The organism is Myroides odoratimimus (assembly GCF_038039805.1).
Lineage (GTDB): Bacteria > Bacteroidota > Bacteroidia > Flavobacteriales > Flavobacteriaceae > Flavobacterium > Flavobacterium odoratimimum_B.
In genome coordinates this window covers 1-57,671 of the sequence record NZ_JBBPHK010000016.1, presented here as the reverse complement: position 1 = coordinate 57,671, position 57,671 = coordinate 1, and the positions used below count along the sequence as shown (strand labels likewise).

The window sequence follows — 57,671 nt, the reverse complement described above, 5'->3', positions numbered from 1 at the left end:
ATCATCTCCGATCGCTTTTAATACCTCAGGGAAGATTAGCTTACCTAAATCTTTTCGCTCTTGGTATATATCTGCATCATTTCCTCTAGAGAAATACACTCTCTCAAAAGAACACGCTTTAAGAGGAAGTGGCTCTAAGATTTGTTCAAATTTTACTGAAGCATCTTTGCGGATAATGATAGCCTTACCAGGATCTAATTCTTTAATCTCTTCGAATGGTACATTGAATGCAGTCTGTATCACAGGTCTTTCACTAGCTACTACCACGATCTCATCATTCTCGAAGTAGAATGCAGGGCGTATACCAGCAGGGTCACGTAATACGAATGTATCACCATGTCCGATCATACCAGCCATCGCAAAACCTCCATCCCAGTTCTTAGAAGCACGGCGTAAGATACGCGCTACATCTAGACGTTCTCCGATTAGTGGAGAAGCTTTCTTTTTAGTATATCCTTCTTGTTTTATTTTATAGTATAAGTCATTTACTTCATCATCTAAGAAGTGTCCTATCTTCTCCATTACTGTAATGGTATCAGACATTTCTTTAGGATGTTGACCTAGTTCTACTAAGTCTTGGAATAAATCACGTACGTTAGTCAGGTTGAAGTTACCCGCTACGATTAGGTTTCTGTGCATCCAGTTATTCTGGCGCAAGAATGGGTGAACACTCTCGATATTGTTCTTTCCGAATGTTCCATATCTTACGTGACCTAAGAAAACTTCACCTATATAAGGAATATGTTTTTTCTGAAGGTCTACGTTGTTTTGGTATTCAGGGTGTGCTTCCATTTCTTCATTGATACGCTCATTGATCTGCATGAAGATATCCTGAATAGGTTGTGCTTTGTTTGAACGAACACGACTAATGTATCGCTCACCAGGTTCCATATCAAGTTTAATACTTGCTAGTCCAGCTCCATCTTGTCCTCGGTTGTGCTGTTTTTCTAGTAATAGATACATCTTTTGTATCGGGTAGAAAGCACTTCCATACTTCTCTTTGTAGTAGGATAACGGTTTTTTTAGTCTTAGAACCGCTATACCGCATTCGTGTTTTAAAGCGTCGCTCATGTTAGTTGTGTGTTGTTGTTGAATAAAAAAAGCCCCATAACGAGGCTTATAATTTTACATTATTGTTTTAATTCGATATCGAATTGAGTTAACATTTTAAATTGTTGTAGTCTTCCCACCACTTCTTTGTCGTTTAATTTTTCCATCCTTGATGTTCCAAATTCTTCTACACAGAATGATGCAAGATTCGAGCCATATATGATAGCATTCTTCATATTTCTGAACGAAACATTGCTGCTCTGTGTCAAATAACCTGTAAAACCACCTGCAAAAGTATCTCCAGCTCCTGTCGGATCGAACACTTCTTTTAACGGTAATGCAGGTGCGAAAAATACGTCTTTATCTTCAAATAATAAAGCTCCATGTTCACCTTTTTTAATCACAACGTATTTTGGTCCCATGGTATGAATAACTTCAGCAGCTTTCACTAGAGAATATTCTCCAGATAGCTGACGTGCCTCTTCATCATTGATAGTGATAACATCGATTCTCTTTAGCACTTCCTTTAATTCATCTAGCGCACAATTCATCCAAAAATTCATGGTGTCTAGAACGATAAGTTTAGGTTTAGCGGTTAATTGATCTAATACTTTGATCTGAATGTTTGGATGAAGATTACCTAACATTACTACATCAGATTCTTTAAAATCTTCTGGTACGATAGGATTAAAGTCAGCCAATACATTAAGCTGTGTATCTAAAGTATCTCTAGAGTTTAGATCGTTATGGTATCTACCACTCCAGAAGAAGGTTTTACCATCTTTTACTACTTCTATTCCAGTAGTGTCAATGTTTCTACTATTTAAAAGATCCAAGTGTTCTTGTGGAAAATCATTTCCAACTACAGACACTATAGCTGATTTAATATTAAAGTGTGAGGCAGACAATCCGATGTATGTCGCTGCACCACCTAATATCTTGTCTGTTTTTCCGAATGGAGTTTCTATTTCATCAAAGGCCACCGTCCCCACTATCAGTAATTTATTCATATTTTTTGCAAAGAAATAAGCTACAAATATATGGCAATACTCTTTTTACTACCAAATTTAAAAGCTATAATTAACTATTTTGCTAACACTGAGTGTTTTAGTATAGATTGTTGTTTTTAACGCAATTATCTAGTACTTAGTCAGTATTATTCTATAAAAGGATGATTATATCACCTTTATCAGATATGGTTATTTAACACGGAATTAAATAATTATAAAGTCTTTTCTCTGAAGCTTATTTCACTTCTTTTTTAGAAACTACCCGATGCATAATACAGTATGCAAAGGAGTCTATACACTAGCTTAAAGATAGTGAAATAATCATAATGGACACATTATAAAAACACTTAAATACTTCTTGCTTCAAGAGTGCTACAACACCTATTCAAGATTCCTTCAACAAAGACCTTGTTAGCTAGAGCAATATTGGAGAAATGTTGAAGAAGTGTTGAAGGAATTGCTTCTATTGCCTGCAAACTCTTAGGTTAGAGCGTATTTAGGTTTGTTGTATGATTTATATAGTTTTACTTCAATCTATTGGTAATTAGTGTTTTGTGTTTGTTTTTTTGAATAATTAGGAAGAAAAAAGACAGTTGTTTTTTCTCAAAAAAGGGTATAAATGGCCTTTAATACCCCTTAAAACAAAAATAAGTAGCTGTTGCTAGCCTTTTATAGGTCTAAAAAGTGTTTTTTAAGGGGATAGAATAGAAAAAAGAGAAATGTTTTTTAGATTTACGATAACGAACTAACTAATAACCTTATTAATTATGAAAAAGAGCTTAGTGCTTTTAATAATGTGTGCTATGGGAACTCTCGCTAGTGCTCAGGTGCATATTCCTTTTAGACTGACTAAGTATAATAATGTAATACTAAAGACAGTCGTGAATCAGAAGGATAGCCTAGATCTGATGTTTCAGGTAGCGATGGATGATGGCGCTATCTCACCTGTGCGTGTGAATAAGGTAGAGCATATCCTATTCGATAAAGATGATTATAGCGCATCTAATACAGTAGAGATTAGTGGGCATGTGTGGAATGGTATTTCTTTTGTAGATAATCAGTATAGCGGATTAGAGTCAGATGGTAAGATCGGTATGGCGTTGTTTAAAGATAGTGTATTAGAGATAAATTATGATAAGGAGGAGTTGGTGTCTTATGCAAGTATGCCTAGTGTAGAGGGATATCAGTCTGTTTCTGTTCATTATCGCAATGGTGCTATGTTTATCGATATGCTGAGTGAAATAGCTGGGCAGGAGTATGTACATCCTTTTTATCTTCAGTCTGGTTATTCAGGAGGGATACTGTATGATGATAATTTTGCGGAGGAGAATAGGTTAAAGGATAAATTGGTTACTATAGATCATAAAGAATTAAAGAACTCAGCTGGCAAAAGTGTAATCACGAATACTGCTGAGGTGACTAAAGTGAGTTTGGGTAGTGCTGAACTACAGCAGGTGAAGGTGGCGTACTTCTCAGGAGAATTAAAGAATCAACCTTTTAGTCTATTTGGAGCAGATATGATGAAACGTTTTAATTGGATTATTAATGCAGAGAGAACTAGGGCTTGGATAAAGCCGAGTAAGCATTATAAGGATGAATTTATAAAACTATAGAAGAGTTTGGGGGGAGTTTTGAGAACTTTGAGTTTGATCGTTATTTCTATCACGAACGAAACATAAATACACTTATGTGTTTAGTTTTATTTTCTGGATTATTCATTTATGCTTTTAAAAGATTATTCGGTATAAAAGAACATTATAAGCCTGATCCAAATAAGAAACTGTGTACATCTGTGACTCTTTATGTGGATATGTTTGAAAACAAAAAGATTGAATAGGGTATTTTATAATCATTAATATGTTTATTTTTGTTAAAAAAATACAATTAATGAAAAAAGAATACTTTATCTCTATTAATGGTGAAAGTCAAGGACCATATCAGTTCTCTGAGTTAGGACAGTTTATAATCTCTCCGACTACGCTAATCTGGCATAGTGAATTGCACGATTGGACAGAGGCAAGATTTCTACGAGAGTTTGAGGTGTATCTTCAGAGACCGATGTATAGCACACCAAATTATGGGTATAATCAAAATGTTAGTTTGGCTTATACTAGGGATAATCGATATGTGATTGTAACTACGCCTACAGAACGAATTCACTATCGATACGCTGACTTTGGAGAGCGTTTTGTAGCAGGGTTATTAGATGGTTTGATTCTTTTAATACCAAGCCTCTTTTTTCCATTTATAGCGGGGTGGCTCTATTTTTCATTAATGCAGAGTAACGATGGACAAGCGACTATAGGGCAAAAAACGATGAAGATTATGTTGCTAGACTGTAAGGGACAGCGAGTAACTTTTGGTCAGGCTACAGGGCGATTTTTTGCTAGATTATTATCTGGTTTTATATTCTGTATTGGTTATTTTATGTTTTTCTGGTCAGATCAGAAGCAGACTTTACACGATAATCTAGCGGAGACTTTAGTAGTAACAGAGATTCGCAGGGAGAGGCTGTAAGCACAGTGTATGTGCTATAGTAGAGAGATGGTGTTACAAGGGAAGTATAATCAGTGATTATAATACGATGTAAGAAGAAAATGAGGTGAATGACATTAAACAATGCCAATATCAGATAATGAATTAGCATACTTCACAGAATATGGAGCTAGTGAGTTATGCGATAGGTTATTTAGTAGTGACTTAGATTTTTCGGATATAGAGAGACCTTCTCTTATGTAGTATAAGAACAAAGAGCATCCCTTAAAAAGATGCTCTTTGTTGTTCTATTAATTTTCTTCAGACTCGTAATACTCGTCTATTAATAATTTAGTTCCTGTTGCTGCTTTTACTGCAAGGACGTCACATCGTTCGTTCATAGGATGGTTGTTATGTCCTTTTACCCATTTAAACTGGACGTTGTGTTTGCGGTATACTATTAAGAAGCGTTGCCATAAGTCGTGGTTCTTTTTGTCTTTAAAGGCTTTTTTCTCCCATCCGAATACCCATCGCTTTTCTACAGCGTCTACCACATACTTAGAGTCAGATACCACTAGGACATTAGTGCCTTCGTTCTTTAGCATTTCTAAGCCTACGATCACCGCTAGTAGTTCCATGCGGTTATTGGTAGTTTTGCGGTATCCTTGGGATGCTTCTTTATAGACATTATGACCTGCCCACTCTAGTATTAGTCCATATCCACCAGGACCAGGGTTACCTCTAGAGGAGCCATCGGTATATAGTATTACTTGTGGCAAATTCATTTATAATATTAAAATAGTAGTTTCTCGATTACTTGTGGGAAGTGTAGGTGTTCTAGTTTAAGTACAGCTGCGCCTACTTCTTCTGGTGTATAGGAAGGTTCTATCGGAGTAGAAGCTTGGAATATAACAGCTCCTTCATCGTAGTTTTCGTTTACATAGTGAATAGTGATTCCAGACTCCTTCTCTTTATTTTCTACGACTGCTGTGTGTACGTGATGACCATACATTCCTTTACCGCCATATTTAGGCAATAACGCTGGATGTATATTAATTACTTTATTCGGATATTTTTTAACAAGGTCATCAGGAAATTTCCATAAGAAGCCTGCTAATACAATTAAATCAGGTTGAAATTGTTCTAATTTTTGAGATACAACACCATCATTTAGCATATTTCTGTCAAAAATCAGAACTGGAAGATTTCTTTTTTCAGCTTTTTCTATTACCTTAGCATTTTGGTTGTTAACCAATATAAGGTATTGATTAGAAATAGACTTGCTTTCAAAGTAGTTGATAATGTTTTCTACATTAGTCCCTGAACCAGAGGCGAATAGAGCTATGTTTTTCATGTAGTTAGTTGTGTTATGAAGTTGAAAGTACAATAAATAAGTACAAAAAAAAGAATAATAACTGACAATAAATAGAAAAATAGCGATAAGTATTAATAATTTTTATAATTTCGCACCGACAATTAACATGGAAAATCAGGTTTTAAAATAAAGTTTTTTATTTTTGCCTACGAAATTAAATTTAAAATTAAAGATTATGTCAGACATTGCATCAAGAGTAAAAGCGATTATCGTTGACAAATTAGGTGTTGACGAGAACGAAGTTGTAGCAGAAGCAAGCTTCACTAATGATTTAGGAGCTGATTCACTAGACACTGTTGAGCTTATCATGGAGTTCGAAAAAGAATTCGATATTCAAATTCCAGATGACCAAGCTGAAAACATTGCTACAGTTGGACAAGCTATCTCTTACATAGAAGAAGCTAAAAAATAATAACTATATCCCGCGTGTTTATTCCATAAACATGCGGGTGTTATTATTTTTTTGAAAATGACTGATTTTTAGAAGAAACAAAAAAGGACAGATTGGCAACAATCTAACAAATACAATCAAACAAACACCCCAATGTTTCCTTTTTTTACAAAAGTGAAGATTGGGATTTTTTTTTATAGTACAAACCATATAAGTTATTTTATGAAATTAAAGCGAGTTGTTGTTACCGGTTTAGGTGCCCTTACGCCAATTGGAAATAATATTCAAGAGTATTGGAACAACCTAATTAATGGAGTAAGCGGAGCTGCACCCATTACATATTTTGACGCTACCAATTTCAAAACTCAGTTTGCGTGCGAAGTAAAGAATTTTAACGTAGAGGATTTTATTGAGAGAAAAGAAGCACGTAAAATGGACCGTTATGCACAGTATGCCATGGTTAGTGCAGATGAAGCGATCAAAGATTCAGGTTTAAATTTAGAAACTATTGATTTAGATAGAGCAGGAGTTATTTGGGGTTCAGGTATAGGAGGATTAGAAACATTCCAAAACGAGGTGACTAACTTCGTAGAAGGAAATGGAGTACCAAAGTTCAATCCTTTCTTTATCCCTAAGATGATTGCAGATTTAGCAGGAGGACATATCTCTATGAAATACGGTCTGAGAGGACCTAACTTCACTACAGTGTCTGCATGTGCATCATCTACTAATGCTATTATAGATGCATTTAACTATATTCGTTTAGGTATGGCTGATATCTTCGTAACTGGAGGTTCTGAGGCTGCTGTAACGATAGCGGGTATCGGTGGATTTAATGCAATGCATGCACTATCTACTAGAAATGATGACCCTAAGACTGCGTCTAGACCAATGGATAAAGACAGAGAAGGATTCGTATTAGGAGAAGGAGCTGGAGCTATTATCTTAGAAGAATATGAACATGCTGTAGCACGTGGTGCTAGAATCTACTGTGAGATCGGTGGAGGAGGTATGTCGGCTGATGCTCACCACTTAACAGCACCACATCCAGAAGGATTAGGGGCTACTAATGTGATGATCAACTGTCTTAAAGATGCTGGATTAGAAGCGAAAGATGTAGATGTGTTAAATATGCATGGTACTTCTACACCACTAGGAGACATCGCAGAGTCTAAGGCTATTCTTAATGTATTCGGAGAGCATGCTTATGAGATGAACTTGAATTCGACTAAGTCGATGACAGGTCACTTATTAGGAGCTGCAGGTGTTATCGAGGCTATCTCTGTGATTTTATCATTAGAGCATGGTATCGTTCCACCTACAATTAACCATTTTACAGATGATGAAGCGATAGACTCTAAGTTAAACTTCACATTTAATAAAGCACAGAAGAGAGATGTAAAAGTAGGAATGAGTAATACATTCGGCTTTGGTGGACATAATGCTTGTGTGTTGGTTAAGAAATTAGAGAAGTAAAATCATCCTATAAAGATGAAAAAGTTACTAAATAGAATATTCAATAATTCCCGTTCCTTCAATAATGAAGACGGGAATTTTTGTCGAAAGGTGACTGAGATAGTAGGTGTAAAGCCTGTAGAGATATCTTATTATAAAATAGCATTCACTCATCGATCGATGAATAGATGTGATGAAGCTGGCCACCCCATTAACTATGAGCGTTTAGAGTTCTTAGGAGATGCAATGTTGGGTTCTGTTATTGCTTCTTATTTGTTTATAGAAGTTCCGAGTGGAGATGAGGGCTATCTGACGAAAATGCGTTCTAAAATTGTGAGTCGAGAAAATCTAAACCAGCTAGGTAAAGATTTGAAACTAATCTCACATGTAGAGAGTAAAATGGGCAATCAACAGTTTGGAGAGAATATACATGGCAATTTATTAGAAGCTATTATAGGAGCTATTTATCTAGATAGAGGTTATCCTGCTTGTGAGAAGTTTATCCATGAACAACTATTGAGTAAGGTATCAGATATCCAAGAGTTGGAAACAAAGATAACTAGCTATAAGAGCTTGCTAATCGAATGGTGTCAGAAGAGAAAGCATACATTTAAATATGATACTTTCGAAGAAGACACAGCAGAAGAATTAAAGTACTTCGGTGTACGTCTGTTTATAGACGATAAACTAGTGGCTAAAGCAAGAGCTACTTCAAAAAAGAAAGCAGAAGAGAAGGCATCACAACGTGCATACTTCGCATTTCAAGAGCAGATAAAGCAATAATTTTTGTTAATTCCTTAACTTTTTTATAATCTATTATAGCGAGGTTATACAAATATAGCTCGATAAAAGTTGTATATTTGTGTAACTAATTTCTTATATGGGTATAATAAAATATAAGCTTGAAGACTTTGATAGTGAGGATTATCGCTTGATCGCTATACATACTTCCAGAAAAGAAGATTACAAAGTAGTGTATTTTATAAATTCAATACTTGAAATTAATCTAGAAAGAAGTAAGAGTGATGTAGACATCTTTACAGATGTAGGACATGCTTTTTTTTCATTCTATGAATATGATGATTTTGATCATCACGTGTATTGGAAGGTGGTAGCGAATAAGGCTTTTTTAATACCTGAGTCAGGATTAGATTCTCCTTTATTTGTCTCAGCTAATCATCCAGTAACCAAGCAAGGGTATTTATTGCCCGAATTAAAGTCAGTCGATTATTTGATTAAGATAGAAGAAACTGATAGTCAGTTCGAAATTGGTACAATCATTGATCGGTTGAATTCAGTAAAAATTATCTCCGCAGCTTATGAAATAAAGCAAGAGATATTAAAAAATAAAACGAACTTAATTTTTTAAAAATATGTTAGCACAAAAAAAGACGAAAATCGTAGCAACGTTAGGACCAGCATCTAGTACGAGAGAGGTATTACATGATATGATTAAAGCTGGTGTAAATGTTTTTAGAATCAACTTTTCACATGCTGATTATAAAGATGTTCAAGAGAAAGTAAATATAATCCGCGATCTAAATAAAGAGTTTGGATATACTACTTCTATTTTAGGTGACTTACAAGGGCCTAAATTAAGAGTAGGGGTGATGTCTGAAGACGTTATCGTGAATCCTGGTGATGTGATTACATTTTCTACTAAAGAAGAGTTTAAAGGTGACGCAGAACGCGTTTACATGAATTATAAAAAATTCCCAACTGACGTTAACGCAGGAGAGAGAATTTTATTAGACGATGGTAAACTTATCTTCGATGTATTAGAAACTAATGGAGAGGATGAAGTAAAAACTGTAGTTGTACAAGGTGGGCCACTTAAATCAAAAAAAGGGGTTAACTTACCAATGACTAAAGTATCATTGCCAGCGTTAACGGAAAAAGATATTAGAGATGCTATTTTTGCTTGTGAGTTACAAGTAGATTGGATTGCATTATCTTTCGTTCGTACACCTGAAGATTTGATGGACTTACAGAACTTGATTAAAGAACATTCTGATCACAAGATTCCAATCATTGCTAAAATCGAAAAACCTGAAGCAGTAAAGAATATTAAGAAGTTAGTGGCTTACTGTGATGGTCTAATGGTAGCTCGTGGAGATCTAGGTGTTGAGATTCCTGCTCAAGAGGTTCCATTGATTCAAAAAGAATTAGTTCACGTAGCTAAGAATGCTAGAATTCCTGTAATCATCGCTACACAGATGATGGAGACGATGATTTCTAGTCTTACACCGACTAGAGCTGAGGTAAATGACGTAGCAAACTCTGTAATGGATGGTGCTGATGCTGTAATGCTATCAGGAGAGACTTCTGTAGGAGCATACCCAGTACAAGTAATCGAGAAGATGACACAGATTATTCAAAGTGTTGAGACTTCTCCATTAATTAAAGTACCACAAAGTCCACCTACAATCAAAACAAACCGTTATATCACTAAAAATATTTGTTATCACGCTGCTTTAATGGCGAATGATATCGAAGCTAAAGCTATCTGTACATTGACAAATAGTGGTTATACAGCCTTCCAAATTTCGGCTTGGAGACCAAATAGTAATATATTAGTATTCTCTTCTAATCGCCGTATTATTACTCAATTAAACTTGTTATGGGGAGTTCAGGCTTTCTACTATGATAAGTATGTGAGTACTGATGAGACTATTGAGGATATCAATGCTATGGTAAAAGAGAAAGGGCTAGCTGAGACAGGGGATATGGTTATCAACTTAGCTGCTATGCCTATTATCGAAAAAGGTATGGTGAATACACTAAGAATATCTGAGGTACAATAATTATCGTACTTCCACAATATAGAAAGCTCAGGACATGGTTCTGAGCTTTTTTTGTTTGTCCAAGAGCGCAATAGTGTATAGGGAATGAAGAATTTGGATTTATGGCATAAAAAAAGCTCCATTGCTGGAGCTTTTAATAGTTTGTAATGAGGTGCAAAAATTAATTATTTTGCCTCTGCGTATCTTCTTGCTACTTCCGCCCAGTTGATAACATTAAAGAAAGCATTAATGTAGTCAGGACGACGGTTTTGGTAGTTTAAGTAATAAGCATGTTCCCAAACGTCCATTCCTAAGATTGGAGTTCCTCCACAAGCAACACCAGGCATTAATGGGTTGTCTTGGTTAGGAGTACCACATACTTCTAATTTACCATCTTTAACACATAACCAAGCCCATCCAGACCCGAATTGTGTAGCACCAGCTTTAGCAAAAGCATCTTTAAAGTTTTCGAAAGATCCGAAAGCAGTATTGATTGCATCAGCTAACTCACCTGTAGGTACACCACCTCCATTAGGAGTCATTACTGTCCAGAATAAGTTGTGGTTATAGAAACCACCCCCGTTGTTACGTACAGCTCCATTAGACATGTCTAAGTTAGCAAGGATATCTTCGATAGTTTTTCCTTCTAAAGCTGTTCCAGCGATAGCTGCGTTTAAGTTAGTAGTATAAGCATTATGATGTTTTGTATGGTGGATTTCCATCGTACGTGCATCAATATGTGGTTCCAATGCATCGTATGCATATGGTAATTTTGGTAATTCGAAAGCCATAATTCGTATTATTTAAAGATTAATATTAATTTTATTTCAAATTTAAACAAATAAAGCCTAATATGGAAGGTTTGTAATGTTTAATATAAGTTAATAAATAGAACCTACTTCATGCTTGATAAGCCTTCATTTTCAATATATAACGCGTCTGCTGGGTCTGGAAAAACCCATACTTTAGTTAAGGAATATCTTAAGATTTTACTCCTTGATAAGCAAGACGACGCCTATAAAAAGATACTTGCTATTACTTTTACGAACAAAGCTGTAGCAGAAATGAAGACTCGTGTTGTATCTTGTCTAAATGCTTTTTCTAAAGAAGAGTTAGATCCTAAGTATGGAAGTATCTTTCATCAAGTACAAGAAGAAACAGAATTAGAGGAAGGATTTATAAGAGCTAAATCAGGGCGAATTATCAGAAGTATTATTCACAACTATGCTTCTTTTGATATCTCTACGATAGACAAGTTTACCCATAAGGTAATTCGTTCTTTTGCCTTTGATTTAGAATTGCCAATGACCTTTGAGGTTTCGTTAGATTCAGATGAGTTACTACAAGAGGCAGTGGATGCAGTAATCGCAAAAGCAGGTGTGGATAGTGAATTGACAGATTTGTTGATTGATTTTTCTATCGATAAAGCAGATAATGATAAGAGCTGGGATATCACGAGAGAGCTTAAAGAAGTGGGAGCTTTACTATTAAATGAGAATAATAGAGAAGAAATAGCTTTGTTCGCTGAGCATACTTTACAAGACTTTGTAAAGGTGAGAGATTTTCTTCGCGAAGAGATTAAAAAGATTACGGCAGAGAGTATTGTTCTAGGACAGAGTATAATGGACTTAATGGAGTCTAAAGGAATGGATAAAACTTCGTTCTCAGGACAGTATTTCGTCAAGCATATAGAGAATGTGATTCAAGATACTGTAGGTACAACGAAGCGTTATCACGAATTTGATGATATTAAAATAAAGAAGACTGCTAAAGATGTTGAGTTAATCGAAGCTTTTATACCAGATTTTCTAAAGGTGTTAGCGCAGGTATATGATCTGTATTCTCGTAGAGCTTTTTATACTGCTTTCTTGAAAAACCTTACTCCTCTATCTCTATTAAGTACTATAGGACAAGAGATGGATAAGATTCAAGAAGAGCAGAATATATTATCAATTACTCAGTTTAATGCGATTATTCACAATGAAATACAGAATCAACCAGCCCCATTTATTTATGAGCGTTTAGGAGAGCGGTATCATCACTTTTTTATAGACGAGTTTCAGGATACGTCAGAAATGCAGTGGCAGAATCTAGTACCATTGATCGATAATGCATTAGCAGGAGAAGATCACACAGGAACTAAGGGAAGCTTAATGATAGTAGGAGATCCTAAGCAGTCTATCTATAGATGGCGCGGAGGAAAGGCAGAACAATTTATCGCCTTGAGCAAGGATGAGAATCCCTTTGCTAATCCTGATAAACAGACTGTGAACCTTGGTCGTAATTATCGAAGTTATGCAGAGGTCATTCAATTTAATAATAGATTTTTTAAGGATGTCTCTCGTAACTTTATTAACGAGGACTATAAAGATCTATATGAGAATAATAGTTATCAAGAGGTTAATAGTAAAGCTGGCGGGTATGTAAATATTGAATTCTTACAAAAGGATGAAGGAGAAGATGCTGAAGAGAAGAATATGCAATATGCACAAGCTACGCTGAATACTATACAAGGTGTTTTAGAACAAGGGTTTGATTTAAAAGATATTGTTATTCTAACACGTAAGAGAGATCACGGTGTGCTATTAGCAAATTACTTAACAGAGAATGGTCTAGAGATACTTTCTTCTGATTCGTTATTGATTAACAATGCTAGTGAGGTGAGGTTGATCATTAATGTACTGAAGTTCTTAAAGACAGAGCGCGATTTAGAAGCAAAGATGATGCTGCTGTACTATGTAAGTGGTAAGCAAAATGATTTGACAAAGAAACACGACTTTATAAAAGCTGGACTTTCTTTTGAGACTGAGTTAGAATTAGAAGCTTGGTTAGTAGATCACAATGTGCCTATCTCATTTGAGGCTTGTCGTTCGAAGTCATTGTACGATGCTGTAGAGGCTATTGTTTTAGCTTTTTTACCAGATAAGAGTGCTAGTTCTTATGTTTTGTATTTCTTAGACTTGGTGTTAGAAAAGTCTTTAAAGAATCAGTTTGGAATTAGTGACTTCTTAGAGTATTGGAATACAAATTATCACAAGTTTAGCATACCGACACCTGAAGGTAGAAATGCTGTGCAGATTATGACGATACACAAATCTAAAGGATTAGAATTTCCAATCGTTATATTTCCTTTTGCAGAAGAGGACTTCACACGCCCTAGTCGTGATAAGCTATGGGTAAATATAGAGACGGATAAAGATCAGATTATGTTCCCAAAGGCCTTAGTTGACTCTAAGAAGGAAGTGGTGGAGTATGGTGAGTATGCTCAACTTCTGTACGAGAAAAAAGAACAAGAGATGTTGCTAGATAATGTAAATGTCCTTTATGTAGCATTGACAAGGGCAGAAGAACAGTTGTATATTATTAGTTATAAAAACGTAACGAGCAAGGGAGAGTTTAGAAATAATTTATCTAAACTTTTCTTAGATTTTTTAGTAACAGAAGGTGTTTACAATGATGTGGATTTAGTCTATGGATTTGGAGAGAAGGTGAAGGTTTCTAATAGTAAAGAGGTCATTACGGATGAAGTAAATAAAATGATTCTTCCTGTAAAGAGTGTATTGGATTTTGAAGCGATCAAAATTGCACAGAGGGAAGCCTTGATGTGGGACTCTCATAACCAAAAAGCGATAGAGTATGGTAATCTAGTCCATAAATTGATGTCGTTTATAACAGATTATCACGATGTAGATGCTGTGGTGAGAGAAGGGCTAGAAAAGGGATTGATACAAGAAGATGCAAAGGAGCGTTTTAAAGAAATTATTCAGCGTATCGTAAGTAACTCTGATTTAGAGATTTTCTTTAGAGAAGATAATATTGTATTTAACGAGCGAGTAATCATAGGGCCTTATCAGCGCAATACTATACCTGATAGAGTAGTGATAAGAGGAAGACAGGCTTATATATTAGATTATAAAACAGGTAAAGAAGAAGAAAAATATAAAGACCAAGTGAGGGCTTATGGACAGTCATTAGTAGAAATGGGTTATGAAGTCGTTAAAATGGTGTTGCTATATACAGGGGAGAACTTAAATATAATACATTTGTAGAAGAGTATAAATTGTTTAAAACTTAAAATATTATGTACGGAAAGATTAAAGATCATCTTCAGAATGAATTAAAGTCAATAGAGGATAACGGATTATTTAAAAAGGAGAGAATTATTACTTCGCCACAAGGTGCAGAGATTACTGTTTCTACAGGGGATAAAGTTTTAAACTTTTGTGCAAACAATTATTTAGGATTGTCATCACATCCAGAAGTAATTCAAGCAGCAAAAGATACATTAGATACCCATGGATTCGGAATGTCTTCAGTGCGTTTTATTTGTGGAACACAAGATATACACAAAAAATTAGAAGCTACTATTGCTGATTTCTATGGAACAGAAGATACTATTCTTTATGCAGCAGCTTTTGATGCTAATGGAGGAGTATTCGAACCATTATTAGCTGCAGAAGATGCAATTATCTCTGATAGCTTAAACCACGCTTCAATTATTGATGGAGTGCGTTTATGTAAAGCAGCTCGTTATCGTTATGAAAATAACAATATGGCTGAATTAGAAGAACAATTAATCAAAGCGAATGAGGCTGGTCACCGTTTTAAAATCATTGTAACGGATGGTGTATTCTCAATGGATGGTCTAGTAGCACCATTAGATAAAATATGTGATTTAGCTGATAAGTATGATGCTTTAGTAATGGTAGACGAATGTCATGCTGCTGGATTTATCGGAGCTACAGGTAAAGGAACATTAGAAGCTAAGAACGTAATGGGACGTGTGGATATCATCACAGGAACCTTAGGTAAAGCTCTAGGTGGTGCAATGGGAGGATATACTACAGGTAAAAAAGAAATTATTGAATTATTAAGACAACGTTCTAGACCATATTTATTCTCTAACTCTTTAGCACCAATGATTGTTGGAGCTTCTATTAAAGTATTTGAAATTTTAAAACACGATACTTCATTACGCGATAAGTTAGAGTGGAATACAAACTACTTCAAAGATGGAATGAAAAAGGCAGGTTTTGATATTATTGATGGAGATTCTGCTATTGTACCAGTGATGTTATACGATGCTAAATTATCGCAAGTAATGGCAGATAGGCTTTTAGAAAAAGGAGTTTATGTAACAGGATTCTTCTTCCCTGTGGTGCCAAAAGATAAGGCGAGAATCCGTGTACAATTATCAGCTGCACATACTCAAGAACATTTAGATAAAGCTATCGCTGCGTTTACAGAAGTAGGTAAAGAGCTAAAAGTTATTCAATAAAAAAGGTTAATACAATAAAAAGTACTATTCTTAACGAAATTTTTTGTAAATATTGATTGATAATTGTACTTTTGCTAGATTATTACGGTAAAGTAAAAAATAAAAGTTATGAAACATTTCAACAAATTATTTGCAGCAGCAATTCTTTGTGCAGGGCTTTCAGCTCACGCGCAAGACGCTGACCATCCGTGGGCTGTAACTGTTGGAGCAAACGCAGTTGACACAAAAGTAAGTTCAGCTAAAGGTTTTGCACACAGAACAGGAGGATATTTTAAAACGGATAACTGGAATATCTTACCATCAGTATCTTACTTAAATGTAGCTAGATACTTAGGTGATGGATTCTCTTTAGGTTTAGTTGGGTCTGTTAATAAAATTGACAAATTCATCAAATCAGAAGCAGAAGGATATGAAAAGTACAATCCTGGAGATTTAACTTACTACGGAATTGACGCAGAAGTTAAATATAGCTTCAAAGAGATTTTGAAATCAAAAGTAGTTGATCCATTCATCTTAGTAGGTGGAGGTTATACTTTTATGGGAGATGCAAGTCAAGGAACTGTTAATGGAGGAGCTGGATTAAACTTCTGGTTTACTAAAAACGTTGCTTTAACTGTGCAATCTACTTATAAACATTCATTTTCTGATTCTAGAACACCAGACGTAGGAGTTGCTTCACATATGCAACACTTTGCAGGTATTCGTTTCCAATTTGGTGGAAAAGATACAGATGGAGATGGAGTTTTAGACAAATATGACGAATGTCCAGATATTCCAGGTTTAGCTGAGTTCAACGGATGTCCTGATACAGACGGAGATGGAATTCCAGATCATTTAGATGAGTGTCCAGATTTACCAGGTTTACCAGAATTCAACGGATGTCCTGATACAGACGGAGATGGTATTCCAGATAATAAAGACGAATGTCCAGAGATCCCAGGTTTAGCTGAGTTCAACGGATGTCCTGATACAGACGGAGACGGAGTGCCAGATAATAAAGATGAGTGCCCTGAAGTACCTGGTCCAAAAGAAAACAATGGTTGTCCTTGGCCAGATAGAGATGGAGACGGAGTGCCTGATCATTTAGATAAATGTCCAGACGTACCTGGTCCAGCTTCTAACAACGGATGTCCTGAAGTTAAAGAAATCGAGCCTGAGAAAGTAAAACAGCTTAACGATTACGGAAAAACATTATTATTCCACACAGGAAAATATACTTTCCAAGATGGTTCTTACGCAGTGTTAGATAATATGGTTAAAATCATGAAAGAATACCCAACTGCTAATTTCCACATCGCTGGATATACTGACAGTACAGGATCTGACAGAATTAACATACCATTATCTGATAATAGAGCTAACGCTGTAAAAGTTTACTTAATTGAAAAAGGAATCGATTCTGCTAGATTAACTTCTAAAGGATACGGATCTAAAGATCCAATCGCTTCTAACAAAACAGTTAAAGGACGTGAGTTAAACAGACGTGTTGAAATCCAATTAGCTAAATAATTGATTTAAAACACATAATCTATAGAAAACGCTTCGAGTAATCGGAGCGTTTTTTTTGTACCTTTATTTTATGAGATCAAATACTTTTTTAGATAAGCTGAGTGCGCAGATTTATGCCGATTTTCCTAATTCTATGGATAATTTGGTTATCGTTCTTCCTAATAAAAGAGCAAAAGTCTTTTTGTTAGAAAACTTAAAGAAGTATTACAGAAATAGTGTCTTCGCTCCAGAGATTATTAATATTGAGGACTTCATTCAACAGGTGTCGAAGATTAGAGGGATAGATTCGATAGAATTACTTTTTAAGTTTTATGTAGCTTACCAAGAAATAGAGGGCGGTAATGCACAGGATTTTGATCGCTTCTCTAGCTGGGCTAATATGTTGTTAAGTGATTTTAATGAAGTGGACCGTTACTTGTTGAACCCTGATTATGTGTTTTCATATTTAAAAAATATCGAAGATATTAAACACTGGTCTTTAGATCCTGAACAAAAGACAGACTTAATTGTAAATTACTTAGCTTTTTGGGAGCAGATACCAGTATACTATAAAAAGTTCTATGAAGTTCTATTAGAAGAGCGTATCGGCTATCAAGGATTGATATATCGAGAGGCTGTTAAGTCTCATAAAGAGTACTTGAATAGTAATAATAAGGTGTTTTATTTCGCTGGGTTTAATGCATTAAATGCAGCAGAGGAGAAAATTATTCAACATTTCTTGTTAGAGAAGAGAGCTAAGGTGTTCTGGGATATTGATAAACATTTTATGGAAGATCCTTATCACGATGCAGCGCTCTTTCTGAGACGTATAAAGCGCAATTGGATACACTATCAATATAACCCTTTTGAGTGGATAGTAGATGAGTTTGGAAAAGAAAAGAATATACAAGTAATACAAACTCCTAAAAGTGTAGGGCAAGCAAAGATCGCTGGACAAATCGTGGAAGGACTTGGTGATGAAGCTTCAAGGTTAGAGAAGGTTGCCATTGTATTAGGAGAGGAGAATTTGCTATTACCTGTACTGCATAGTCTGCCTTCTTCAGTATCAAGTTTGAATATCACAATGGGGTATAGTGGTAAGAGTAATCCTATTCAGATTTTGTTGAATAAGATTTTTAAGATGCATTTGGCTGCTATACGACGCTCGAGTAAGCAATATGTTGTTTACTACAAGGAGATTTTAGATGTACTGACTAATCCTGTATTAACACAAATAATTGTGTCTGAAAAGGTTATTAAAGAAATTAATGATCGAAATCTTAGCTTTTTTAGTTTAAATCGTTTTACAGAGTGGATAGAGGATGATGAGTTTCCTGTTCGTAAGCTTGTGTTTGGTAGATGGAATGAACGGTCATCTGTTGAAGTTTTACAAAACCTTATTGAGATTGTGCTGGCTATTAAGGATAGCTTAGATGATGAGGTACACAGTGATCGAATTAGTAAAACATTCTTGTATTCTTCCTATCAGATGTTGAATAGGCTAGTTTCTTATTGTCAGAAATATGATTTTATACAAAATTATGATACTTTGTATTCGTTGTATAAACAGGTGATGGATATGTCTGAAGTATCTTTTGAAGGAGAGCCTTTAGAGGGGCTTCAGATAATGGGAGTATTAGAGAGTCGTGTTTTGGATTTTGATACTGTTATTGTCACTTCTGTTAATGAGGGTAAATTTCCTGCAGGTAAGTCAGTTAATTCCTTTATACCTTATGATGTAAAGAGAGAAATAGGCTTGCCAACTTATAAAGAAAAGGATGCTATTTATAGTTTTCACTTTTATCATCTCTTGTTAAGAGCAAAGAATATCTATCTTTTGTATAACTCTCAATCAGAGGGAATGGATGCAGGAGAAAAGAGTAGGTTCTTAACACAGTTAGAAGTAGAACAATTGGAAGCCCATGATGTAAAATATGTTACCTATTCAGCAGATCTGCCCGAAAAAGCGAATGAGTTGATTCAGATTCCGAAGTCAGACCTTTTAAAAGAAGAGCTAAAGAATATTGCTACAACTAAGGGGTTTTCTCCATCAGCTTTATCTAATTATCTTCGCAATCCTATACAGTTTTATTTACAACGTGTCTTAAGGATTAGAGAAGTGGAGGAAGTAGAGGAGAGTGTGGCTTTAAATACACTAGGGACTATTATACACAACTCTTTAGAGAATTTGTATAAACCCTTTAAAGGAGCTAGACTTACAGTGGAGATCATTAACATCATAAAAACAAAGGCAGATGCAGAGGTACAATTGCAGTTTGAAGAAGTGTATAACAGTGATAAGGAGAAAATTGGAAAGAACTTACTAGCTTTTGAAGTAGCCAAACGAAATGTGTATCACTTTCTAGAAGGAGAGATAGAAAAGATAAAAGAGGGAGATGATATTTTATTATTGGAGTTAGAGACAGAGCTTACTTTTACACTTGAAGATTCTAGATTACCTTATCCTATTAATCTATTTGGATTTGTAGATAGAATAGAAGAACGAAATGGTGTAATCCGAGTTATTGATTATAAAAGTGGTAAAGTAGAAGTAAATGATGTTAAGTTAAGTACATGGGAAGGACTTACACTTGATTTGAAAAATGATAAAATAATTCAATTATTGTGTTATGCTTTAATGTATACGAAACACAATACAAATCAATCTGTAGAAGCTGGTATTTATTCATTCAAGAATAGAAAAGGCGGGTTTTTATTTTTCGGAGTGAAAGAAGGAAGAGAGGTTAATCATGCTATTACAATTGATACATTAGCTCTATTCAAGGATGAATTAGTTTCCTTGTTGTTAGAGATACTAAATCCTGATGAGGACTTTATAGAAAAAGAACTATAGAAAATAGGGAAGCAAAAGCTTCCCTATTTTTACTTTATCGTATTTTTTAGTGCCTCTAGTAGATCTTCTTTAGCTTCAATCTGAAGTAGGTGCCCTCCAGTGATAATAGTTAAATCACATTCAGTATTTTCAACTTCTTTAGTGATTTCTTCAATAGAAAGAACAGGATCAGCATTACCTACAATCATACTTATAGGATAGGGAGCAAAATGAAGTAGAACTTCTCTGTCATTTCTTGATTTCATTCCTTCTACAGCTGCTAGTATACCTTGCTTAGGTGTTCTAAGAGCAATATCTAAGTGTTCTTGTACTTCTTTAGCGTGAGTGATTTTAGTATCTTCTAAAAAGGTGTTGTTAATCGCCATAGTAACAAAGAGATCGCTATTCTTTTTAATTACTTCAGCTGCTCTGTCTCTGTTAATTTGCCTTTCTGTGCTGTCAGCTCTGGTAGTAGATGAAACTAATATTATTTTCTTTACATTATCAGGATATAGTTCTCCGAATGCTAGTGATACATAACCTCCCATAGAATGACCTATTAGTGTTACTTTTTTTAGATTTAAAGAATTTGTAATTGTAAAAACAGCATCAGCCATATCTTCCATACTGTGTATGTAGCCAATACAACCTGATTCACCATGTCCTAAAAGATCAATAGCAATAACTCTATATTTCTTAGAAAAATAGTCAAGGTAGTAATTCCACATCTTACTATCCTCTAAAAATCCATGTAGGAAAATTAAGGTACTTCCTTTTCCTTTGTCAGTATATGATAAATTAGTGTTTTTATATAGAATTTTTGTAGTTGCCATTCTTTAATTTTGTTGCAAATGTATGATATAGTATGACTTTGTCAAATCTTTTAACATTCAACAGCGCTCCAGGTATTACACCTATATTAAATCAGTCTAAATAATAGAAAAGAGTATCTTTGCATTTCTAATTTCAAAATATTTATTAAAATGAAAAAAATAGTTAGTGCATTTTTGTTGTTATGCGGAATAACTTATGGACAATCAGGATTGCCTTATCAAATCTATACTAATAAGGGAAAAAAAGTGTCTTATGAAAAGATGATAAAATCGCTTAGTAAAAGTGAGGTGGTTTTGTTTGGGGAGTTTCACAATAATTCATTAGGACATTGGTTACAATTACAGGTAACAGAATCGTTAGGAGATAGAAGGCAGCTAACTCTTGGAGCAGAAATGTTTGAAGCGGATAACCAAGAGGGGTTGACTAAATATGTAAAAGGAAATAGTACAGAAGAGCAGTTTCAAGAAGAAGTGAGACTTTGGAATAATTATAAAACTGATTATAAACCATTAGTAGAATATGCAAAGGAGAATAAATTAGAATTTATTGCGACTAATGTACCTAGACGGTATGCGAGTCTATTGTTTAAAAAAGGTACTGCTGCATTAGATACTCTAAGTGTACAAGAGAAGAGTTGGATTGCACCATTGCCATTTCCTTATGATGGTAATTTACCAGGATATAAGAATATGATGGCGATGTTTGAAGATCATAAAGATGAGAATTTGCCGAAGGCACAAGCAATCAAAGATGCTACTATGGGGCACTTCATTGTTCAAAATTTAAAACCAAGCCATTTATTCTTGCACTATAATGGTTCTTATCACAGTAATAATTATGAAGGGATAGTATGGTATCTTAATCAATATAGACCTTCATTGAAGATTGCTACTATTACAATGGTAGAGAGTGATAATGTAGGTCATTTCGAATTTGATAATTTAGACTTGGCTAACTTTATTATTGTTATAGATGCGAATATTTTAAAATCATTTTAACGCTTTACTATAAAAAACCTTTTTTTTTCTTAAAAAAAATCTCGATTGGTCTATTTTAGTGAGTTAGCATTGTTTTATTCTTTGTTTATATCGAGTATAAATAGAAGGGCAGGCTTTGTTGATAACGTTAAGAAGGTGTATTTTTGAGAGATTTTTTCAAGAAAAACAATTAAAATTACATTATGGCAAAATCTGCACTTTTAAAGTCATCCTTAGCTAAGAAATATTGGATGGCTCTTACAGGGTTATTTTTATGCTTGTTTTTAGTAGGTCACTTGGCGGGAAACCTTCAATTGATATTTGGTGACGCTTCTGCATTTAACGAGTATGCGTTATTTATGACTACTAATCCAGCAGTAAAAGTATTATCTTATGTTACGTATATTTCAATCCTTTTCCACGCGATTGATGGTATCGTTTTAACGATTCAAAACAAAAAAGCACGTCCAATCGGATATGCAAAAAACAACGCTGCTTCTAATAGCTCATTTTCTTCAAGAAATATGGCGGTATTAGGAACTTTACTTTTAGTATTCATCGTGACTCACATGGCTAACTTCTGGGCTAAAATGCACTTTAGTGAAATGCCTTTACAAACTGTAGAAGTAAAAGTAGAGGGTCAAGATCCTGTAGTAGTATATAAAACAGTACAAGAGCAAGCTATCCCAGTAAACGCTGTTGAAATGGGACAGATAGAAGTAAAAGGTACTAAGTTTTATCAAGCAGGTACAGATTTAAAAATTGCTGATGGATATAAAGATTTACATAAAATTACAATTGAGTTCTTCCAAAATGAAAGTACTGGATTAATCGCTACAATTGCTTATGTACTTGCTATGGTGGTTTTAGGATTCCACTTATCTCATGGATTTGGTAGTGCATTCCAATCTTTAGGAGCTAATAATCCTAAATATAAGGGAGTACTTAAAGGGCTTAGCTTTTTGATTGCGTATGTTGTACCTGCGCTATTTGCTATCATCCCATTATATATTCATTTTATTAAATAGTCCTAAAGAAATTGATCATGAAATTAGATTCTAAAATACCTAATGGACCACTTGATAAAAAATGGTCTGACTATAAAAATCATATTAAATTAGTTAACCCAGCGAATAAACGTAACATTGATGTTATTGTCGTAGGAACTGGATTAGCAGGTGGTTCTGCTGCTGCTACATTAGCTGAGTTAGGATATAACGTAAAAGCTTTTTGTTATCAAGATTCACCTCGTCGTGCGCACTCTATTGCTGCTCAAGGGGGGATTAACGCATCTAAGAACTACCAAGGTGATGGTGACTCAGTTTACAGATTATTTTATGATACTGTAAAAGGAGGTGACTACCGTGCACGTGAAGCAAACGTTTACCGTTTAGCTGAAGTTTCTGAAAATATTATTGACCAATGTGTAGCTCAAGGTGTACCTTTTGCACGTGAGTACGGAGGTTTATTAGATAACCGTTCTTTTGGTGGGGTACAAGTATCTCGTACTTTCTACGCTAAAGGACAAACTGGACAACAGTTATTGTTAGGAGCATACTCTGCTATGAACCGTCAAATCGGTCGTGGTAAAATCCAAATGTATAACCGTCATGAGATGCTAGACATCGTTAAAGTTGATGGTAAAGCTAGAGGTATTATCGCTCGTAACTTAATCAATGGAGAGATAGAACGTCACTCTGCTCACGCTGTAGTTATCTGTACAGGTGGATATGGTAACGTATTCTTCTTATCTACAAATGCAATGGGTTCTAACGTTACTGCTGCTTGGAAAGCACACAAACGTGGAGCATTCTTCGCTAACCCTTGTTATACACAAATTCACCCAACTTGTATTCCTGTAACTGGTGACCACCAATCAAAGCTTACTTTGATGTCTGAGTCATTGCGTAACGATGGACGTATTTGGGTTCCTGCAAAAATGGAAGACGCTATAGCAATTAGAGAAGGTAGATTAAAACCAACTCAAATTGCAGAAGAAGATAGAGATTACTACTTAGAAAGAAGATACCCATCATTCGGTAACTTAGTACCTCGTGACGTTGCGTCTCGTGCTGCTAAAGAAAGATGTGATGCTGGATATGGAGTTAATGCTACAGGTGAAGCAGTATACTTAGACTTCGCTTCTGCTATTGAGCGTTATGGTAAAGAGCAAGCTCGTATTCAACATTTAGATGAAAATGACGCTAAGTTAGTTTACAAATTAGGTAAAGATGTAGTTGAAAATAAATATGGTAACTTATTCCAAATGTACGAGAAGATCGTAGATGAGGATCCATATACAACTCCGATGATGATTTATCCTGCAGTTCACTATACAATGGGTGGGTTATGGGTAGATTATAACTTGATGTCTACTATCGAAGGATGTTATATCTTAGGTGAGGCTAACTTCTCTGATCACGGTGCTAACCGTCTTGGAGCTTCTGCATTAATGCAAGGTTTAGCTGATGGATACTTCGTATTACCATATACTATCGGAGATTATTTAGCTAATGATATTCGTACTGGAACTATCCCAACAGATTTACCTGAGTTCGAAGCTGCTGAGAAAAATGTTCGAGATATCATTGACCACTTAATGAACAATAAAGGAACACATTCTGTTGACCACTTCCACAAGAAGCTTGGGAAAATTATGTGGGATAAAGTAGGAATGGCTCGTAACGCAAAAGGTTTAACTGAAGCTATGGCTGAAATTGCTGAGTTAAGAGCAGAGTTCTATAAAGATGTGAAAGTATCAGGTACTGCAGAGAGCTTTAACCAAGAGTTAGAGAAAGCTTTAAGAGTAGCTGATTTCTTAGAATTAGGTGAATTATTCGCTAAAGATGCTTTACACCGTGAAGAATCTTGTGGAGGTCACTTCCGTGAAGAGCACCAAACTGAGGATGGAGAAGCAAAACGTGATGATGAGAACTTCGCATACGTTGCTGCTTGGGAATACAAAGGAAACCCAAGTGATGCAGTGCTTCACAAAGAAGACTTAGTTTATGAAAACATTAAATTGGTAACTCGTAGTTATAAATAATATTGAGACTTAGGTCTTCGGACCTTGTCTTTTTGTAAAAATTCGATACAAATGAATCTTACACTTAAAATATGGCGTCAATCAAACGCTAAAGTACAAGGAAAAATGGTTGATTATAAAATCAACAATGTTTCTCCTGATATGTCTTTCTTAGAAATGCTTGATGTATTAAACAATGAGTTAATCGAGAAAGGTGATGATCCAGTAGCTTTCGACCATGACTGTCGTGAGGGTATCTGCGGTATGTGTTCTTTATTTATTAATGGTGAAGCGCACGGACCAGATAGAGGTATTACTACATGTCAGTTACACATGAGAAAGTTCAAAGATGGTGATACTATTTATATCGAGCCATTTAGAGCTAAAGCTTTCCCTGTAATTAAAGACTTAGTAGTTGACCGTACTGCTTTTGATAAAATTCAGCATGCAGGTGGTTTCGTATCTGTGAATACTTCTGGTAATACACAAGATGCTAACGCTATTCCAATTCCTAAGCATGATGCTGACCGTGCATTTGACGCAGCTACTTGTATCGGATGTGGAGCATGTGTAGCTACTTGTAAAAACTCTTCTGCTATGTTATTCGTATCTGCAAAAGTTTCTCAATTTGCTTTGTTACCACAAGGTAAAGTAGAAGCAGCTGATCGTGTACTTAATATGGTAGCTGAGATGGATGCTTTAGGATTCGGTAACTGTACTAATACAGGAGCATGTGAGGTAGAATGTCCTAAAGGAATTTCTTTAGAGAACATCGCTCGCATGAACAGAGAATACTTAAAAGCAAGCTTGAAATAATAGTTTTTCTTGAAATAAATGTAAAAGCAGATATAGAGATATATCTGCTTTTTTTATTTTTGCTATTCTAATTTTAGGCAAGAGAATTTGAGTGATGAAGAGAAATATTTCGATAAAACACAGGATATATAATTTACTGAATAATGATTCTAATTCAATTGAAAGTAAGATTGTTCAAGGAGCTATCATTATCTTGATATTACTGAATGCTATCTCATTGATCTTTGAATCAATTCCTGAATTTAGAGAAGAGTACAGTTCTTTTTTCTATTCATTTAATTTATTTTCTGTTGCTTTCTTCTCGATAGAGTATATATTGAGAATGTGGTCTATTACCTGTGATAAACGTTTTAACCAACCTTTTTTAGGAAGATTAAAATATGCTTTTACCTCTATGCAGTTAATAGATTTATGTGCTGTGTTACCATTTTATTTAGCTTTTGTACATGTGGATCTCCGTATTATAAGATTAATGCGTGTGTTTAGATTATTACGTGTGTTTAAGATTACACGTTATGTATCTGCATTAGCTCTTGTGGTCAGTGTATTTAAGAGAAAAGCTAGTGAGTTAGTGATTGCGGCATTTATGTTGATATTTTTATTATTGATAGCTTCTACAGCTATTTATTATGCTGAAAATTCTTCTCAGCCTGAAGCATTCTCTAGTATACCAGACTCCATGTGGTGGTCTGTTATTACGATTTGTACTGTAGGTTATGGAGATATCTATCCTGTAACTGTGATAGGAAAGTTAATAGGAGGAGTACTTGCTGTTATTGGGATAGGCTTCTTTGCTTTGCCTACAGGTATTATCTCATCAGGCTTTTCAGAAATCTTGGCTGAAAGAAAAGAGAAGAAGTTATTAGCTTTACAAAAAACGAATGTTTCTAGTTGTAATTGCCCATGTTGTGGTAGACCTCAAGAAGAGAAGTAAGAATTATTGCTTATTTTTGGAGTATAATCTAAATATCGTAGTGTAATGAAAGTTGCCATGTTACAATCGCCATTGGTATGGGAGGATATAGAAGCGAATAAAGAACATTTTTTAGACAAGCTTAATGCCATAGAAAAAGATACAGATTTGGTAGTTTTACCTGAGATGTTTGTGTCTGGCTTTACAATGAAGCCTGAGCGCGTTTTCTTGACTATGGAAGACGAATATATCAATAAGCTACAATCGTTGTGCAAAAAGCATCTATATGCGCTTACAGGGAGTGTTGTTATTAAAGAAGGAGAAGACTACTATAATAGAATGTTCTTTATCTCTGATGAAGGTGAGATCAGTACTTATGATAAACGACACTTATTCTCATTAGCAGGAGAAGAGAAGATATATAAAGCTGGGGTAGATAGATTAATAGTTAACTATAGGGGGTGGAATATATGTCCTTTAGTTTGTTATGATCTTAGATTCCCTGTTTTTAGTAGAAATAATGACGGAGTATATGATTTACTAATCTATGTGGCTAGTTGGCCAGATCAGCGTATTTATGCATGGGACTCTCTGCTAAAGGCACGTGCTATCGAGAATATGAGTTATTTGGTAGCCGTAAATAGATGTGGAAGCGATGAGAATGACAATATCTATTCAGGTCATTCGCAAGCCTTAGATATGTTAGGAGGATACTTAGTAGAACCATTGACAGGAGAACAAGTAGCGTATGTAACATTAGACAAAGCAAAACAAGATAAAATAAGAAAGAGTTTCGGTGTACTTAGAGATGCTGATTCATTTACTATCCTATAAACAAATAAGGCTCTTAGTTTTTATGCTAAGAGCCTTATTATTTATAAATTGATTTGTTCTTTAATATCCCAGTTAGCACGGACATCTATCTGTTCTGGGAAGTAGACAGATTCTTCAGGCTGTCTTCTGTCCCAATAGTATCCTTTATCCCATACACCATTTTTATTATCGTCATAGATAACTCTTATGTAGTACATTCTAGGTGGTAATGCTAAGAATTCAAATACATTAGAGCTTTCACTGTATTGACTAACGATTACTTTTTCTTTGTCATCTAGTAATTCAACGATGACAGGATAACGTTTTAATCCATTTAGTGTAATGGTCAAGTTTCCGTAATCTGTATAAGCTGTCGTTTTATTGTTCAGCACGATTGTATCATTTGCTTTACCAAAGAAGTCTGTAATAGCGCCAGGCCATAAGGTTACTTTATAATTATCTAGCTCTTCTTTTTTAAACTTTAGATAGAACTTTTGTTCTCTTGCTTTGTTCTCTATTGTAAAAGGAACAGCTACAGAATCTTTGTTAAAGATGGTAATTAGTTCTTTATTAATAGACTTAACAGGTGTAGTTGTTTCTACTAATACATCAGATAAGAAATCAAGTGTACCTGATTTTCCTGATACCGATAGCGAATCTATTTCTTTCATCTTAGGTCTTGGTTTAACCATGAATGTCTTTGTAAACTCACCTTTAGTAGCTGTGAAGTGCAGAGAGTCTGCTTCTATCTTTGGGAACCAAACTTGTAAACTATCTTTATCAGCTAGTTGTGTATAAGCACTAGGGATTACTACCCCATCTTTTTTAACTTCTACAGTAGCTCCTTCAGCATTCCCTATATAGGGTAAGTACCATTTGTTTTGAGTAATCTGAGCAGGTCTAGAAGCCTCGAATTTCTCATCAGACTTGAACAGTGTCAAGTCATAAGATTGATCTGTTGGTATCTCAATAGGTTCTTTTATAAATGCTATTTTATCCTCAGTAGGATTAAACATGAAGTTGCTGTTCTTATCCTTTAATGCTACTAAGTAATACTTTCCTGCTTTTATGTTCTCTATAGAGAAAGTCGTAAGACTGTCTAGTGTATTCGTTACATAAAGAGGTTTTTCTCTATAGATAGTAGAGTCTTTAAATGTCTCAGCATCGTATAACATGACATTGACGAAGTTATCCGATTTTAACTGATGTGCAGTTCTGATTGTTCCGCTTAGTTTCAGAGAGTCTATATAATCTCCTGTAGAGAAGATATACTTAAACTGCTTTAGGACATTGCCTTCATTGTTATCCGCTATAGCGTCCCCGAAGTTAAAACTATAAGTCGTATTCGGCTTTAAAGTGTCTATAAGATTGATCGTAACTGTCTTTCTAGCATTTCCCATTGGCAATACTTCAGGCATTCTATCCATAGGAGGAGAGATAATCAAGTTTTGATTTACATTTTTAATCTTAACGAATTCGTCGAAATCAATAGTAATCTGCTTTTTGTCAAAATGGACAGAGTGGTTCTTAGGATTACTCCCTAATACCACTGGAGGAATAGTATCTTTAGGACCTCCTGAAATAAACCCTCTCTTAGCACAGTTCGAAAACGTTATAAAACAAAATACCGTAAAACAAACAATAAAGTATATACGAAACTTAGACATAGTTTTAATTTAAAAGACAAATTAACGACTATATTTTTTAGTTAGAAAATATGTATTATTAAAACTTTTAAATGCTACGCGCCAAACAGAGGATCGTGATTTTGGTATTCGGTATTTGCAATAATTTTTTACAGCATGCTTCTAATGTGTTCCCCGTAGTGAGGATATCATCTAGGAGTAAGAAATGATTGTATTCCTCGTCTTTAAAGTTTAGGTCTAGGTCAAAGACTTCTTTTGTCTGACTTTTTCTCTGAAAACGTGATTTAGTTGTCTGAGAAGAGGTTTGGAGCGTTTTGATTAGGAGTTGATTATTTATTTTGATGTGAAAGTGTTCACTTATTGCTTTCGCGAATCCGTCTACTTGATTATACCCTCTTTTCTTTTGTTTCTTTTTATGCATGGGGACAGGTATGATAGAAGTGATCTCTTTTAGAAGAGTTGTTTTTGCCAGTTGATAAGCATATATATTACCTAAGAAATAACTTAGCTCTGGGTGATTTTTATATTTAAGGTTATGAATGATTTGCTGTACTTTACCACCTTTATAGAAGAAAAGCAAACTAGAAGCAAACTCTATGGGTATTTTACCATAGAACTTAGCCATAGAATCATTTTGCGTTACTAGATGTTCTTGAGTATAAGGGATCTCGTCTCTACAACTCAGACACAGACATTGTTCGTTCTTCAGTAATATACAGTTACAAGCCATGCAGCTCTTCGGAAAGAGTAGATTCAAGATATCACTTATAATCATCAGTCCAGGGGTATTATTTATGTTATTTAGATACTATGCTAAAATTAATCAGAACTTTCTCTACGTAATTATTAATAACAAATATCTTTGTGTTGAAATGAAGATATAGAAATGAAAATAGAAGAAGTACAACAGCAGATCATGCAATTAATGGTATTAATTGCTCAAAATAAAAAAGAAGAAGCCTCTGTAGCAATAGAGAAGATAGAAGAAAGTATCAATGATGGACTTGACTATGCACAGACAGATGACGAAGTGGTTCGTTGGGGTAAATTTCTGAAGATTATCGAAGAGTTAAAACAGAAGATAGGATAATGGAGCAGCACCAACCTTGTTATTGTTGTAGCGGTAAGGCGTATAGCGAGTGTTGTGAGCCGTATGTGACGAATACTACTGCTCCTTCTACTGCAGAGCAGTTAATGCGCTCTAGATACACAGCCTATGCCTTAGCGAATGCGATATATATTATTAATACTACACATCCTAAGACTAGACACTTCCATAGTAAGAAGGCTATTCTACAATGGGCAAAAGAAAATACATGGCAACGCTTAGAAATAGTGATAAGTGAAGAGAGCCGTGTCGTCTTTAAGGCTTATTATAAAGATGTAGAGGGCAATGTGTGTGAACACTATGAAGATTCTTTGTTTGAAATGTTAGGAGGGAAATGGTATTATGTATCAGGAACATTTAAGGAATAATCCTTGTATTTTAGAGAGGGTAAATAAAAATTACTTCGTAACTTAGTGAAAATATAAAACTGTATAAGTATGAAACCAACCAGAATTGAAAGCGACTTAATAGGTGAATTAGAAATTCCTCAACAGGCTTATTATGGTGTACAGACACAAAGAGCAATCAATAATTTTAAGATATCGACAAGTAAGTTGTCTGATTATCCTGAGTTTGTAAAAGGATTAGCTATTGTAAAATGGGCGGCAGCCAAAACCAATTTTGAGTTAAACGTCTTAGACGAAAAAATATATAAGGTTATCGCTGATGTATGTCAGGAGATAATAGACGGTAAGCTACACGCTGAGTTCCCTGTAGATATGATACAAGGGGGAGCAGGTACTTCTGTTAATATGAATGCGAATGAAGTAATCGCAAATAGAGCTTTAGAGATCTTAGGTTTCGAGAAAGGTGATTATCAACACTGTTCTCCAAACGACCATGTAAACTTATCTCAATCTACTAATGATGCATACCCTACTTCTCTGAAGGTAGCTGTGTTCGAAATGAATAAGAAGGTAGTAGAGAAGCTAGAGAAATTAGTAAAAGGATTTGAGGCTAAGGCTGTAGAGTTTGAGAATATTATTAAGATGGGAAGAACTCAACTTCAAGATGCAGTGCCAATGACTCTAGGACAGGAGTTCGGTGGTTTTGCCTTTACTTTGAAGAGAGAAATAGCAGTTCTTAACCAAGTTAGTCAAGCGTTCTTAGAGATTAATATGGGAGCTACTGCTATCGGTACAGGGCTAAATGCTGTACCAGGTTATGCAGATCTATGTGCTAAGAACTTAGGATTGTTGATGAAACAACCTGTTACTTCTGCTGAGAACTTAGTAGAGGCTACATCTGATACAAGTGGTTTTGTTGCTTATTCAGGTGTGTTGAAGAAAGTAGCTATTAAGCTGTCTAAGATTTGTAATGACCTTAGATTATTATCTTCAGGGCCTCGTACAGGACTTAACGAGATTCAACTACCTCCTATGCAGCCAGGTTCTTCTATTATGCCAGGTAAAGTGAACCCTGTTATCCCAGAAGTAGTAAACCAAGTGTGCTTTAAAGTAATCGGTAATGATATGACTATCACGATGGCTTCTGAGGCAGCTCAGTTACAGTTAAACGTGATGGAGCCTGTATTAGCTCATACTCTTATGGAGTCTATGACATGGTTAGAAAATGCTATGGACACATTAGTAGAGAAGTGTGTAGTAGGTATTAAGGCTAATGTAGAACATAATAAGGAGCTAGTGTTAGGAAGTATCGGTATCGTTACAGCGCTAAATCCTTATATCGGATATAAAGCAAGTACTAAAATCGCTAAAGAAGCATTAGAATCAGGTAGAGGAGTTTATGAATTAGTATTAGAACACAATCTATTAACTAAGGAAAAACTAGATGAGATTCTAGACCCTAAACATATGTTAGCACCGCATTCGATCTAATCGATACGTGTTATTAGATATAAAAAGTCTCCTACTAGGAGACTTTTTTATTGTTTATAGATGTAACTTTTCTAAAATCTGTTGTCTCAATACAAATTGGTAAGTTTATTGTAGTGGTATAATAGCTTTAAATGGTTTGTTATGAAAGCATTAGTCATTGGAGGTACTGGAGCAACTGGTAAAGTACTCGTACGTCAACTACTTTGTGACGATGATTTTCACGAAGTAGTCATATTTATTCGTAAAGAATGGGATATTCAGCATCCTAAGTTAGTCGTTCATTTAGTTGATTTTGAACAAATCGACCAATGGAGGCATTTAATAGAAGGAGATGTGGCTTTTAGTTGTTTAGGAACTACACTGAAGCAGGCTGGTTCTAAACAAAAGCAATGGCATATAGACTATGATTATGTCATGCAGTTTGCCCAATATGCAAAAGGGAATGGAGTAAGTAACTTTATTTTACTATCTGCTAAAGCAGCTTCTGATAAAAGTGCATTCTTCTACAGTAGACTAAAGGGAACTTTAGAACGCTCTGTATTGAATTTGCGTTTTGAGAATACTATTATTCTTCGTCCAGGACTTTTATTACGTCCAGGAACTAATCGTATGGGAGAACGAATTGCAGCTAAGGTTTTGTTTTTCTTTAATAAGATGCGATTGTTCATGAAGTATAAACCGATAGAAGTGGTGAAGGTAGCCAATCGTATGCGTATAGAAGCGAAGAATCACTGCTGTCGTCGCTTGATTATCGAAAGTAATGAGATATAATAAAAAGGCTTATCTCTTAGAGACAAGCCTTTCATTTATGTTGTATAGTATTACTTAAAGCTAGCAGCTATCTTAAGTAAAGCCTCCGGATCGCTGACACCCTCTTTTACATCCATCAGTTTTATCGTATCATCATCTCCTAGACCCGTGCTCAGTGGTAGCTGTTGCGGAATCTTAGGAGTCTCACCGAACAGCGTTTGATATAGTACTATAGAGTTTACGAAGACAGCATCATTAAGCATATGACGTGATCTATCTGTATGACGTAGCATATCTTTGCCATCCTTAGTAGCAGTATAACCTTCTTTGCCAGCATAGGCAGCACCTAATACCGCTGAGAAGTTTAAGAATCCAGTGTTAGGCAATGCTTTAGCTACTGTGACACCATTCTCTACCAGTAGAGGTTGGTAATCGTTATAATCTGCACTATCGTATTCAAATGGAGCAGTAAGACCGTAGATATATGTAGCCACTTCAGGGCTGTTTTTGGCTATCTGGTCATGTACCTCTGCTGTGTTAGATTTATACTTGCCTAGCTCTTGTATAGCTACAGGTGTTGATTCTTGTAGAATCACATAGTCTAGATAGTTTCCATCTTTATCCGTTTGATTAAATAGTTTTTCAGCATTTTTCTTGTTTGAAGAGATGATCTGATCTATGCTTACTCCCATTTCTAAAAGAGATTTCACCTCTACTTGTTTATTGTTTTCCTTAGCTAGAGCGTCTAACATTTTTGGAAAACTAGCGAAGTACTCTGTATGGCTATTCCCTACGAATAGTACTCGTATAGGCCCTTCTGCTTTAGGAGGGGTAGGTTTTGCGACTAGTTCTTTAATAATCTCTCCGTCTCCCTCACCATTCTTGTTCTTATCTCCACACGATGTAAGAACTAATGCTCCAATAAAAGCACTCAATAAAATCTTTTTCATAGCAATTATATTTGTTAATAATAATAAAAATAAGTAATATAAATGAGATAGTGTTCTTGTTTATAGTATATTATCTATAATTAATTGACGATTACGGTTGCTCTGTTTGAGTGAGATAGGGAATAGCTATAATGTAAAATAGGCTTCACTATGATGCGAAGCCTATTTCAGAAATTAAGTATGTGTAAAAGGATTATTTTACTTGAGTGAACTCTAAGTTCACATTTATTTTTACATCTTTAGCGATAGCTTGTCCTGATGGATCATACGCTACTCCGAAGTCAAAGCGGTTGATAGTTGTAGACGCTTGGAATCCTAATTTAGTATTTCCTTGCCCATCATCTTTTAATAAACCACCATAAGTAAGGTCAAATGTTACAGGCTTAGTGATATCTCTGATAGTTAAGTTACCTTCTAATTTGTATTGATCTTTACCTACTTTTTTGATTGATTTACTTTCAAAAGTCATTGTAGGGAATTTCTCAGCTGCGAAGAAATCATCTGTTTTTAAGTGGTTGTCACGCATCTCGATAGATGTGTTCACACTGTTCATATCTACTGAGAATTTAAATGTTCCTTTCGTTAAGTCTTCAGGTGTTCCTTCGAATGTTCCCTCGTATTTATCAAAACGACCATCTACGAACGAAATTCCTAAGTGCTTCACAGAGAAGTTTAAAAATGAGTGGTAGTTATCTACATTCCATTTTGTTTGGGCGAATGATGCAACAGAGAATAATGTTGCTACGAATAATAATGCTATTTTTTTCATGATAATAATTTTAATTGTTTTGTTATTTACTACAAATGTAGTACCACATTTAGCTTTAAGCACTTAACCTACATTAAGAAGTATTTTTATCTGTTAATATTTGTGTTTTTTGTGGTAACAGCTATAAGAATAATATGTAGTAGAACATTTTTGACCTCATTTGGAGTTAATGACCTTAAAAGGTTTTTTTAAGTTATTATGGAGTTAGGAGTTAGGTGTAACTTGTTGAAAATTAATTATCTGTGTGTTTTTGGATTAATATTGTTCGGAAGTTATTCGGTAATATCCTGTGTTTACTTAGACTAGAGACTTTTTTACCGAACCAAATCAAATCTGTACCCGAACAATCTCCTAGTAAAGAAGAACTAAAAATGGGCTAACTTATCTGTAAAGTACAGGTAATGTTTGAATTATGATATTTAAAGATAAGAAAAAAGAAAGAAAAGTAAAAGAGAATCATCAATTTATTGTTTTACTTCTACTGTCTTAGCAGGAGGATTAGTTACTTGGATGTTTTGGAAGGTGTGTAAGAGACTTGATAAAGAGATCAAGTATGAAGCATGGTTAGAATCATAGTGTACACACTTAATGACATAAAAAAAGCCACTCTGATACAGAGTGGCTTTTGTGTATAGGGTAGATGATGGATTACATCATTTTCTTTAACCAGTTTCTCATAGATACTTCGTTCTCTATGATGTTTTTAAGGTCAGCGATTGCTACACGGTCTTGTTTCATCGTGTCACGGTGACGGATAGTCACAGTCTTATCTTCTAATGACTGGTGATCTACAGTGATACAGAACGGCGTACCTAGTGCATCTGCACGACGGTAGCGACGACCTACTGCATCCTTCTCATCATATGCTACATTAAAGTCCCATTTAAGCTCTTCGATTATCTCTTGAGCTAACTCAGGAAGACCATCTTTTTTCACTAATGGAAGTACAGCAGCCTTAGTCGGAGCTAGTACAGATGGTAATCTTAATACTGTACGTGTAGAACCGTCTTCTAATGTCTCTTCTACTAATGATTTAGAGAATACAGATAAGAACATACGGTCTAGACCTACTGAAGTCTCTACTACATAAGGTACATAAGAGGTGTTGGTCTCGTTATCGAAGAACTGTAGTTTCTTACCAGAGAACTTCTCATGTGCTTTAAGGTCAAAGTCAGTACGCGAGTGAATACCTTCTAATTCTTTAAATCCGAATGGGAAGTTAAACTCAATGTCAGTAGCTGCATTAGCATAGTGCGCTAATTTCTCATGGTCATGGAAGCGGTAGTTCTCTGCTCCCATACCTAGTGATAAGTGCCACTTATGACGAGTTTCTTTCCAGTACTCGTAGTACTTCATCTCTTCTCCTGGCTTCACAAAGAATTGCATCTCCATCTGTTCGAACTCACGCATACGGAAGATGAACTGACGAGCAACGATCTCGTTACGGAATGCTTTACCTGTCTGAGCGATACCGAATGGGATCTTCATACGACCTGTCTTCTGTACGTTTAGGAAGTTTACGAAGATACCTTGTGCAGTCTCAGGACGTAAGTATAAGTCCATAGCAGAGTCTGCAGAAGCTCCTAACTTCGTACCAAACATTAGGTTAAACTGACGTACTTCAGTCCAGTTTTTAGATCCTGTATCAGGGTCAGCGATCTCTAGCTCTTCGATAAGTGCTTTTACATCTGCTAAATCTCCTGAATCAAGACCACGAGCCATACGCTCTAAGATCTCTTTTTTCTTCGCTAGATATTCTACTACACGAGGGTTAGTAGCTACGAATTGTTCTTCGTCAAAAGATTCGCCAAAGCGCTTTTTCGCTTTCTCGATTTCCTTTTGAGCCTTTTGGTATAATTTTTCACAGTAGTCTTCGATAAGAACGTCAGCTCTATATCTCTTCTTACTGTCTTTATTATCAATTAATGGGTCATTAAACGCATCTACGTGACCAGAAGCTTTCCAAGTGGTAGGATGCATAAAAATCGAGGCATCAATTCCTACAATATTTTCGTGCATTTGTACCATGGATTTCCACCAGTACTCTCTAATGTTTCTCTTTAACTCCACACCATTCTGAGCGTAGTCATACACTGCGCTTAGACCATCGTATATTTCACTAGAAGGGAAGATGTATCCATACTCCTTAGCATGCGAAATAACGTTCTTAAAAATATCATCTTGTTTTGCCATAGTGCAAAAGTAATAAAAGACTTTAAGATTAGGAACTCTGCCATTGGCATTTTAGTGTTAATAACCTAAAGTTTATTGATTTACTATATTAATTAATCGTTCTTAGTTGAATGTTGTTGATTGTATTCTGATAATATACGCTCTGTATTCTCGATATGTCCTGTCATATCCCATTCATCGTGTCCTGGTATAATGACTTTAGCATTCTTAAATTTTCGTTTTACGGCTTCGATAGTCTTAGGCCAAGCTATTACATTACCATCGGCTATATTACCTATAGTTGTAGCTTCTGCACTCTTAATCAGGCATCCTCCGTATAACACTTTTTCTTTTGGGAACCAAACTACGGTATTATCTAGTGAATGCCCCTCTCCTAAAAAGGATACAACCAACTTCTCATTGCCAAAGGTAAACTGTTTTTCCTTATTAAAAGAATGTTGAGCTTGTGGCTCATTGCGTTCTTTTAATATTTTATTGGTCAATGCGTAGGTATACGTCTGTGCTCCTGTACTGTTAAAATAGCCTAATCCTCCTGAACGATCTTCGTGGAAGTGGGTAGTGATGACCCATTTTACCTCTTTGTTATGATTCGTTCTGATGTACTCTACTAGAGGCTCGTACTGATCTTTATCCCAAGGTGTGTCTATTAGAATAGCACCTTCGTCTGTCAGCACGTACATCGAATTAGAGGAGTATGTTACTCCCTGAAACTCTTGATAAGTAGTGTATATATACATATTATCATTGAGTTGTTTTATTTTTAGCTTGTCAGATTGAGCGTGTACTAATGTAGTACAGATTAACATCGCTATGGCACTAAGTATTTTGCGCATGGTTTATTTATTTCGTGTTGAGATTAGTGATGAGGTTATACCCATCCTTTCTTCTTGAATTTTTGGATAGCAGCTAAGAATTGGTTCATCTCTTCTGGTGTACCTAACGTTACTCTACTCCACTGTAATAGGGGAGGGAAAGGACGACCTACGATAATGCCTTCTGATGCCATGCCATCTATATACTGCTGTTGATCACATTTTATCTTGTGGAATAAGAAGTTTCCTTGGCTAGGTAGATATTCTATTCCTAATGCTTCAAAGGTCTCTGTGGTGATACCAAGAGAGTTAGCATTCACTGCTCTACTGTGTACGATGAAGGCATTATCCTTTAAAGAAGCAGTACCTGCTACTGCAGTAGGCGTACTGATATTCTCCACTGCCATATAAGGTACTAATTCATTCGCTAGACTTTCTGTAGATAGACTATATCCTAACCTCATACCTGCCATAGCAAATATCTTAGAGAAGGTACGCAATACGATAACATTCTCTCTTCCTTCTCTGATAAAAGAAGTCCCACTCACGAAGCTTTTGTCAGTGATGTATTCTGCATAAGCTTCGTCTACCATAAAGAAGTTTTTCTCAGCATCAACAGTAGTCACCCAATCAGCAATAGTACTAGAGTTAGTTAATGTGCCTGTCGGGTTATTAGGGTTGCACAGATAGATGATAGAGATACCGTCAAAGCTATCTGCAGCTTGTTTCATCTTAGGAATGTCCATACAGAATGTAGTGTCTAACGGTACATTAACAACTGGAATGCCCATGCCTTCTGCATGACTAGCAGCTAAGAAGAACGATGGATCTGGTGAGATAAGTTGTACCTTATGCCCATTCTTGATTGCTTTATATACTTGTAAATTCACTGTGGCTCTGATCAAATCAGAAGAACCAGCACCAATGGTAACTTGTGCTGCTGACATCTTAAAGGTATCAGCTATGGTGCTTTGTAATTCTTTTATATAACTGTCAGGATATCGATTTACATTAGATAAAACGTCAATAATTGCATTTTTAGCTTTAGGAGATATACCTAAGCTATTTTCGTTAAAATGTAAAAATAACGGGTCTTCAACTGATGTTGGTAAACCTAAGTCTGCAATAGACTCTAATGCTTGTGTTGTTGCAAATCCTTGTGTAAGGATACTTCCTGCGAACAACGTTCCTGATAGTTTTAATAAATCACGTCTGTTCATAGTGAATAGAATTACTGTATTATGTAAATAAAAAATGCCTCAATCGGAAGATAAGGCTCTTAGAAAAACTAAAGTTAGGTGATATCTATTGAATAATCGATACTTAGAATAGAATATTTTGGTATAATTTTATGAATTACATCAGTATTATGACGTTTGGTTGAAGGTAGTGCAATAATCAATAGGAAATAAGAGGTTGATTTATACATAAGTAAGAGTGCTTTAGGGGGATGCTAGAAGCGAAAAGCAACTGTGTAATATCGCTATCCTTTATGAATAGTGGATTAGATGCTGATATGATAGTGTGAATATTTTGCGAAATAGTGCTGTTTGTTGTCAATGAGAGTAATAAATAAAAAAAAATCTATTAAATATTTTGTTGTGAGTTAAATTGTGTTAAATTTACCTAGTCTTTAATCGGGTTATATCTTTATGATAATTAAGTAAATAGAGGTATGGCTTAATAAATTAAAGCTTGTTTAATTATATACAAAATTAACTATGAAAAAAATCACGTTTATGGTATTAGGAATGGCTGCTATGGTAGCTGTTGCTTGTGGAGAGAAAAAAGAAACTGCAAAAGAAGGAGAAGCTGCTACAACTGAAGTAGAAGCACCTGCTAAAGAAGAGGCTTCTGCTGCTTCTGGATACGATGCAGTATTAGACAAGTATGAAAAAATCGCTGATGAGCACATCGCTTTGATGAAAAAAGTACAAGCTGGAGACGCTGCTGCTGTATCTGATGCTACTAAAGTAAGTGAAGAATTAATGAAAATCGCTGAGGAGTTACAAAAAACTGACCCATCGACTATCACTAAAGAGCAAACTGCTAGATTCCAAGCTATCGCTGAGAAATATCAAAAAGCTTTAATGCCTTAATTAGGTGTTATCACGATATAATATGAATGCTATCCTTCTTGGGTAGCATTTTTTTTATAATTGGGGTTTTAATGTTATAGTGTCCCATTAGTTGCGACCATTATCGACCATATAAGGTCAGATAGAGTCATAAGAGTCTATATCATCGAAGCGGTATCAGTAGAGTAGTAGCTTTGTGGTGTAGTTCTTTGACATATTGTTTATTAGTGATTCCTTATTGCGTAAAAAGCAAAAGGGAGCATTATCTAGATAATACTCCCTTAGGTAGTGGATAAAAAGAGAAGTTATTCTTCCTCTTCTGTATTTTTCAGTTTCATTAGTAATGTGTAGGCTCCTTTAGTAACAATCTTCTTGTTAGCTAATTGATCTGCGTTTATTATTTGTACATATCCATCTTCTTTAGGACCGATTTGTACAGGAGTCATCTCATAAGTTTGTTTGGCTGTTTCTATAAAAACAAAGTTTTGTTTCTCAAAATAAACAACGCTTTCTTCAGGTAAGGCTTGCGATACAGCTGCGTGTGTATCTATGTCAGCATTCATGTACATACCTGGAACCAGTTTCTTATCAAAAGCTTCAAAGTGACAATGTACTTCTGAGACTCCATCTGTGTTTACATCCATACTGATTAGTATAATCTCTCCTTCGTATTTCTTATCAGGTGCACCGTTAGTATAACTTACTACACGCTGTCCAATCTCTAGTTTATCAAGGTCTTTTTCGTATACTTTTAGATTTAGATGTATGTCAGTAGGGTTAATAAGTTCGAACATAACATCAGAAGGAGTTACATACTTACCTACATTGACAAAAACATTACTCACAAAACCGTTAATAGGACTGTATATATTCACACTACGACTGATGTTAGTATGAGTCAGTGATGCAGGGCTAATGTTGATTAAGCTCAATTGTTGTGCTAAGGCATTCATCGTGATGCGTTGATTATTCATCTCTGCTTGTGCGATTTGCATTACCTTATCACTACTCGCTTGACTTGCGTTTAGGTCTTTCTGACGGTTGTAATCTAGTTTTGCAAATTCGTATTTGTCCTTAGCGATTAAGTAATTCTGCTGTAATTGGATGTACTGAGGGTCTTCCATCGTAGCGATTAGCTCACCCTTTTTGATATGCATACCTGGTAATAACTTAGTACTCTTAAGGTAGCCACCGAGAGGGTTAGTTATGGAGATGAGGTTCTGTGGTGGTACATCTATCTTACCATTTAGCTTTAGCGTTGTCGCTATTTTGCGCTCAGTCAGAGAGCCCGTTTCTATAGTTGTATTCTTCATCTGTGCATCAGTTAGATGTACAGTGGTAGTGTCTTCATCTGTGGTAGAGATAGGATCTTCTTCTTTTGGCTCTGTTTTGCATTGTGTGAATAGTGTGATACTCCCTAAGGCAAGTGCTAGAACAAAGTATTTGGTATTGATATATTTAGATAACATGATTATTAATTATTAGAAGTTAAGTAGTTAATCTGGATGATATTGTCATTGTACATTTTCAGTGTATCTAAGTACTTATTGACAGTTTCTAAAGCTTGGTTGATCAGCATTACATATTCTAGATAGTTGATATCTCCGTTGATGAATTGTAATTGGGCTGTTTTCGTAATTGTATCAGAATTATCAAAAGAGAAACTCTCATATTTATTTAGAATATCTTGGTTATTCTGATGTGCTATTAACAACTGTTGATAACGTGAGTTCATAAGATCTCTAGTCATCACGTATTCTGCTTCTGCTACTTCTTCTGCTACTTTGGCACTTTTAATACGACCTCGCTGCCCACTAGTGAATAAGGGTAGTGAGATGCCTACCTGAAAGGAGTGGAAACGATTATTTCTGTCGTAGTATACATCGTTAGCAGCCATTCCCATAAAGCTACTGTTATGATAAGCGGCTTGTAGGTTAGGGAGTTGTTTAGAGCGTTCTAGTTTAGTTTGTTCTTGTGCAATTATCTTTTGATTTTCTATCAATTGTAGCACAGGGTTATTCTCTAAGTCACTTTCTAGACTAGATAGGTCTAACTTTTTCTGTTCTAAAATAGGAATGATGTTCTCAGATGTATTTAGTAAATACTGGAGCTGAAGTTGGATTAACTGCTTTGTTTTTTGTACTTCACCTAATTGTGCTTGAATACTTAGTTGTTGATTCTGAGCCATTGTTTTTTCTAAGATATTACTCTCCCCTTTTTGTAGACGAAGAGTAGCCTTGCTGTAGAAATTAGCGTACAGACTGTCTGCACGTAGTAATAGTGCCTCTTTCTCTTGCCAATAGATAAAATCATAGAAGCTCTGCGTGACTGTTTTCTTTAGTTCATATCCTTTTAGGTTAAGGTTATAGATGCTTTGTCGATGTTCGGCTTTGTACACGTTCTTCTGTTTATTATATACCGTAGGAAAAGCAAAGTCCTGAGCAATAGAGAATTTATTGTCCGTATAAGGACCGTTTATCTGTCCAAACTCTCCTGTGATCGTTGTTTGTTGTATATCTGTGGCTGTTCTAATAAATGCTTTAGCATATTCTGTTTTTAGTTTTTCTGCACGGATAGTACTGTTATTCTCTATCGCTTGGGCTAGGGCATTCTCTAGGCTGATAGGTGTCTGTGCCTGAGCAGAAAGACCTAGTCCTAAAAAGATAGCAATAGCTGTTATCGCTTTTTTCTTTTTCATAAAGCTGAAGTGTAATTTTTGTTCAAATGTGATATATAACAACGGTAGTATAAATAGGGTAAGGAATGTAGCTAACATTAAACCTCCGATTACTACTGTTGCTAATGGGCGCTGTACTTCTGCTCCTGCACCGTTACTCAATGCCATAGGTAAGAAACCAAAGGATGCTACACAGGCAGTCATCAGTACTGGGCGTAGTCTAGATTTAGCTCCTCTAACTACGATGAATACGATGTTTTTTATTCCAGATTTCTGAAGTCTATTAAATTCAGCAATAAGTACTATCCCGTTTAGAACAGCTACACCAAATAGAGCTATGAAGCCCACTCCTGCACTAATACTGAACGGCATGCCTCTAAGTGCTAATAGGAATACACCTCCGATGATAGAAAGGGGGATGGCTGTAAAGATCATTAAACACTCTCTGATATCTCTAAAGGCAAAGAACAACAATAGAAATATCAAGACAAGTGCTAAGGGAACTGCTATGGCTAATCGCTCTTTTGCTTCGTTTAAGTTTTCGAATTGTCCTCCATAGGTAATTTGATAACCTGTAGGTAGTTTGATTTGCGCTTCTACTTTTTCTTGTAGCTCTTCTACTATACTCTGTACATCTCGATCTTTTATATTAAATCCTACGAATATTCTACGCTGTGCATTCTCACGTTGGATTTGATTAGGGCCTTCTTTTATTTCTACATTCGCTAATTGATTTAACGGAACTTGATTACCTAAAGGAGTAGGTATTAAGAGATTTTCGATATCAGATAAGTTTTTTCGATTGGTCTCATCCATACGAACAACCATGTCAAAGCGCTTTTCTCCTTCATACACCATACCTGTGCTCTGACCGGCTAGTGAAGAATTGACTATTCTATTAATCTCTGCTATGGATAGTCTGTAACGCGCAATAGCAGGACGATTATACTCAATCATTAATTGCGGCATTCCTGTTACAGGTTCTACATATAGGTTAGTAGCTCCTTTTACACCATTGGCTATATTACCTATCTTGCCTGCTATTTCAGCTAATTGATCAAGGTCTTCACCGAATACTTTGACTACGACATCCTGTCTAGCACCTGTCATTAGTTCGTTGAAACGCATTTGTACAGGGAATTGGAACCCTACAGTTACACCTGGTACTTCTTCTAATGCTTTAGTCATCTTCTCTGCTAGTTCTGGAAAAGTCTTTGCTGATGTCCATTCCTTCTTGTCTTTTAGGATAACCATCATATCACTAGCGTCCATAGGCATAGGATCTGTAGGTACTTCTGCACTACCGATCTTAGTCACTACTTTCTCTACTTCAGGGAAGCGTGATTTAAGGATATGTGCAGTCTTTTGTGTACTTTCTATTGTGGTGGTTAATGTACTTCCATTTAGTACTTTTGTGTCTACTGCAAAGTCTCCTTCTTCAAGGGAAGGAATGAACTCACCTCCTAAAGTAGATAAGACGTATAGGGCAATAGCAAATAGGACTCCTACAATAGCATAGATTGTTTTTGGTATTTCTAATACTTTGACAAGACATTTTTGATAGAACTTCTCTAGTTTAGCTATTACTCTTTCAGAGAAGTTAGGTTTATGAGTTACTTTTCGGCTCATAATTAGAGAGCTCATCATTGGTACATACGTTAATGATAATAAGAATGCTCCTAATAAGGCGAAGGCTACTGTCTGAGCCATAGGTTTAAACATTTTACCTTCGATACCTTCTAATGTAAGAATAGGGATGTATACGATAAGAATGATAATCTGACCAAAGACTGCACTGTTCATCATCTTAGATGCTGAGTGTACTACAGTCTTATTCATATCTTCTTGAGACAGTCTATTCATTGATTTATACCTGGCGTTATGGGAGAACTGATGGAGGACAGCTTCTACAATAATAACTGCTCCATCTATTATTAATCCAAAGTCTAGAGCACCCAAACTCATTAGATTACCACTTACTCCGAAAAGATTCATCATACAAATAGCAAATAACATCGCTAGGGGTATAATAGAGGCCACTAGTAGTCCTGCTCTCATATTTCCTAAGAATAGGACTAGTACAAATACGACGATAAGGGCTCCTTCAGTTAGATTGGTCTCTACAGTACCAATGGCATTATTAACCATTTTAGTACGATCAAGGAAAGGTTCTATAACAACGCCTTCAGGTAAAGTCTTTTGGATTTCAGCTACTTTTTCTTTGACATTTTTGATGACATCATTACTGTTTTCTCCTTTAAGCATCATTACGACAGCACCTGATACTTCGCCTTTATCATTATAAGTCATGGCGCCATATCGTGTAGCATGTCCTATCTGTACTTTAGCTACATCTCTTATTAGAAGAGGTAGTTCAGTATTCTTAGAGGTTATAGCTATGTTCTCAATATCCTCTATAGTGGCTACTAATCCTTCTGTGCGTATATATAGTACAGTTGGCCCTTTTTCTATATAAGCTCCTCCTGTATTCTCATTGTTGTTTTCTAGAGCAGAGAACACATCGTTAATCGTAATGCCATAGGCGTCTAGTTTGTTGGAATTAACGGCTATTTCATACTGTTTTAGTTTTCCTCCAAAGCTGCTGACTTCGGCTACTCCTTTAACAGAGAGTAATTGACGGCGTACAATCCAATCTTGTATTGATCTCAGTTCTGTAAGGTCAAACTTGTCTTCATATCCTTCTAATGGTCTTACTACATACTGGTATATTTCTCCTAGTCCTGTAGATATAGGACCTAGTTCTGGTTGTCCAATATCTTGTGGGATATCTGCTTTAATTTGATTTAAGCGTTCTCCTACTTGTTGTCTTGCCCAATAGATATCTACGTCTTCGTCAAATACAATAGTCACTAGCGATAATCCGAAACGAGAGAAACTTCTCATATTCTTAATTCCTGGAATATTACTATTCGCTTGTTCTATAGGGAAGGTTACTAATCGCTCTATATCTGTAGCTCCATAAGAAGGGGCAACTGTAATGACTTGTACTTGGTTATCTGTGATATCAGGCACAGCATCAATAGGTAGTTTAGATGTCTGATAGATACCAACACCGATTAGAGCTAATACAAATAGCCCAATGATGAGTTTATTCTTTACAGAAAACTCAATTATTTTATTTAACATGATTCTAGTCTGTTAATACGTTAAAATTGCGTGATAGGTATAGCTAACTTCTCCATGTATAAATACACAGAAAGCTAACTTATTCTTTGCGATAAGGTATTAACAGTATTTAGGCGGTTGCCAAATAGAGGATAGGTAATTGCTCTCAACTTCATCTTCGTTGAAAGCGTGTATTTTATTATCAAGTATATTAAACTTAATACGGTCTATTTTTAGAATAGGAGTAGGGGTAACGATACCTATTATGCTGACAAAATGTGTATGTGTAACAAAAGGAAGCTTCTCATCCATAGGATCTCCTTCTTCTTTATGACTTTCACTGTAATGTATCTGTAAGAATCCCCAAATAGATAAATCTGGATTACTTGTCGTATGCTCAATATAATGTTCAACCAATAGAGGAAACTTCAACACCTGACCTAGCTCAGTTGTCGAAATTAAAAAGAGTGCCATAAGAAATATTGCTATTTTTCTTTTCACTTTAATTGGTTGTTTGTGAATTGACTAATACAAAGTTACTAATTACTTGTATAATTGTGACGCAAGATAGTAATTTGTATTTATTCAAAGTAAATATACTGTTAAGTTCTAATAAGATTTTAATAAAGTATAGAATTACTAGAAACAGATACAAAAAAAGCACCTATCTCTAAAGTGTAGGTGCTTAGTATTTTTATGATAAAAAACTATCTTCGTCAAAGTCATATTCCTTATTGAAGAAAACTGAATCACTGTGAATAGCTTCAAAGTGTTCTTCTATTTTTTCTAAGGTATAGATAGTTTCTAATTGTCTCCAATGTTCTCTAGTTAATGGTAAGAATGCTAATGTATCTGATCCATCTGATATTTTGCAAAAGCGAATTTCATAATCAGGTTGTAATATACTGTTAAGCCATATAATCGTATCATCTCTATCTACAATGATATGAGTATGAACCTTATTATCATAATTTACCTTTAGCTGTAGTTGTTCATTTGGTAGGTCTTCTATAGACGCTGATAGATGCCCTGTCTGAAGACATGTTTCTATATATTCTACTATTGCATCATCGTAATCACTCCAATCTACCCAGATCACTAAATCGCTCTGTAAAGAGTGAAAATCTTCGTATAGACCTGTTTCGAAGTACTTCTCTAAAAGTGTTATTTTGTCTTGCATATATAATGGTTAAGCGTTTATATCATTCCTAGAATCCCTAACTAAATTACTGTAAATTAAGTAAAAATAAAAGGCTTAAAAGTTAAAATAAGCCTTTGTATAGATTAATACTAACACAAATATTATGCTAAGATTATCGCTAGTAGTTCTTATTCATTAAAAGGTTCAAACTCTCTTTCTGGAAATGCCTCAGTTAGTATTCCTTTTGAGCAAAGCCATTCTATAGCTTCATACAGATTATTTCCTAAAGCATAGATGTTCTCTTCATATCTAGGCAATACAAAATAGGTATTGTTATAGAATATAATCTCATCTCCATCAAAAGTATCTCCTATGCAAACCCCTTCTAATACCTGTTCTTTAGTTAATACATCTTTGCCATCATCCCAGAAGTAGTATTGTGTTACTCGTTCTAACCATTCTTTTCTCTCTGCAACAATTCGATTAGGAGCATAGATACGGATATATGTACCTCCTAGTATACCTACCCCATATTGTAAAATATAGGTCTTATAATCTTCTTCAAAGCGGAAGTCTAGTAGTTGTTCACAATTGTTGATATCCTCGACAGAAGGCAATACTAGTTCTGTGGATTGTGTATGGATATTAGGTTTGACGGTGTAATGATTGAATTTATTCATCTATATATTTATCTTCTATTTTATTTAAACCTTCTTTAAAGTCTTTATTGATTTGATACAATTCTTCAATCGCAACAGGATTGATAGAAGTAGAATCAATCTGCTTTCCTTCTTTAGTCCACAAAGGAGGGAAGATATGTAAAGCCTGATCTAACGGAAGTTGTGCTATATCTTCTTTCCATGTATTCCATCTAAAGTCTTGATAAAACTGATCTACATTACCAGCTATGAAAAAATAAATTAAATCTGAATAACTGATATCAAGCGACTCAAAGTCTAATGTATCAGGCGCAAAGTAATATACCTTACCAATGTCCTCTCCTAGACCTCCACTATTGATACAGAAATAACCACCTAATACATCTAACGCGACAATGTAGTAGCCATTAGATTGATTGTTTTGATCTATTGTTTTGCCTTTGTTCCATTGATAACTAGAAGGTAGTGTTTCTGTTCCTCCACCTAGTACTCTGATCCATCCGTTGTCTATTAGTAGCCCTCCAGTCTCATATACTATTGCTCCTAATGGAGAACGTGTTGTTACTTGAAGTTGTAAGAGAGCTTCTTCAGCTATCTCTTTATTATATTGAGGCAATAATGCTATTGGTCTTACTGCATCGTTTAGCCATTCATTGATAAGGGCAATTCCTGGTTCTTCTGTGTTTATTAAATCAGCAAGTGATTTCATGTTTTATTTTTTGGCAAAATACAAAAAAAGGTTGTCTATTTAGACAACCTTTTTATAAAGTATGTATATATGTTTAACTACCTAAAACTGCTGCTGTAGCAAAAAGAGTTAGTGTCAATATAAAGAGAATAACACCTATTAATGAAATCACTAAACCAGCTATAGCTAATCCTTTAGGCTTTCTAAATACTCCGATTGCAGAGAAGATTAACCCTAATAACCAGCATATTCCATTTATAAAAGGAAGCCAAAACAGAAGAATAGCAACAATAGCCAAGATAAATCCTGCTAATCCAAGATTATTTTTCTCTGGAACTACAGGAGGATAATAAGCTTGTTGTTGATTGTATCCTTGTTGATTATAGTTTGACTGTGGAGGAGGAGGTGTAGATCTAACTTCTTGCTCTATTTCTCTCTCAAGTTCTTTTGCTGCCTCTACTACAGGCTCAACAACTTCTTCTTTTATCGTTTCAACGATTGGTTCAACAACTTCTTTCTCGATGTTATCTACTGTCTCTTCGATAGATGAAGTTACTTTATCAACAATTGATTCTTCGTGTTTAGCTTCTTCAGATGAAGGTACGGGAGGAGGAGTATGCTCTGTATGTTCAGAAGCTTTCTTTCCTTCTAGGTTTTTATTATCTTCCATAGTGGCTATATTTTATTAGATCAAATATAGGTTTTATTTAATAAATAAAATATACTTATATATTTAAAAATAAATATTTAATTAACTCTTTTTGGCTAAAATAATAGTGATTGTTCTTTTTTATTTCTTTGCTGTTAATTTTAAAGGTGTTTTTTTAAGAAATAAGAGAGTAAGGATTAGGGAATAGAATGCCTTTGAGTAGAGAGGGAGAAGTAGATAAAAAAAGCCCTTTAGCTATCTGACTAAAGGGCTGTTGAATTTATTAAAGAGGAATATTTCCGTGTTTTCTGTTTGGCATATTTACTTCTTTATGTTCTAACATAGAGAATGCCTTAAGCAGTTTTCTACGAGTGTCATGAGGAAGAATTACTTCATCAATGAATCCTCGTTGTGCTGCTCTGTATGGAGTAGCAAATTTATCTGCATATTCAGCTTCTTTCTCAGCTAATTTTGCTGCAGGATCTGCTGCTTCTGCTATTTCTTTCTTAAAGATAATCTCACTAGCCCCTTTAGCTCCCATTACTGCAATTTCGGCATTTGGCCAAGCAAAGTTCATATCTGCTCCGATGTGTTTAGAGTTCATCACATCATAAGCACCTCCATAGGCTTTACGAGTAATCACAGTTACTTTAGGCACTGTAGCTTCACTTAATGCATACAGTAACTTTGCACCGTGTACGATGATGCCATTCCACTCCTGATCTGTACCAGGTAAGAATCCAGGTACATCTACTAAGACTAATAGAGGAATATTAAAAGCATCGCAGAATCTAGTGAAACGAGCGGCTTTAATAGAGCTGTTTACATCTAAACATCCTGCTAAGAACATAGGATTATTAGCCACAATACCTACACTTTTGCCTCCTAGTCTAGCGAAACCTACTACGATATTCTCAGCGTAGTCTTTGTGTATTTCGAAGAAAGAACCTTCATCTATGATATGATTAATTACCTCTTTCATATCATAAGGCTTATTAGAGCTCTCAGGTACTATCTCATCTAGCTCATATCTATACTCTTCACCTATGGTATATGGAAGACTCATTGGCTTCTCCATATTGTTTTGAGGCATATAAGATAGTAACGTTTTCACGTCCTCTAGACACGCTACATCATTAGGAGAGGTAGTATGAGCTACTCCAGACTTCGTAGAGTGAGTACTCGCTCCTCCTAATTCTTCTGAAGTCACCTCTTCGTTAGTCACTGTTTTTACAACGTTAGGCCCTGTTACAAACATATAACTAGAACCTTCTACCATCATCGTGAAGTCAGTCATCGCAGGAGAATATACTGCTCCTCCAGCACATGGCCCCATAATAGCAGATAGCTGAGGTATCACACCAGATGCTTGTACATTGCGGTAAAAGATATCTGCATATCCACCTAATGATCTTACACCCTCTTGTATACGTGCTCCTCCAGAATCGTTTAGTCCTATCATGGGCGCGCCCATTTTAAGTGCCATATCCATTACTTTACAGATTTTCTCTGCATGAGTTTCAGAAAGTGCTCCTCCGAATACGGTAAAGTCTTGTGCGAATACATAGACTAAGCGACCGTTGATCGTTCCGTACCCAGTCACTACACCATCTCCGTGATATACTTCTTTATCCATACCGAAGTCAGTCGTACGGTGCGTCACTAGCATACCGATCTCTTCAAATGAACCTTCGTCTAGTAGGTATTCTACACGTTCACGAGCAGTAAGTTTTCCTTTGCTGTGTTGTGTATCTATTCTTTTTTGCCCTCCGCCTAGTTTAGCTTGGGCTTGTATTTCTTGTAATTTGTTTATTTTCGGATTCATAGGTTCTTAGTTTGGTAATCGAAGTTGTTTTTGGTCTTCTAAATACATTTGTAGCGCAAGGTATGCTGCTATCTCTGCTTCATCTTTATACTCTTCTTTGATTAGATCAGCATTGTAGTATTTTTTCACGAAGTTTGTGTCAAAATGACCTTCTCTAAAAGCATTGTGTTCCATTACGAACTTACCGAATGGCAATGTCGTACTGATACCTTTTACCTTATATGCTTTAATGGCTTCGATCATTATCTCTATAGCCTCCTCACGTGTCTGCCCATAAGTAATTAACTTGGCTAACATCGGGTCATAGTAGATAGGTACATCCATTCCTTCTTCTATACCGTTATCTACACGGATACCCTCTCCAGTAGGTAGTTGATAGATTTCTAAGTTTCCTACACTAGGTAAGAAATCATTTAGAGGGTCTTCGGCATAGATACGAAGTTCCATAGCATGTCCTTTGATCTCTAAATCTTCTTGTGTAAAAGGAAGCTTCTCTCCACGAGCTACCTTGATTTGCATCTCTACTAGGTCTAATCCAGTGATTAATTCCGAGACAGGATGCTCTACTTGTAGACGAGTGTTCATCTCTAAGAAGTAGAAATTAAGGTGTTCATCTATTAAGAATTCTACCGTACCAGCTCCTACATAATCACAAGATTTGGCTACCTTAATAGCGGCTTCTCCCATAGCTTTACGCACTTCAGGAGTTAGTACAGCAGAAGGAGCTTCTTCTATTACTTTTTGGTGGCGACGTTGAATACTGCATTCTCTTTCAAATAAGTGAACTACGTTACCGTGTTTATCCGCTAACACTTGTATCTCAATGTGTCTAGGCGAACCTATATATTTCTCAATGAAAACAGAACCATCTCCAAAAGCATTGGTTGCTTCAGAAATAGCGCGTTGCATTTGACTTTCAAATTCTTCTTCTTTTTCTACGATACGCATCCCTTTTCCACCACCACCAGCAGCAGCTTTGATTAAGATAGGGAAGCCAATTTCTTTAGCTACTTGTTTAGCTTTGGCTACGTCAGTGATAGCTTCATCTAGACCTGGTACCATAGGGATGTTATAGTCTTTTACGGTTTCTTTAGCAGCTAGTTTATTACCCATTACTTCTATAGCGTGTGTATCTGGGCCGATAAAGGTAATCCCAGCAGCATTACAGGCTAAAGCGAAGTTAGAGTTCTCACTTAAGAATCCATATCCTGGGTGGATACCATCTACATTTAATGATTTTGCTACTTCTAATATTTTATCTCCTAATAAATAAGATTGGTTAGAAGGAGCCTCTCCGATACATACAGCTTCATCAGCCATACGTACGTGTGGAGCATTACGATCAACAGTAGAGTACACAGCTACTGTCTTAATCCCCATTTTTTTAGCTGTAGTCATAATACGTACAGCTATTTCGCCACGGTTGGCAACTAATATTTTTTTCATCTTTATTCGAATTCAATTAACACTAATCCTTTATCAACAGTGGCACCTTTGGTCACGTTGATAGACTTAATAATCCCAGCTCTAGGAGAAGATAAGTTGTTCTCCATCTTCATAGCTTCTAAGATTAGTAAGTTGTCATTTTCAGCTACTTCTTGCCCTACAGTTACCAAAATATCTAGGATAAGACCAGGCATAGGAGCCTTGATAGAATTAACCTGCTTAGTAGAGTTTAAGGAGAAGCCTAATTGATTGATTAGCTTATCGAGTTCGGTTTGGATATTGACAGAATAGCTATTTCCGTTGACATTTACAGTATAGTTTTTGTCTGTAAAGTGGTTCTCAAGTATTTCCACGTCATAAGATCTGCTGTTTTTGAGTACGTGATATGTAGATTCATTTACACGAGATACATTGATGTCTCCTTGTAATAAATCTTCACTTTCAAAAACAGTATCAGCATTCACTTTTAATTGATACGTTTTATTCATTATATTTTTAGTTTTTGGTATTCGTAAATATAATTAAATGTGTGATATATAAATAATATTTATTGATAATTTAATTTTTTACTACACTATGGTGGAAATATTGTTTTTTTACAATAATTTTGGTTGATCCAGACTGTAAATAAATAAAATAAAAGAGGTTACAGGGTATTCGGGGAGATTCGTATACACTGGTTCTGTTAAGCTAATTTGCTCTATTTGGCATTGGGTCTTATTGTACTTGAGTCCGTAGTGAGTCCGTTATGAGTCTGTAGTGATTCCGTTATTTTGTGCTAAACAACGGAGTAATTATGGAGGGATAAGATACTAAGTGTGCTAAGGTGTAAAACTAGTCTGGAGGAAGTGTGAAAAGAATGTAGAGGGAGGGTAAAGGCTAGTATAAAAAGAAAAAGGTAATCTCTAGTTAGAAATTACCTTTTGTAATAGTTATTATTCTTCGTCTTTGTTTTCTAAAGGATTCCATCCTCTTGATTTTAAAGGAATTTTAGTGTTTGCTCTTGAGATAAGATGAACACCTTCACTCTCTTGCGTTGTGTGACCTATCACTGTTAAGTTTGGATTACCCTTGATTTTGTCAAAGTCTTCCATTTTAATAGTGAATAACAGTTCATAATCTTCTCCACCATTGATAGCCATCGTAGTAGCATCGATATTAAACTCTTCGCAAGTGTTCATAAACTGAGGATCTAAAGGAAGCTTCTCTTCATATAGATTACATCCTACTTTAGAACTTTTGCAAATATGCATGATTTCAGAAGATAAGCCATCAGAGATGTCTATCATCGCTGTAGGTTTTACACCTAGATCTGCTAATAGCTGTTTGATATCTGTTCTCGCCTCTGGTTTTAACTGTCTTTCGATGATGTATTCGTAGATAGATAAGTCAGGCTGATTATTAGGGTTTACTAAGAATACTTGTTTCTCACGCTCTAGGATTTGCAATCCCATATAAGCAGATCCTATATCACCTGTTACCACTAATAAGTCATTGTCATTCGCGCCACTGCGGTACACTAATTCTTCTTCTTTAGCTTTACCAATAGCTGTCACGCTTATAATTAACCCTTTTTGTGATGAGGTAGTATCTCCACCCACTAAGTCTACTTTATAATACTTACACGCTAAGGCGATGCCTTCGTATAACTCATCTAGAGCTTCTAGTGGAAAACGATTAGACACTGCGATAGATACTGTGATCTGTGTAGGTACGGCATTCATCGCACAGATATCAGATAGGTTTACTACTACAGCTTTGTATCCTAAATGCTTAAGAGGAGAGTATGCAAGGTCAAAGTGTACTCCTTCGATTAATAAATCTGTAGAAACAACTACTTTATCTTCTCCAAAAGACAATACTGCAGCGTCATCTCCAATGCCTTTAGTTGTACTCTCGTTTTCTATTGTAAAGTTTTGTGTTAAATGTTCTATTAATCCAAACTCACCTAAATGTCCTATATCTGTCTTAGATTGATTTTTATTCTCGATCATCTTATATCTGCTTTATTTTAAAGTAATGCAAAGGTAAAAAGAAAAGGCGATAGATTTATTTCTATCGCCTTTTAAACTATAAGTTAGCTCTTTTAAAATATTTAAAATAGCCATTATATGTATTGAAGTCCGGTACTAGACTAGCGTAGTAGCTAGGGTCTTCTTCTTCTATTATTTGTAACAGAGAGCGCCATATTTCTATTTCAGTAATGATCTCTCTAGCATAGTATTCGATATCATTTATCTCAAGGCCTTTATAGTAAGTAAGTGCTTCTTGAGATTTTTGAATTAATTCTTTAGCCATTTGACGAGCATTTTCTTTTTCGCCAACTTTATAAGAACCTTCTACGAATGGATGTACTACTTCGTATAAACCATAGTATTTGATCGGCATATTCGTCATCGCTATATCGATAACTTTCTTCGCTTTCTCTTCTTTACCTTCTAGTAATAACTGTTCCATCAGTCTAGCAAGGTTGATACGGTAGCTCAATGCATTACGTCTAGTCTGAGGATCGTGATAGATTTTATCACTTCCCATATTGCCCCAGTACCACTTCGTTACGATATCATACATTCTATCTGCGTCTATAGAGCCTCTGTCTAGCGGATGAGAGCTCTTTGTAGCAGATTTCAGAGGAACTAGTTTGTATACTAAACCGCTTAACTGCAAGTAGTCTTTCATCCAGATGAAATCATCATCTCCCCAGCTACCTCCAGAGAAGTATATAGGTCTTTCCCAGTTATTATTAGCTACTATATCTAGCATGATAAGGCGGTGCTTATAAATAGCTTGATCTTTAATATCAATGTCCAGATAAGGTAATATATCTTTTCTTAAGTGAGGAGATACGATATTGTGTTTCGCGATATTAGCACTATCTACAGGTATTCTGATTTGATTAGTAGGAGCGATATACAATGTAGTTCCTGCCTCTGTCTTAATCTTTGTTCTATCGTCATCAGATTTAATGAAGTTAAGAAGAGAGTTGATGTCTATTCTTTCTTCGATCATCTTGTTTACGATGATAGCATCTCTTTTATTACCTACATATTGATCGTGTGTGAAGGAGATCGGTAGAGGCTCTGAGTCATACGCTTTTGCTCTCATCTGGTCAATATACCAGTCTAATGGAAGTAAACTCGTACATACTACTCTTACGTCTGTTCTGTATCCTTCTACATCTTGTAGATACCACAGTGGGAATGTATCGTTATCTCCAATAGTAAATAAGATCGCATTCGGATCACATGAATCTAAATATGCTCTAGCATTAGCAAGGGCTGTATAACGATCTGAACGGTCGTGGTCATCCCAGTTTTGTTGTGCTAATAATACAGGAGCTGCGAATAATGATACAACTAGAACAGCTGGACCAGCTATTTTTGGTTGTACATATTTTTTAAGTCCGTCGAAGATAGCGTATACTCCGAATCCTATCCACATCGCGAATACATAGAATGCTGGTACTACAGCATAGTCACGTTCACGAGGTTCGAATGGGCGCTCGTTCAAGAATATTTTAAGTGCAAAACTTGTAAATAGGAATAACACTAATAATACCCAAAACATCTTAGGGTCTTTGCGATAGTGGAATACAATACCGATAAGCCCAAGTATAAAAGGTAAGAAGAAATAAGTGTTTCTACCTTTGTTTTCTAATGTGTCTGAAGGTAAGTTATCTTGAGATCCTAAGCGTATTTCGTCTAAGAATTTGATACCACTAATCCAGTTACCGTGTTGTAAGTCACCTTGACCTTGTACATCATCTTGTCTCCCTGCGAAGTTCCACATTAGGTAACGCCAGAACATATATCCGAATTGGTAGTCAAACATAAAGCCGATGTTACTAGCGAATGAAGGAACTTCGATTTCTAGGTATTCTCCATATTGATCTAGGAATTTATCAAGTCCGTCATAATCAATTTCTCCACTAGCAAGACCTTGTTTTACTCCAGATACTAATTCTTCTAACTCTTTTGTTCCAGCATATTGAGAAGATACCTTAAAGTCTAAAGGCTTAGTGTAACGCATATAGTTAACACGGTGATTCTTATCAGTACTCCACAGTCTAGGAAGGAATCCTTTATGAGTGCTATCGAAGTTTTGTCCTGCGTTTTTATATTCATTTACGATTTCATACTTACCTGTTTGGTAGTTTCTTTCGTAGTTTGGTTTCTCGTCTTTCCAAGGATTGTTTTTATCTAATCCTACATATTTTTTAGTGAAGTAAGAGTCGTAATAGATACTTTCTTCCCCATACTGTTCACGTTGGTAGTATGCTAATAGCTCTGAAGCATCAGAAGGCGTGTTCTCATTGATCACTACTTTTGCATTAGCACGGATAGGCAACATTATCCAACTCGTCAATCCAACAAATACAAAAAGAAGTGTTAGGATAAGTGTGTTTGCCATTATTTTATTCTTCTTCTCTGTGTATCTCAATCCGAATACAAAGAAGGCAACAATCAATAAGAAGGCAAATATAGTTCCACTGTTAAATGGCATTCCTATTGAGTTCACCATAAAGATCTCTGTCTTACCAAATAAGGCTAAGGTCTTAGGGAATAAGAAAGCAAAAAGGAAGAATAATACTCCTATAGCAGCGACATTAGCTATGATAAAGTTTTTGATTGTTACTTTCTGGTATCTTTTAAAGAAATATAGTAATGCGATAGATGGGACTGTCAATAAAGCCATTAGGTGGACTCCAAATGAAGCTCCGATAACTAATCCTATCAATAATAGCCAACGATTACCTTTAGGAGTGTTGATATCATCGTACCATCTTATACCTAAGTACAATAGAAGTGATGTTAGAAACATCGCAGAAGCATATACTTCAGACTCTACAGCATTAAACCAAAAACTATCTGTGAATGTAAAGGCTAATGAACCAACAGCAGCACTACCTAAAACAACGATGGCGTTAGGGTTCGTCCACTCACTTTTAGCAACGACGATTTTTTTAAGTAAGTTAGATAATGTCCAGAACATAAAAAGAATGGTAAACGCGCTGGAAATAACAGCGACCATGTTCACCATTAAGGCAACTTTATCTGGAGAGGTAGCAAACATCGAGAAGAAAGCTCCTAACATTTGATAAAAAGGTGCCCCAGGAGGGTGTCCTACTTGTAGTTTAGCAGAGGTAGCAATATATTCTCCAGGATCCCAGAAGCTCACTGTAGGCTCTACTGTTAGCGTATAAGTTAATAGAGCGATAGCAAAACATAGCCATCCTCCTATAACATTCCACTTCTTGTAATTGAATGTCAACATATTTGTAATTACTAGATATTTTATCAGATTGTATATACAAAGAAAAGATTTTTTTTGTGTTGCATGAAGGAATTAGAAAAAATTAATTTTTTTGAAAGAAAAGTTTGGAGATTATAAAAATAGTTATACTTTTGCATCCGCATTGATGAAGTAATTACGCTTTACGGTATGTAAAAAAGGTATTGGCCTATGGTGTAATGGTAACACAGCTGATTTTGGTTCAGTCGTTCTAGGTTCGAGTCCTAGTAGGCCAACAGAAAAGCCTCTTGATTTTTCAAGAGGCTTTTTTTATTTTAATTGTATGCAAAAAATAAAATGTTAAATTTTTTAATACTCCGTCTTGACTATGAGTATCTTAGCGAAATAGGGGGTTGAGAGTGATTAAAAAAGATATTTTATATTTGGAAGAATCAAAAAATGTGCTAATTTTGCATCCGCATTACTGAAGTAATTATGCCAAAGTAATGAAGTGGTATTGGCCTATGGTGTAATGGTAACACAGCTGATTTTGGTTCAGTCGTTCTAG

At 35.5% G+C, this 57,671-nt stretch carries 47 protein-coding genes and 1 tRNA gene (1 of these 48 running past the window's edge); 23 read left to right on the top strand and 25 right to left on the bottom strand.

The window, feature by feature from the left end:
* Both AABL85_RS12365 and AABL85_RS12360 read right to left on the bottom strand, forming a co-directional pair.
* A protein-coding gene (locus AABL85_RS12365) for an amidophosphoribosyltransferase (RefSeq protein WP_286415357.1) crosses the window boundary here: on the bottom strand, nucleotides 1-1,071 show its 5' portion. Its footprint begins 828 nt before the window's first position; the window shows 1,071 of its 1,899 coding nt (coding positions 1-1,071); the start codon lies at nucleotides 1,069-1,071; its stop codon lies beyond the left edge, outside the window.
* A gap of 59 nt (nucleotides 1,072-1,130) precedes the next feature.
* Entirely contained in the window at nucleotides 1,131-2,060 is a 930-nt protein-coding gene (locus AABL85_RS12360; RefSeq protein WP_286415359.1) for a PfkB family carbohydrate kinase, read from the bottom strand.
* A 767-nt stretch (nucleotides 2,061-2,827) separates the two neighbouring features.
* On the opposite strand from AABL85_RS12360, the gene AABL85_RS12355 reads away from it, so the two are divergent.
* Nucleotides 2,828-3,673, top strand: a complete 846-nt coding sequence (locus AABL85_RS12355; protein ID WP_341310311.1) for a hypothetical protein — start codon at nucleotides 2,828-2,830, stop codon at nucleotides 3,671-3,673.
* Between the two features lie 274 nt (nucleotides 3,674-3,947).
* Complete coding sequence (locus AABL85_RS12350) at nucleotides 3,948-4,577, top strand: RDD family protein (protein ID WP_341310310.1); 630 nt, start codon at nucleotides 3,948-3,950, stop codon at nucleotides 4,575-4,577.
* Between the two features lie 269 nt (nucleotides 4,578-4,846).
* On the opposite strand, the gene rnhA is transcribed toward AABL85_RS12350, so the two are convergent.
* Nucleotides 4,847-5,320: a ribonuclease HI gene (rnhA, locus tag AABL85_RS12345; RefSeq protein WP_341310309.1), complete on the bottom strand. Its 474-nt coding sequence runs from the start codon at nucleotides 5,318-5,320 to the stop codon at nucleotides 4,847-4,849.
* Between the two features lie 8 nt (nucleotides 5,321-5,328).
* Nucleotides 5,329-5,889 (bottom strand): phosphoribosylglycinamide formyltransferase, encoded by a 561-nt coding sequence (locus AABL85_RS12340; protein WP_041894808.1) that lies wholly within the window; start codon nucleotides 5,887-5,889, stop codon nucleotides 5,329-5,331.
* 196 nt (nucleotides 5,890-6,085) lie between these two features.
* Here AABL85_RS12340 and AABL85_RS12335 point away from each other — a divergent pair, with 196 nt between their 5' ends.
* The 5 genes from AABL85_RS12335 to pyk all read left to right on the top strand — a co-directional run bounded on the left by AABL85_RS12335 (nucleotide 6,086) and on the right by pyk (nucleotide 10,560).
* Nucleotides 6,086-6,322: an acyl carrier protein gene (locus AABL85_RS12335; protein ID WP_002988156.1), complete on the top strand. Its 237-nt coding sequence runs from the start codon at nucleotides 6,086-6,088 to the stop codon at nucleotides 6,320-6,322.
* A 201-nt stretch (nucleotides 6,323-6,523) separates the two neighbouring features.
* Nucleotides 6,524-7,777, top strand: coding sequence for a beta-ketoacyl-ACP synthase II (gene fabF, locus AABL85_RS12330; protein ID WP_286415371.1), 1,254 nt, complete (start codon nucleotides 6,524-6,526; stop codon nucleotides 7,775-7,777).
* A 15-nt stretch (nucleotides 7,778-7,792) separates the two neighbouring features.
* Nucleotides 7,793-8,539, top strand: a complete 747-nt coding sequence (rnc, locus tag AABL85_RS12325) for a ribonuclease III (RefSeq protein ID WP_286415373.1) — start codon at nucleotides 7,793-7,795, stop codon at nucleotides 8,537-8,539.
* Between the two features lie 97 nt (nucleotides 8,540-8,636).
* Complete coding sequence (locus AABL85_RS12320; RefSeq protein WP_286415374.1) at nucleotides 8,637-9,125, top strand: IPExxxVDY family protein; 489 nt, start codon at nucleotides 8,637-8,639, stop codon at nucleotides 9,123-9,125.
* A 4-nt stretch (nucleotides 9,126-9,129) separates the two neighbouring features.
* Complete coding sequence (pyk, locus tag AABL85_RS12315) at nucleotides 9,130-10,560, top strand: pyruvate kinase (protein ID WP_006264507.1); 1,431 nt, start codon at nucleotides 9,130-9,132, stop codon at nucleotides 10,558-10,560.
* Between the two features lie 164 nt (nucleotides 10,561-10,724).
* Here the strand turns inward: pyk and AABL85_RS12310 are convergent, their stop codons facing one another.
* Entirely contained in the window at nucleotides 10,725-11,330 is a 606-nt protein-coding gene (locus tag AABL85_RS12310; protein ID WP_341310308.1) for a superoxide dismutase, read from the bottom strand.
* Between the two features lie 111 nt (nucleotides 11,331-11,441).
* Between AABL85_RS12310 and AABL85_RS12305 the strand changes: the two genes are divergently transcribed.
* The 4 genes from AABL85_RS12305 (at nucleotide 11,442) to AABL85_RS12290 (ending at nucleotide 20,159) form a co-directional block, all read left to right on the top strand.
* Nucleotides 11,442-14,588, top strand: a complete 3,147-nt coding sequence (locus AABL85_RS12305) for a UvrD-helicase domain-containing protein (protein WP_341310307.1) — start codon at nucleotides 11,442-11,444, stop codon at nucleotides 14,586-14,588.
* A gap of 32 nt (nucleotides 14,589-14,620) precedes the next feature.
* Complete coding sequence (kbl, locus tag AABL85_RS12300) at nucleotides 14,621-15,817, top strand: glycine C-acetyltransferase (RefSeq protein ID WP_341310306.1); 1,197 nt, start codon at nucleotides 14,621-14,623, stop codon at nucleotides 15,815-15,817.
* A 108-nt stretch (nucleotides 15,818-15,925) separates the two neighbouring features.
* On the top strand, nucleotides 15,926-17,326 hold the full coding sequence (locus tag AABL85_RS12295) for a thrombospondin type 3 repeat-containing protein (protein WP_341310305.1): 1,401 nt from the start codon (nucleotides 15,926-15,928) through the stop codon (nucleotides 17,324-17,326).
* Nucleotides 17,327-17,396: 70 nt separating this feature from the next.
* Nucleotides 17,397-20,159 carry a PD-(D/E)XK nuclease family protein gene (locus tag AABL85_RS12290; protein ID WP_341310304.1) on the top strand — a complete coding sequence of 921 codons (2,763 nt, stop codon included), beginning with the start codon at nucleotides 17,397-17,399 and terminating at the stop codon, nucleotides 20,157-20,159.
* A 29-nt stretch (nucleotides 20,160-20,188) separates the two neighbouring features.
* Here the strand turns inward: AABL85_RS12290 and AABL85_RS12285 are convergent, their stop codons facing one another.
* Complete coding sequence (locus tag AABL85_RS12285) at nucleotides 20,189-20,971, bottom strand: alpha/beta hydrolase (RefSeq protein ID WP_341310303.1); 783 nt, start codon at nucleotides 20,969-20,971, stop codon at nucleotides 20,189-20,191.
* A gap of 150 nt (nucleotides 20,972-21,121) precedes the next feature.
* Here AABL85_RS12285 and AABL85_RS12280 point away from each other — a divergent pair, with 150 nt between their 5' ends.
* From AABL85_RS12280 to AABL85_RS12255, 6 genes are all read left to right on the top strand, one after another.
* Nucleotides 21,122-21,970, top strand: a complete 849-nt coding sequence (locus AABL85_RS12280; RefSeq protein ID WP_341310302.1) for a ChaN family lipoprotein — start codon at nucleotides 21,122-21,124, stop codon at nucleotides 21,968-21,970.
* A gap of 182 nt (nucleotides 21,971-22,152) precedes the next feature.
* Entirely contained in the window at nucleotides 22,153-22,977 is an 825-nt protein-coding gene (locus AABL85_RS12275) for a succinate dehydrogenase cytochrome b subunit (protein ID WP_006259872.1), read from the top strand.
* Between the two features lie 17 nt (nucleotides 22,978-22,994).
* Nucleotides 22,995-24,995, top strand: coding sequence for a fumarate reductase/succinate dehydrogenase flavoprotein subunit (locus AABL85_RS12270; RefSeq protein ID WP_286415381.1), 2,001 nt, complete (start codon nucleotides 22,995-22,997; stop codon nucleotides 24,993-24,995).
* A 51-nt stretch (nucleotides 24,996-25,046) separates the two neighbouring features.
* Nucleotides 25,047-25,790, top strand: a complete 744-nt coding sequence (locus AABL85_RS12265) for a succinate dehydrogenase/fumarate reductase iron-sulfur subunit (protein WP_006259870.1) — start codon at nucleotides 25,047-25,049, stop codon at nucleotides 25,788-25,790.
* Between the two features lie 94 nt (nucleotides 25,791-25,884).
* Complete coding sequence (locus AABL85_RS12260) at nucleotides 25,885-26,724, top strand: ion transporter (protein ID WP_341310301.1); 840 nt, start codon at nucleotides 25,885-25,887, stop codon at nucleotides 26,722-26,724.
* Nucleotides 26,725-26,769: 45 nt separating this feature from the next.
* Nucleotides 26,770-27,537: a nitrilase family protein gene (locus AABL85_RS12255; RefSeq protein ID WP_341310300.1), complete on the top strand. Its 768-nt coding sequence runs from the start codon at nucleotides 26,770-26,772 to the stop codon at nucleotides 27,535-27,537.
* Nucleotides 27,538-27,578: 41 nt separating this feature from the next.
* Here AABL85_RS12255 and AABL85_RS12250 read toward each other — a convergent pair whose 3' ends face one another.
* Both AABL85_RS12250 and AABL85_RS12245 read right to left on the bottom strand, forming a co-directional pair.
* Entirely contained in the window at nucleotides 27,579-29,183 is a 1,605-nt protein-coding gene (locus AABL85_RS12250; protein WP_341310299.1) for an Ig-like domain-containing protein, read from the bottom strand.
* Between the two features lie 67 nt (nucleotides 29,184-29,250).
* On the bottom strand, nucleotides 29,251-29,937 hold the full coding sequence (locus AABL85_RS12245; RefSeq protein ID WP_341310298.1) for a ComF family protein: 687 nt from the start codon (nucleotides 29,935-29,937) through the stop codon (nucleotides 29,251-29,253).
* A 111-nt stretch (nucleotides 29,938-30,048) separates the two neighbouring features.
* Here AABL85_RS12245 and AABL85_RS12240 point away from each other — a divergent pair, with 111 nt between their 5' ends.
* From AABL85_RS12240 to AABL85_RS12225, 4 genes are all read left to right on the top strand, one after another.
* Complete coding sequence (locus tag AABL85_RS12240; RefSeq protein ID WP_006259864.1) at nucleotides 30,049-30,252, top strand: hypothetical protein; 204 nt, start codon at nucleotides 30,049-30,051, stop codon at nucleotides 30,250-30,252.
* A complete protein-coding gene (locus AABL85_RS12235) occupies nucleotides 30,252-30,638 on the top strand; it encodes a YchJ family protein (protein ID WP_286415389.1) in 387 nt (128 codons plus the stop codon). Before AABL85_RS12240 ends, AABL85_RS12235 begins: the two co-directional genes overlap by 1 nt.
* A 69-nt stretch (nucleotides 30,639-30,707) precedes the next feature.
* Nucleotides 30,708-32,108 (top strand): aspartate ammonia-lyase, encoded by a 1,401-nt coding sequence (aspA, locus tag AABL85_RS12230; protein ID WP_341310297.1) that lies wholly within the window; start codon nucleotides 30,708-30,710, stop codon nucleotides 32,106-32,108.
* Between the two features lie 141 nt (nucleotides 32,109-32,249).
* Nucleotides 32,250-32,879, top strand: coding sequence for an NAD(P)H-binding protein (locus AABL85_RS12225; protein WP_341310296.1), 630 nt, complete (start codon nucleotides 32,250-32,252; stop codon nucleotides 32,877-32,879).
* Nucleotides 32,880-32,929: 50 nt separating this feature from the next.
* Here the strand turns inward: AABL85_RS12225 and AABL85_RS12220 are convergent, their stop codons facing one another.
* The 5 genes from AABL85_RS12220 to AABL85_RS12200 form a co-directional block, all read right to left on the bottom strand.
* Nucleotides 32,930-33,808 carry a hypothetical protein gene (locus AABL85_RS12220; protein WP_341310295.1) on the bottom strand — a complete coding sequence of 293 codons (879 nt, stop codon included), beginning with the start codon at nucleotides 33,806-33,808 and terminating at the stop codon, nucleotides 32,930-32,932.
* A gap of 193 nt (nucleotides 33,809-34,001) precedes the next feature.
* On the bottom strand, nucleotides 34,002-34,577 hold the full coding sequence (locus AABL85_RS12215; RefSeq protein WP_341310294.1) for a YceI family protein: 576 nt from the start codon (nucleotides 34,575-34,577) through the stop codon (nucleotides 34,002-34,004).
* Between the two features lie 648 nt (nucleotides 34,578-35,225).
* Nucleotides 35,226-36,770, bottom strand: a complete 1,545-nt coding sequence (locus AABL85_RS12210; protein ID WP_006259856.1) for a glycine--tRNA ligase — start codon at nucleotides 36,768-36,770, stop codon at nucleotides 35,226-35,228.
* A gap of 92 nt (nucleotides 36,771-36,862) precedes the next feature.
* Nucleotides 36,863-37,603: an MUS family subclass B1 metallo-beta-lactamase gene (blaMUS, locus tag AABL85_RS12205; RefSeq protein WP_341310293.1), complete on the bottom strand. Its 741-nt coding sequence runs from the start codon at nucleotides 37,601-37,603 to the stop codon at nucleotides 36,863-36,865.
* Between the two features lie 35 nt (nucleotides 37,604-37,638).
* The gene (locus AABL85_RS12200) at nucleotides 37,639-38,802 is read right to left on the bottom strand and encodes a histidinol-phosphate transaminase (protein WP_341310292.1); all 1,164 of its coding nucleotides are present in this window, start codon (nucleotides 38,800-38,802) and stop codon (nucleotides 37,639-37,641) included.
* Between the two features lie 501 nt (nucleotides 38,803-39,303).
* Between AABL85_RS12200 and AABL85_RS12195 the strand changes: the two genes are divergently transcribed.
* Nucleotides 39,304-39,681, top strand: a complete 378-nt coding sequence (locus tag AABL85_RS12195) for a DUF6591 domain-containing protein (protein WP_286415406.1) — start codon at nucleotides 39,304-39,306, stop codon at nucleotides 39,679-39,681.
* Between the two features lie 284 nt (nucleotides 39,682-39,965).
* Here the strand turns inward: AABL85_RS12195 and AABL85_RS12190 are convergent, their stop codons facing one another.
* The 12 genes from AABL85_RS12190 to AABL85_RS12135 all read right to left on the bottom strand — a co-directional run bounded on the left by AABL85_RS12190 (nucleotide 39,966) and on the right by AABL85_RS12135 (nucleotide 57,145).
* Nucleotides 39,966-41,129 carry an efflux RND transporter periplasmic adaptor subunit gene (locus AABL85_RS12190; RefSeq protein ID WP_286415408.1) on the bottom strand — a complete coding sequence of 388 codons (1,164 nt, stop codon included), beginning with the start codon at nucleotides 41,127-41,129 and terminating at the stop codon, nucleotides 39,966-39,968.
* A gap of 5 nt (nucleotides 41,130-41,134) precedes the next feature.
* The gene (locus AABL85_RS12185; protein WP_341310291.1) at nucleotides 41,135-45,484 is read right to left on the bottom strand and encodes a CusA/CzcA family heavy metal efflux RND transporter; all 4,350 of its coding nucleotides are present in this window, start codon (nucleotides 45,482-45,484) and stop codon (nucleotides 41,135-41,137) included.
* A 99-nt stretch (nucleotides 45,485-45,583) separates the two neighbouring features.
* Nucleotides 45,584-45,937: a hypothetical protein gene (locus AABL85_RS12180; protein ID WP_286415412.1), complete on the bottom strand. Its 354-nt coding sequence runs from the start codon at nucleotides 45,935-45,937 to the stop codon at nucleotides 45,584-45,586.
* Between the two features lie 220 nt (nucleotides 45,938-46,157).
* The gene (locus AABL85_RS12175; protein WP_286415414.1) at nucleotides 46,158-46,643 is read right to left on the bottom strand and encodes a hypothetical protein; all 486 of its coding nucleotides are present in this window, start codon (nucleotides 46,641-46,643) and stop codon (nucleotides 46,158-46,160) included.
* Between the two features lie 149 nt (nucleotides 46,644-46,792).
* Entirely contained in the window at nucleotides 46,793-47,284 is a 492-nt protein-coding gene (locus AABL85_RS12170; protein WP_341310290.1) for an SMI1/KNR4 family protein, read from the bottom strand.
* Nucleotides 47,277-47,972 carry a DUF2625 family protein gene (locus tag AABL85_RS12165; RefSeq protein ID WP_341310289.1) on the bottom strand — a complete coding sequence of 232 codons (696 nt, stop codon included), beginning with the start codon at nucleotides 47,970-47,972 and terminating at the stop codon, nucleotides 47,277-47,279. Before AABL85_RS12165 ends, AABL85_RS12170 begins: the two co-directional genes overlap by 8 nt.
* Nucleotides 47,973-48,045: 73 nt before the next feature.
* Nucleotides 48,046-48,621 (bottom strand): hypothetical protein, encoded by a 576-nt coding sequence (locus AABL85_RS12160; protein ID WP_341310288.1) that lies wholly within the window; start codon nucleotides 48,619-48,621, stop codon nucleotides 48,046-48,048.
* A 262-nt stretch (nucleotides 48,622-48,883) separates the two neighbouring features.
* Nucleotides 48,884-50,425, bottom strand: a complete 1,542-nt coding sequence (locus tag AABL85_RS12155) for an acyl-CoA carboxylase subunit beta (protein ID WP_286415418.1) — start codon at nucleotides 50,423-50,425, stop codon at nucleotides 48,884-48,886.
* Between the two features lie 6 nt (nucleotides 50,426-50,431).
* The gene (gene accC, locus AABL85_RS12150; RefSeq protein WP_006259843.1) at nucleotides 50,432-51,871 is read right to left on the bottom strand and encodes an acetyl-CoA carboxylase biotin carboxylase subunit; all 1,440 of its coding nucleotides are present in this window, start codon (nucleotides 51,869-51,871) and stop codon (nucleotides 50,432-50,434) included.
* Nucleotides 51,872-51,873: 2 nt separating this feature from the next.
* Nucleotides 51,874-52,359, bottom strand: a complete 486-nt coding sequence (locus AABL85_RS12145; RefSeq protein ID WP_286415421.1) for an acetyl-CoA carboxylase biotin carboxyl carrier protein subunit — start codon at nucleotides 52,357-52,359, stop codon at nucleotides 51,874-51,876.
* A gap of 447 nt (nucleotides 52,360-52,806) precedes the next feature.
* On the bottom strand, nucleotides 52,807-53,865 hold the full coding sequence (thiL, locus tag AABL85_RS12140; RefSeq protein ID WP_041894723.1) for a thiamine-phosphate kinase: 1,059 nt from the start codon (nucleotides 53,863-53,865) through the stop codon (nucleotides 52,807-52,809).
* A gap of 76 nt (nucleotides 53,866-53,941) precedes the next feature.
* Nucleotides 53,942-57,145, bottom strand: a complete 3,204-nt coding sequence (locus AABL85_RS12135; protein WP_341310287.1) for a DUF2723 domain-containing protein — start codon at nucleotides 57,143-57,145, stop codon at nucleotides 53,942-53,944.
* Nucleotides 57,146-57,328: 183 nt separating this feature from the next.
* On the opposite strand from AABL85_RS12135, the gene AABL85_RS12130 reads away from it, so the two are divergent.
* A tRNA-Gln gene (locus AABL85_RS12130) sits at nucleotides 57,329-57,399 on the top strand.
* The last annotated feature ends 272 nt before the right edge of the window (nucleotides 57,400-57,671 follow it).

Excerpts from the sequence above, each read along its gene's own strand:
- AABL85_RS12360 (WP_286415359.1), bottom strand. The coding sequence starts at position 2,060 with ATGAATAAATTACTGATAGTGGGGACGGTGGCCTTTGATGAAATAGAA.
- AABL85_RS12355 (WP_341310311.1), top strand. The coding sequence starts at position 2,828 with ATGAAAAAGAGCTTAGTGCTTTTAATAATGTGTGCTATGGGAACTCTC.
- AABL85_RS12350 (WP_341310310.1), top strand. The coding sequence starts at position 3,948 with ATGAAAAAAGAATACTTTATCTCTATTAATGGTGAAAGTCAAGGACCA.
- rnhA (WP_341310309.1), bottom strand. The coding sequence starts at position 5,320 with ATGAATTTGCCACAAGTAATACTATATACCGATGGCTCCTCTAGAGGT.
- AABL85_RS12340 (WP_041894808.1), bottom strand. The coding sequence starts at position 5,889 with ATGAAAAACATAGCTCTATTCGCCTCTGGTTCAGGGACTAATGTAGAA.
- AABL85_RS12335 (WP_002988156.1), top strand. The coding sequence starts at position 6,086 with ATGTCAGACATTGCATCAAGAGTAAAAGCGATTATCGTTGACAAATTA.
- fabF (WP_286415371.1), top strand. The coding sequence starts at position 6,524 with ATGAAATTAAAGCGAGTTGTTGTTACCGGTTTAGGTGCCCTTACGCCA.
- rnc (WP_286415373.1), top strand. The coding sequence starts at position 7,793 with ATGAAAAAGTTACTAAATAGAATATTCAATAATTCCCGTTCCTTCAAT.
- AABL85_RS12320 (WP_286415374.1), top strand. The coding sequence starts at position 8,637 with ATGGGTATAATAAAATATAAGCTTGAAGACTTTGATAGTGAGGATTAT.
- pyk (WP_006264507.1), top strand. The coding sequence starts at position 9,130 with ATGTTAGCACAAAAAAAGACGAAAATCGTAGCAACGTTAGGACCAGCA.
- AABL85_RS12310 (WP_341310308.1), bottom strand. The coding sequence starts at position 11,330 with ATGGCTTTCGAATTACCAAAATTACCATATGCATACGATGCATTGGAA.
- AABL85_RS12305 (WP_341310307.1), top strand. The coding sequence starts at position 11,442 with ATGCTTGATAAGCCTTCATTTTCAATATATAACGCGTCTGCTGGGTCT.
- kbl (WP_341310306.1), top strand. The coding sequence starts at position 14,621 with ATGTACGGAAAGATTAAAGATCATCTTCAGAATGAATTAAAGTCAATA.
- AABL85_RS12295 (WP_341310305.1), top strand. The coding sequence starts at position 15,926 with ATGAAACATTTCAACAAATTATTTGCAGCAGCAATTCTTTGTGCAGGG.
- AABL85_RS12290 (WP_341310304.1), top strand. The coding sequence starts at position 17,397 with ATGAGATCAAATACTTTTTTAGATAAGCTGAGTGCGCAGATTTATGCC.
- AABL85_RS12285 (WP_341310303.1), bottom strand. The coding sequence starts at position 20,971 with ATGGCAACTACAAAAATTCTATATAAAAACACTAATTTATCATATACT.
- AABL85_RS12280 (WP_341310302.1), top strand. The coding sequence starts at position 21,122 with ATGAAAAAAATAGTTAGTGCATTTTTGTTGTTATGCGGAATAACTTAT.
- AABL85_RS12275 (WP_006259872.1), top strand. The coding sequence starts at position 22,153 with ATGGCAAAATCTGCACTTTTAAAGTCATCCTTAGCTAAGAAATATTGG.
- AABL85_RS12270 (WP_286415381.1), top strand. The coding sequence starts at position 22,995 with ATGAAATTAGATTCTAAAATACCTAATGGACCACTTGATAAAAAATGG.
- AABL85_RS12265 (WP_006259870.1), top strand. The coding sequence starts at position 25,047 with ATGAATCTTACACTTAAAATATGGCGTCAATCAAACGCTAAAGTACAA.
- AABL85_RS12260 (WP_341310301.1), top strand. The coding sequence starts at position 25,885 with ATGAAGAGAAATATTTCGATAAAACACAGGATATATAATTTACTGAAT.
- AABL85_RS12255 (WP_341310300.1), top strand. The coding sequence starts at position 26,770 with ATGAAAGTTGCCATGTTACAATCGCCATTGGTATGGGAGGATATAGAA.
- AABL85_RS12250 (WP_341310299.1), bottom strand. The coding sequence starts at position 29,183 with ATGTCTAAGTTTCGTATATACTTTATTGTTTGTTTTACGGTATTTTGT.
- AABL85_RS12245 (WP_341310298.1), bottom strand. The coding sequence starts at position 29,937 with ATGATTATAAGTGATATCTTGAATCTACTCTTTCCGAAGAGCTGCATG.
- AABL85_RS12240 (WP_006259864.1), top strand. The coding sequence starts at position 30,049 with ATGAAAATAGAAGAAGTACAACAGCAGATCATGCAATTAATGGTATTA.
- AABL85_RS12235 (WP_286415389.1), top strand. The coding sequence starts at position 30,252 with ATGGAGCAGCACCAACCTTGTTATTGTTGTAGCGGTAAGGCGTATAGC.
- aspA (WP_341310297.1), top strand. The coding sequence starts at position 30,708 with ATGAAACCAACCAGAATTGAAAGCGACTTAATAGGTGAATTAGAAATT.
- AABL85_RS12225 (WP_341310296.1), top strand. The coding sequence starts at position 32,250 with ATGAAAGCATTAGTCATTGGAGGTACTGGAGCAACTGGTAAAGTACTC.
- AABL85_RS12220 (WP_341310295.1), bottom strand. The coding sequence starts at position 33,808 with ATGAAAAAGATTTTATTGAGTGCTTTTATTGGAGCATTAGTTCTTACA.
- AABL85_RS12215 (WP_341310294.1), bottom strand. The coding sequence starts at position 34,577 with ATGAAAAAAATAGCATTATTATTCGTAGCAACATTATTCTCTGTTGCA.
- AABL85_RS12210 (WP_006259856.1), bottom strand. The coding sequence starts at position 36,770 with ATGGCAAAACAAGATGATATTTTTAAGAACGTTATTTCGCATGCTAAG.
- blaMUS (WP_341310293.1), bottom strand. The coding sequence starts at position 37,603 with ATGCGCAAAATACTTAGTGCCATAGCGATGTTAATCTGTACTACATTA.
- AABL85_RS12200 (WP_341310292.1), bottom strand. The coding sequence starts at position 38,802 with ATGAACAGACGTGATTTATTAAAACTATCAGGAACGTTGTTCGCAGGA.
- AABL85_RS12195 (WP_286415406.1), top strand. The coding sequence starts at position 39,304 with ATGAAAAAAATCACGTTTATGGTATTAGGAATGGCTGCTATGGTAGCT.
- AABL85_RS12190 (WP_286415408.1), bottom strand. The coding sequence starts at position 41,129 with ATGTTATCTAAATATATCAATACCAAATACTTTGTTCTAGCACTTGCC.
- AABL85_RS12185 (WP_341310291.1), bottom strand. The coding sequence starts at position 45,484 with ATGTTAAATAAAATAATTGAGTTTTCTGTAAAGAATAAACTCATCATT.
- AABL85_RS12180 (WP_286415412.1), bottom strand. The coding sequence starts at position 45,937 with ATGGCACTCTTTTTAATTTCGACAACTGAGCTAGGTCAGGTGTTGAAG.
- AABL85_RS12175 (WP_286415414.1), bottom strand. The coding sequence starts at position 46,643 with ATGCAAGACAAAATAACACTTTTAGAGAAGTACTTCGAAACAGGTCTA.
- AABL85_RS12170 (WP_341310290.1), bottom strand. The coding sequence starts at position 47,284 with ATGAATAAATTCAATCATTACACCGTCAAACCTAATATCCATACACAA.
- AABL85_RS12165 (WP_341310289.1), bottom strand. The coding sequence starts at position 47,972 with ATGAAATCACTTGCTGATTTAATAAACACAGAAGAACCAGGAATTGCC.
- AABL85_RS12160 (WP_341310288.1), bottom strand. The coding sequence starts at position 48,621 with ATGGAAGATAATAAAAACCTAGAAGGAAAGAAAGCTTCTGAACATACA.
- AABL85_RS12155 (WP_286415418.1), bottom strand. The coding sequence starts at position 50,425 with ATGAATCCGAAAATAAACAAATTACAAGAAATACAAGCCCAAGCTAAA.
- accC (WP_006259843.1), bottom strand. The coding sequence starts at position 51,871 with ATGAAAAAAATATTAGTTGCCAACCGTGGCGAAATAGCTGTACGTATT.
- AABL85_RS12145 (WP_286415421.1), bottom strand. The coding sequence starts at position 52,359 with ATGAATAAAACGTATCAATTAAAAGTGAATGCTGATACTGTTTTTGAA.
- thiL (WP_041894723.1), bottom strand. The coding sequence starts at position 53,865 with ATGATCGAGAATAAAAATCAATCTAAGACAGATATAGGACATTTAGGT.
- AABL85_RS12135 (WP_341310287.1), bottom strand. The coding sequence starts at position 57,145 with ATGTTGACATTCAATTACAAGAAGTGGAATGTTATAGGAGGATGGCTA.